This window comes from Nocardia sp. NPDC051832 (assembly GCF_040681285.1).
Lineage (GTDB): Bacteria > Actinomycetota > Actinomycetes > Mycobacteriales > Mycobacteriaceae > Nocardia.
Map to the genome: position 1 here is coordinate 178,514 of NZ_JBFAYL010000007.1, position 56,779 is coordinate 235,292.

The window sequence follows — 56,779 nt, forward strand, 5'->3', positions numbered from 1 at the left end:
TCGTCCGGCAGCACGAACTCGTACACCGCGAGCAGCTGGCCGAGCTTGGCGATGCACCCCTTCAGCTCGCCGAGCACCTCGAACATGTGCTGGGCGGTGCGCAACCGGATCTCCCGATCCACCTCCTGCACCGACCGGCCCATCGCCCGCTTGCCGACCCCGGCCATCCGGCGGCCCGCGAACGCCACCGGCACCCCCGCCAGCTTCGCGCTGCGCACCAGTTTGCCCGCCGGTGGGACCCCGCCCCCGTCTGCCGGGGTCCGCTTGGGCAACTGCACTATTCGACCACCGGTTTCTCGGCGGGCCATGCTCACCTCACTCGCACGCCGGCGCCGAATTCACCCCTACCGTGAATTCCGCCCGGCGTTCGGTCCACGCTATCAGCGGCGTGAGGCCATACCCGCGAGACGGTGGTGCAGTTCGCCGGCCCAGTCCCGTTGGCCCAACGTGGCGTAATCGACCCAGAGCGCGTCGAGCACGTCGCGGCTTTCCGACCACAGGCCGCCGCGCTTGTCGGCCTCGAGCACCACGCTCATGCCCTGATCGCTGGGCACGAAGGTGACCTCCAGCTGGTTGAGCTGCGGATACCGGTGCGAGCCGCCGAATTCGATCTCCTGATAGAACGGCAGCGTCTGAGTGCTGTTGTGGATACGCCCGTATTCCACGTCGGCGCTGCGCAATCCGAAGCCCAGGCGTTCGACGGCTTCCAGCAGCACATGCTGGGCGGGCAGCGCGCCGACCCCGATCGGGTCGGTGTCGGTGGCGTCGACCGCGCCGTGTACGTCGACCACGGTGCGCAGCGCGACCCAGGTGCCGGGCAGCACACGGCCGTTGTAGAAGGTGATCGGGGTTTCCATCGGCGCCCGCGCTCCGAAACGGAATTCGGCGAATCCGCCCGGCTCCAGCCGGAACGGGCCCTGTACCCAGGTGCGCCCGAATCCCATGTCCCGCACGCCCTCGTGGTCGTCGCGCTCGTGCTCCACCCGGGTGACGAACTCGACCTCGACCTCCGCGATGTCCTGGGCGACCTTTCCGCCGCGCAACCGGATCACACCTTCGGCGACGCCGCCGGGCTGCACACCGGGGGTGAACAGTTCGGTCTCGACCTCCGCGCCGCCGACTCCGGCCGCGGCCAGCAATTTCTTGAACATGACCAAATCCTCGCCGTCGCACCATAAAACCGACTTACCGTTCGCTTGGCGTGTGACAGAGGTCATCGGCGGGCCGGAAGGGCATGCGCCGCACCGGGGGTGCGCTGGATACTGGTGATACGTCGCGCGCTCGCCAGTCGATATAGCGACAGATAGTGTAGTGCCGCTCTTGATGTCGAAACACGAACCGGGGGACGCAATGTCATACCCGCACGGGCAGTATCCCGGCGAGCAACCGGGTCAGCCTTATCAGCCGACCCAGCCTTACCAGGCGGATCCGTACCAGTCGGGCCCGCAGTACCAGCAACACGGCCAGTACCCGCCGGGGCCGCCCTATCAGCCGCCGCCGTACGGCCCGGGCGGGCCGTCGGGTGGCGGCGGCGGGAAGATGGCCGCGATCATCGTCGCGGTCCTGATCGGCGTCGTCGCCATCGTCGGCGTGGTCGGCGTGCTGGTGATCCGCAGCAACAAGGACGATCCCGACATCGTCGCGGAGACCACCACCTCGACGTCGTCCTCGTCGAGCGCGGCGCCGACCACCACCACCGAGACGACCACGGAGTCGCCGACGCCGACGACCTCCTCCAAGCGGGACACCTGGATCGCGGCGACCTACAAGGAAGACACCAACCAGGTCGTCTGGGTGCGCTCGACCATCAGCCAGGACTCCGCCACCAACCAGGTGCTGTCCGACTGCGGTACGGGCTGCCCGAATCCGATCTGGTCCCGCAACGGCTGCATCGCGCTGGCGTTCGGGCAGAACGGCGGCTGGGGTTCGGACTGGGGCTCCACCATCGCGGAGGCCGAGTCCAAGGCGGTCAAGACCGCGACCGGCGTGTACAACGTGTCGGGCCCCTTCGAGCTGTGGTCCAAGTGCGCTTTCGAGTAGGCCGGGCTCGGCGTTCGCGCTGAGGTTTCGTACTACAGAAAGGCCCCGGATCCTATGGGATCCGGGGCCTTTCGAGTCGTGCCGGGACTAGCTGGCGGCGGTGTCCGGGATGCGGGCGGCGTCCGGGACGGAGCCGCTGGGGACGCCCTTCTTCAGGCTGTGCGCGTAGACGTCCACGTATTCCTGGCCGGTGAGCTGCATCAGGTCGTACATGACCTCGTCGGTGACGGCGCGCTCGACGAAGCGGTTGCCGCCCATGCCCTCGTAGCGGGAGAAGTCGATCGGCTTGCCGAACTTGACGGTGACCTTCGCGAAGCGCCAGCGGAACGGTCCGGGCGGGCTGACCTGATCGGTGCCGATGACGGCGACCGGGATGACCGGGACGCCGGTGTCCAGCGCGAGCCGGGCCAGGCCGGTCTTGCCCTTGTACAGGCGGCCGTCGGGGGAGCGGGTGCCCTCCGGGTACAGGCCGACCAGGCGGCCCTCGGCGAGCAGCTTCTTGGCGGTGTTGAGCGCGTCCTCGGCGGCGTCGGCGCCGGTGCGGTCGATCGGGTACTGGCCGGCGCCGGAGAAGAACCACTTCTGCAGGCGGCCCTTGAGCCCGGGGGTGGTGAAGTACTCGGCTTTGGCCAGGTAGGTGATGCGCCGGGGGCTCATCAGCGGACCGAACAGCCAGTCCGCGAAGGAGAGGTGGTTGCCCGCCATGATCGCCGGACCGTCCGCCGGAATGTTCTCGACTCCCTCGACCGTGGGTTTATTGAAGATATGCATGAACGGTCCAGGAAACACGAACTTCAGCAGCCAGTAGAGCATGACGTCCTTCCCCCACGGGCGGGATAAGTTGCGGGCACCTGCGTCAGTTGCCGACTTTACCGCTGGTCGCAGATCACATCCAAGCGCAGCGAGGTATCTCACCACATTCATAGGAGCGGTTGTGAACAGGGGATTACTCTGCGCGGTCGATCAGTGTTCATTCGAACGTATGTGCCGGTCCCGGGAGTTAGCTGGGCGGCGGGCTCAGCTGACCCGGGAGGGGCGGTGGTTGGTGTCGACGAGTACTGCCCGGGCGAGTTCGGCGGCGCCGATCATGCCCGCGGCCTCGCCCAGCTGGGTGGTGCGGATGCGAGCCAGGGGGCGGTGGCCCGCGCCGGTGACGGCGCGGGCGTACTCCTCTCGGGCGTCGTCGAGGAAGAGCGCGGAGGAGCTGCTGACGCCGCCCGCGATGACCACCAGGTCCGGGTCGAAGATGTCGCTGACGAAGGCCAGGCCGAGGCCGAGCCAGCGGGCGAAGTCGGCCATCGCGGCCAGGGCGATCGGGTCGCCGTCCTGGGCGGCGCCGGCGACCCGGCGGCCGGTGAGCGAGCCGGGGTCGCGGTAGACCTCGCGGGCCAGCACGGTCGAGCTGACCGGGTCGGTGGCCAGGAGTTCGATCGCGGTGTCGGCCAAAGCCGTTCCACTGCAATATCTTTCCCAGCAGCCGTGCTTCCCGCACGGGCAGGACCGGCCGTGCGGGACCACCTGCAGATGACCGAGTTCCGGCGCGACGCCGTGGGTTCCGCGATACAGCTTGCCCTCGATGAGCAGCGCCGCGCCGATGCCGGTGCCGATGGCGATCAGGACCACGTTGTGGCCGCCCGCGGCCGCGCCGAAACGGTACTCGGCCCAGGCCGCGGCATTGGCGTCGTGCTCCAGGATGACCGGCAGCTCCAGTCGTTCGGTCAGGCGCTTGGCGACCGGGGTGTCCTGCCACGGCAGATGCGGCGCGAACCGGACGGTGGTGCGGTCGCTGGTGATGAACCCGGCCACCGCCAAACCGACCGCGCCGATCGCGTGCCGGTCGCAGAGTTCGCGGACCGAACGGGCGAGGGCGTCCTCCAGGGCGCGCGCGGAATGTGGCGTCGGCGCCACGACGGTATCGAGCACCTGGCCTTCCGCGTCGACCACGGAGGCGCGAATGTTGGTGCCGCCGACGTCGATTCCGACGGTCAGGGGATGGGCACCGGCGATCGGGCGGGTCATGCCTTGAACGTCACGGGGATTTTGATGTACCGGGAACGCTTGCGCCCCGGCCCGCGATCGGTGCGCGGCTCCGCCGCGGCGGGCGGCGGCGGGGCGGCTGGCTCCGGCGGCGAATCATCGTGCGGGGGTTCGTCTTCCGGATCGGGCAGCACCGGCTCCACCGGGATCCCGGCCAGCGCCTCGCGCAGCACGGTGACGATCGAGGTGCCGTGATCGGCGATCGCTGCCACCACATCGTGGTGTTCCCCGCGCACCAGCGCCGCCGCCGCGCACACCGGGCACCAGCTGCAGCTGGACCACTCCGCCTGCCCTTCGGTGGCGGAACGGCGCAGCACCGGCTCGACCTTCTCCAGCACGGCCTCGGCCAATAACTTCAGTTCCTCGGCGAATTCGCCGAACCCGTCGGCGTGCGCGTCGTGCGCCGCGCCGGGCTCTCGTTCCCCGGTCATCGCGGCCAGAGCTCCGGGTCCGGAACGAAACGCAGCACCAGGTGATTGCCGTCGAGTTCGGCGCCGTCGACTGTGCACCGCCGCAACACCGGCGCCAGGCGCACCCGGCGCCGGACCCCGTCCGCTCCCACGATCACATCGTCCTCCACTCGTCCCAGTCGCAGCGTCGCCGGATCGACGACGGGCAGGTGCATCCGCAATGTGTAGACCGAATGCAGGCCGGTGCCCGACTCCCATCGAACCACCGGTTCACCGGAACTTGTGCGAACCTCCGGCAGATTGTATGTGGGGGTGTCCCCCCACACCCCCTGCTGCTGCGGGGTTACGCCCGTTGGACCGCCGGTCGGGGGGTCGCCCAACGCAGGTCCGGAGTCCACCGCGTAGGCCAGCGCGGACAGGGCGGTGATGCCGACCGGTTCGGGGCCGCTGTGCTGGGCGATCAGTATCGGGAGAGCGCCGTCGACGCGGCTGTGCAGCTGTTCGATGACGCGCAGTTGCTCGGCGCGCCGGCTCAGGTACCAGTCGATCGCGGGATGCGCGGAGTCCGCGGGCGGGACCGCGGGCAGCACCTTGTTGACCAGCACCGCGTCCAGGCGCAGTCCGAGCAGCGCGGCGGCCGAGCGCACCCGATCGGTCTCGGCGATCGCGACCCGTTCGGCGACGGTCACCAGTGTCGCGCCGGTGCGGGCGTGGTCGGCCAGCAGGTCCCGCACCTCGGTGACCGCGGCGACGATCTTGTTCACGGTCGCGGCGAGCACCGCGCGCCGCAGGTCGATGCCGCCGGCGCTCATGGCGCGCGCGTGCGGCGGCCACATCCGTTCGAGATAGCCGAGCAGGGTATCGGGCGCGGTGACCAGGCGCAGCATGTCCGCCGAGGGCGGGCAGTCCACGACCAGCACATCCCAGTCGTCCTCGTCGGCGTACTGCGCCAGCTCCACCAGCATCAGCAGTTCCTGTACGCCGGGCAGCCCGGTCAGCTCGGCCGGGTCCAGCGCGGCCAGATCGATGCCGTGCTCGTGCCGGCCGCCGGTGGCCAGCATCCGCACCACGTCGCGGAACCGATCCTCCAGCAGCGCAAGGGAATCCACCTCGATGGCATCGAGATTGGGCGCCACCCGGGCGATGCCGGTGACGGTGCCCGGGTCGTGCGGGAAGCGCACGCCGAGCGCGTCCCCGAGCGAGTGCGCCTGATCCAGGGAGGCGATCAGCACCCGCTGCCCGGCGCGCGCGTAGGCCATCGCGGTAGCGCACGCCAGCGTCGTCTTACCGACCCCGCCTTTGCCGACGAACAGCTCCAGCCGGGTCACGGCGGTCAGCCTTCCACCCGTTTCTTCAGCTCCTTGAGCGCGGTATCGGTGATCACCTTCTCGGCTTTGCGCTTGAACATGCCGATCATCGGGATGTTCAGGTCGACGGTGAGTTGATAGCTCACCTCGGTGCCGCCGTCGGGGCTGTCGCGCAATTCGTAGGTGCCGTCCTGCGCCTTCTGTAAGTCACCACTGATCAGCTGCCAGCTGACCGCGCGGTCGTCGGCGCGCCACTGGTAGGTCAGGACGTAGGTGTCCTTGACGACGCCCGCGTCGAGCACGAACCGGGCGGTGCGAGCGCGGCCGTCGGGCCCCTTCTCCAGCACCTCCACCGATTTCGCGGCCGACACCCACTCGGGGTAGGACTCCAGATCGGCGATGACGGCCATCACCCGCTGCGCGGGCGCCTCGATGAGGATGGACCTCTCCGTCCGGTCGGCCATCAGCAAGCCGGGGCCACGCCCGCGGGCCGCCCCGCCTCCAGCCGCGATTTGATCTCGAACGCCATCTGCTTGCCCGCCACCCGGCGCGTCCGGTTGGCGGCGAGCAGCCGCTTGGCCGGGATCGCGTCCCGCGGTTCGGCGTGCAGGAAGTAATGCAGGATCACCCCGTCGAGCATGTCCTGCAGCCACACCTCCATGGTGCCTTCCAGCGCGCCGCTCACGGTCCAGCGAATGCCCTTGTCGCCCCGGTCTTCCCGCACCTCGAGGCTGAGGTCCGGCCACCACTTACGCCAGTTCGTCGGCCCGCCGAGGATCTCGGCGACCGCGGCGCCCGAAGCGGCGACGAATGTCTGATCCGCGACCTGAATACTGCTCACAAAGCTGAGCGTAGTGGATTAGGACACAGCACCGTTCAGTGCAGTAGGTGCGCGAGCCGGTCGCCCAGGCTGTCCCAGCGCCACTGCTGTTCCACCCAGGCCCGGCCCTCCGCGCCCATGCGCGCCGCCGCGTCCCGGTCGGCGAGGATGGCGATGATGGCCTTGGCGATGGAGTCGGTCTTGCGGCCGTCGACCACGCGGCCGGTCTTGCCCTCGATCACGGTCTCCGGCGCGCCGCCCGAATTGCCCGCCACCACCGGAACACCAGAGGCGGAGGCCTCCAGGAAGACGATGCCCAGCCCCTCCACGTCCAGGCCCGCGCCCCGGGTGCGGCAGGGCATCGCGAACACGTCGGCGAGGGTGTGGTGCGCGGCGAGTTCGGCGGACGCGACGCGGCCGGTGAACACCACGTCCCGGTCCACGCCGAGGGCAGTCGCGAGGCCACGCAGCTTGTCCTCGTAGGGGCCGCCGCCGGCGATCACCAGCACCGCGCCGTCGATCTTCGCGCGGATCTCGCGCATAGCCACGATCAGCGCGTCCTGCCCCTTGCGCGGCACCAGCCGCGACAGGCACAGGATCGTGGGACGGTCGCCGAGCCCGTAGCGCTCCCGCAGTTCCGCGCGCGCGGCCGGATCGGGCCGGAAGACCTCGGTGTCGACGCCGGGCGGCAGGTACTCCAGCGCCGCGTTCGCACCGAAGGCCGAGGCGAAGCGATGACGGGTGTAGCGGCTGACGTAGGTGACCACGTCGGTGTGCTCGCCGATGGAATGCAGCGATTGCCGCGCGCCCGGCAGCATCGACCAGCCGACCTCGTGCCCGTGCGTGCTCGCCAGAATTCGTTCCGCGCCCGCCCGGCGCAGCATCGGCGACAGCAGCGCCAGTGGGGCGGCCGCGCCGAACCAGACGGTGTCGCAGTTCTCGCTGCGCAGCAGGCGCGCGGCGCGCCGCAGCACCAGCGGCGTCGGCAGCATCAAGGTGGTGGGGTGGCGGACCACCTGGAACTTCTGTTTGGCGTCGAACTTCAGATGGCTGTCGCCTTTCCAGCGCGGGGCGTAGACGACCAGGTCATCGGGCGGTAACTGCCCGGCGAGTGCCTGCAGATACGACTGGATACCGCCCGGCCGAGGCGGGAAATCATTGGTAACCAGCAGAGTTCGGGCCATAACCGAACAACCTACTGTGTCCGATTCACCGGGCGGAAAACCCGTCGTCGGGGCTAGTGGGCCGAGAGCCGGCCGCGCCAGGCCCGCACGAAGTCCGGGCGGCTGGTGTGCAGGACTTCGCGCAGGATCCGGTCCTCGGTGTCCGGGGTCTGCGCGCCCGCGGCGAGGCGGCGGTAGAGCTGGACGAGGCGGGGTTCGCCGTAGGTTTCGGCGAGGAAGGCGCAGGCCGACCACGCCTGTTCGTACGCCGCCGCGGCGTCGGAGCCGGTGAACGCGCTGTCGGCGGGCAGGTCGGCGGGGACGTCGCCGGTGCGCAGGCGAGCGGTGAGGGTCGGGGCGATCTCGGCGAATGGCAGCCGCTGCGCGCGCTGCGCGGCGTATTCGGCGAAGCCCTCGAGCATCCACTGCGGTGCCCCGTCGACGGTGTCGGCGCGGGTGGCGATGTGCGTGAGTTCGTGGCGCAGGACGGTGCGCAGGCCGTCGGGGGACAGGCGGCGGCCGGCGTCGGGGCTGAAGACCACGCGCTGTCCGGTCGGTGTGGTGCCGTGCGTGAACGGGTCGGCGACCGAGGCGGCGGCGACCTCGCGCGCGAGCAGGCTGCCCGAGCGCAGCAGTGCCGCGAACTCCGACGCGTTCGAGGCGACGACGACCAGCGCGGATCGCGCCCACCCGGTGCCCCACAGCTCGGTGATCGAGGCGGTGGCCGGTGCGAGTTCGGCGGCCAGCACAGCCATTTCGGCGCGCTGGCCGGAATGGCCTACGACCAGCGATTCCGGTCCGTCACCGGTCGCCACCCGCAGCGCGGTGAGCTCGCCGAAGGGCTCCATGATGCCGCGCACCGCCGTCAGCCGCGGATCGTCGGTGGCCACGTGCTGTGCCGAACCGAGCTGGTCGGCACGGTTTTTCGGCAGTACCCAGTTCGGTGCGACGAGCAGTGCGCCGCAGGTACCGGTCAGCATGGTCACCATGCCGACGGTGAGCGCGAACTGACCGCGACGGCGCGCGCCGCACCAGCGCCGGAACCGGCGCAAACCCCGCATAGCGAATCAGTATCGCCGAGCGGAGTGGTAGGGCGTGGTGTTGATGGGTGCGACCGCGACCGGGACGCCGAAGGTGGAGGCGTGCAACATGAGTCCGTTGCCTGCGTAGATGCCCACATGCGAGATCTCGGGGTAGAAGAAGATCACGTCGCCGGGCAGCATATTTTCTTTCGACACCGGCGTGCCGAAGGCGGCCTGCTGCGAACTGGTGCGCGGCACGTTCTTGCCGACCTGCTTGAACGCCCACTGCACCAAGCCCGAGCAATCGAACTGGTTCGGACCGGTCGCGCCCCAGACATACGGGTCGCCGACCCGAGTCATGCCCGCCGCGAGCGCGCTGGTCCCGCTGCCGGGCACCAAGCCCTTCAGCAGCGTGTCGCGGTCGAAGCCGGGCGGGAAGGGCGAACCCGCCCAGGCGGCTTTGTCTTTGGCGGACAGCGCGGTCCAGGCCTCGACCACCTGCGCGGTGGCGGTGCCGAGTTCGTTCTGCTTGCCCTGCAGATCGGCGCGCACCTTGTCGGACTTCGCGGCGGCGTCGTGCGCGGCGTCGGAGGCGGCGCGGGCGGCGGACTCGGCGGCCGAGGCGGCGTCGGTGGCCTTCTTGAACTGCTTGAGTTGATCGGTGGTCTGCGCGGTCATCACGTCCAGCACCGACATCTGATCGAGCAGCTGCTGCGGCGAGTCACTGGTCAGCACCGCGAACATACGATTGGTCTTCGCGCCCTGATAGGTCGCGATGGCGGTGCGGTCGATGACCGGCTGGAATTTGCGCACCTCTTCGCGGGCCGCGTTGAGCGAGTTGCGCTTGGTCGCGAGGGTGGCGTCGGCGTCGCGCTGGAGCACGAGTTTGGCGTCGAGATCGGATTGCGCGTTGAGCGCTTCCTCGTTGAGCTTCTCGGATTCGCGGGATAGCTCGATCAGCTTCTGCACCGCTTCACCGGCGGTGGCGGGCATCGCCACCGGGTCGGCGCCGGCCGGTCCGATGCAGACGGTCGCGGCCAGGATTCCCGCCGCAAGTACCCCTCCCACAACACGATTGGTGCGAAGTGTTCTGTGTGCGGCCACGGCCTGCCTTGCCCCGTTCTCTGTCATTGAGCAATAGGTCTCGATTAGGTTACGGAACGGCGTAGGTCTGTGTCCAGTAGGGAACAAACCGGTCACACCCCGGCTGGGTATGTTGCGGCGGGAAAACGCTTGCTACCCAGCCGGGGTGGGCGCTCAGTAGCGGCGCGCGCCCGCGAACGGCATCTCCGACATCGAGGCGATCTTCACCGGGACGCCGGAGGTCGAGGCGTGAATGACGTTGCCGTCGCCCGCGTACAGACCGGAGTGGCCGCCGCCGTAGAACGACACCACGTCGCCGGGCTGCAGGTCGTCCATCGAGATCGGGGTGCCCGCGGACAGCTGGGCGCCGCTGGTGCGCGGTAGCTCCATGCCGGCCTGGCGGTAGGACCACTGGACCAGGCCCGAGCAGTCGAAGGCGTTCGGGCCGGAGGCGCCGTAGACGTACGGGGCGCCGAGCTTGGATTCGGCCGCTTCGAGGGCGATCTGGCCGGCGGTCTTCACCGGGGCCGGCGGAACGAACGGGGCGGGCGCCGGATTGGGCACCTCGATACCGGGAATACCCGCCGGGATCGGGATCTCGTTGGGCACCTCGAAGGTGCCCACGCCGGGGATGGTTACCGGCTGTGCCGACGCGGGAGCCGCGGGCAGGAGGATCGCGCCGATGGTGGCAGCGCCGACGGCTCCGGCGGCAACGGCACGCCGCGCCCCGCGCTTGACGGTGTTAGACGCCATGATGCGTTTCTTCCAATCTGCCCCACGACGCTGCACCCGGTCTGGTGCGGCGGACTGCGTGCCGTTCGCACCGTCTCCGTGAAGGGGTCTGGTGCGGCGGACTCCGTGAGGTCTCGAAAAGGTTACGAACACATCACGGGGCTTTGTAAAGCCGTACCGGTCGGAATTGGGGGTGCACCGCCATTTCGTGCTCGCTTATCTGCGAGATATCTCACACGGATCACGAAACAATAAATACCGACCGTTATCAGGGAGTTCTCAGGTCGTTCACCGGCGCGTCGCGGGCCCGGGACCGGCTGCGATAGGGAGCCGATATGGGTGCATTCGCGCAGGTAGTCTGGATAGTGAAGATCGTCGGCGAGGCCCCGGACCGGTCAGATGACCAAAACTCGCGTGACACGCCGGGTTTCGAGTTCGATGGAGATCGACACGCCCGGGCGGTTTATTTAGACCAGCGTTGAATGTGACCTGCATCACATTTTGGTTAACTAGATCGAATCGCGGGCATCGAAACGAAAACCTCGCGCGGAATTCGACAGTTTCTCCGTGGGTTTTGTTGTGGGCTCAATCAACTGTCCTGGGCTTTCGCGCCTGGCCGAGCTTGTCGGTGCCTGCGCCTACGCTGCACGCCGTGCCCGACCCGTTCGCCGCCAAGCAGCTGGCCTTCGATGAGCTCGACACCCCGCTCTACGACACGACTTTCGTCATCGTGGACCTGGAAACCACTGGGACCAGCCCGGATGGCGACGCGATCACCGAGATCGGTGCGGTGAAGGTGCGCGGCGGTGAGGTGCTCGGCGAGTTCGCCACCCTGGTCAACCCGGGGCGCGAGATCCCGCCGCAGGTCGTGCACATCACCGGAATCACGCACGCGATGGTCTACGACGCCCCGCGCATCGAGCTGGTGCTGCCCGGGTTCCTCGAATTCGCCAAGGGGGCTGTTCTTGTCGCGCACAACGCGCGATTCGACACCGCGTTCCTCAAGGCCGCCGCCGCGCGCAGTGACACCGCCTGGCCGAATCCGCCGGTGCTGTGCACGGTGAAGCTGGCGCGGCGGGTGCTGACCCGCGACGAAGCGCCGTCGGTGCGGCTCGGAGTGCTGGCGCACGTCCTCGGGGCGAGCACGCAGCCGACGCACCGCGCCCTCGACGACGCCCGCGCCACCGTCGACGTGCTGCACGCGCTCATCGCCCGGGTGGGCAACCAAGGCGTGCACAGTCTTACCGAGCTCCTCGACTACCTGCCCAACGTGACGACCGGTCAGCGGGCCAAGCGGGTGCTCGCCACCGACCTGCCCGCGGATCCCGGGGTGTACCTGTTCCGCGGGCCCTCCGACGAAGTCCTCTATATAGGCACCGCGGTGAATCTGCGCCGCCGCGTCCGGAATTACTTCACCGGCTCGGAAACGCGCGGGCGCATGAAGGAAATGGTCGCACTGGCGACGCGGGTCGACCACGTGGTGTGCGCGCACGCACTGGAAGCCGGTGTGCGGGAACTGCGCCTGCTCGTCGCGCACGCGCCGCCGTACAACAGGCGCTCCAAGTTTCCCAAGAAGGCGTGGTGGCTCACGCTCACCGACGAGCCCTTCCCGCGCTTCGCCATGGTCCGCACCCCCAACCGAGATGCACTGGGCCCGTTCAACTCTCGGCTCGATGCCACCGACATCGCGGCGACCGTCGCCGAGCACGTCGGACTGCGCACCTGCACCACCCGGCTGCCGCGCACCGGAGTCCACGATTGCCCGCCCGCGGTGGTCGGCGGCTGCCCCGCCGCCCGCGTCTCCGAAATCGCCATGGATATAAAGGAATACGCGCCCACCGCCACGGCGGTCCGGGACCTCTTCGCCGGCCGCTCCGACGCCCCGGTCCGGGCGATGCTCGCCCAGCTCGAAACCTATTCCCACGCCGAACATTTCGAAGCCGCCGCCCGCCTGCGCGATCGCGCGGTCACCGTCGTGCGGGCGATCGCGCGCACCCAGCGCCTCGCCGCCCTCGCCCGCATCCCCGAACTCGTCGCCGCGCACCCCGACGGTGCGGGCGGCTGGGAATTCTCCGTCATCAGATACGGGCGTCTCGCGGGCGCGGGCACCGCCCGGCGCGGCGTTCCGCCCATGGCAGTTGTCGAACACCTCGTCGCCGCCGCCGAAACGGTGCTCCCGGAGGGGATCACCCACCGACCGGAGAATCAAGAGGCGCTGCCGGGCCTCGCGGCGCCCGAGCCTGCCCGCCCCGCGGTATCGAGCCGGCGAACCGAGGACTCTTCGCCAGGCGGCCACCGGACACTGCGTGACAGCCCTTCACAGCCCGACGGTCTGCTGCCGGGCGGCGGTTCGGGGTCGCCGCTCGATCGCGCCGCGCCGCTCGGCAGCCCGCAGTGGCACGAGGGACCACCGCTGCTCGGTGGCTCTCCGTCGGGCGACCGCCTGCCGCCCCGCGACGTTCCTGCACCGAGCGCTGGTTCGCGGCTGGACGGTCGTTCCGAGGTGGGCGGTGGGCCGCCGCACGATGGCAACTCGTCCAGGGACAGCACACACTGGCACGACGGCCCGCCACTGCTCGGCGGTTCGCCGGAGGAGATCGGGTTGGTGGTGCGCTGGCTCGCCCGCCCGGGCGTCCGGATCGTGCGCGGCACCGCCGGCTATTGGGAACCGCTCTTCGGCGCCGCCCGCTGGCTGACCTGGGCCGACCACGCCGAGGCGGCTGCCCGCACCGAACTCGCGGGAGCGGAGTACCTCGGCCAATTAGGCTGACGACCATGATTAACGCGATCGTGCTCATCCACGCCGAAAACGGCCGCATCCCGGAGACCGCCCAGGCCGTCGCCGACACCGCCGGCGTCACCGAGGTCTACTCCTGCGCGGGCGATGTCGACCTGATCGCGATCGTCCGGGTCCGCGACCACGAGAAAATCGCCGAAGTGGTCACCTCCGGCATCGACAAGGTCTCCGGCGTCCTCCGCACCACCACCCACATCGCCTTCAAGTCCTACTCCAGCGCGGATGTCGAGGCCGGATTCTCGCTGGGGGAGTAGCCCGGCGGCCTGGAACCCAGCGCGGACGATGCGCCGGGTTCCAGGCCGAAGATCTAGGACCCGAACGACCCCGTGCCCGGACCGTTCGGCTGACGTTGGCCGCCGTCGACGTTCCAGACGCCGCAGCCGGTGGTGGAGAAAGCGGTGTCGGTGGCGGGGATGCGAACCTGCCGGGTATGGCTGCCGCTCTCGAGCACGTCGCCCGAACCCGTCAGCCGCGCCCAGGAACAGCCCGGCGAAGCGGTGGTCGTCGTGTAGTAGCCGGGTGAAATGTCGACGCCCACCTGGTACACGCCATCGTGATCCATGGTCAACGGGGCAGCGACCGCCGTGGCCGCGCTGTACAGCGTTGCCGCCGCGGCGAGGCCGAACCCGTTGAGCCACACATTTTTACGCATGATCACCAAGCTAGGGCCGGGCGCTCCGCCCGCCAAGACCACGGAACTGGCGGCCCGGCACGGGCCCTAGTTCTCGCCGAGGGTGTTGGTGAGCTTGGCCCAGTTGTCCAGCAGCGCCGCGGATTTGCCCGCATCGATGGCGGCGGCGGCGCGTTCGATGCCGGTGCCCAGGGCGTCGTGGATGTCGGTGCCGGGATCGCCTTCGCCGCGGGACCAGTCGTAGGCGACGATCGCGGCGGCGGAGTTGACCAGCACCGCGTCGCGGACCGGGCCCGCTTCACCGGCGAAGACCGCGCGGGCGATGCCGGCGTTGGTGTCGGCGTCGCCGCCGCGCAGGGCGTCCAGGTGGACGCGGGGGATGCCGAGGCGGGTGGGGTCGATGGTGGCTTCGCGCAGGCGGCCGCCGGAGACGACCCAGGCGGCGGTGGTGTCGGAGGTGGTGATCTCGTCGAGGCCGTCGTTGCCGCGGACCACCAGGGCGCTGGCGCCGCGTTCGGCGAAGACGCCCGCGACCACCGGTACCAGATCGGCGAAAGCGCAGCCGACCAAGCCCGCGCGCGGCTGGGCTGGGTTGGTGAGCGGGCCGAGGATGTTGAAGACGGTGGGGATGCCTATTTCTTTCCGGGCCGCGCCCGCGAACCGCAGCGCCGGATGGAAGACGGGGGCGAAGCAGAAGCCGATGCCCGCCTCGCGGACACACTGCGCGACCGCCTCCGGTCCGAGATTCAGCTTCACGCCGAGCGCTTCGAGCACATCGGCGCCGCCGCTCTTGGAGGAGGCGGCGCGGTTGCCGTGCTTGACCACGGGAACCCCGGCCGAGGCGACCACGATCGAGGACATGGTGGAGATGTTCACCGAGCCCGATCGATCGCCGCCGGTGCCGACGATGTCGACGGCGTCCCCGTCGACGTGCACCAGGCGAGCGTGCGAGAGCATGCCGGAGGCGAGGCCGCCGAGCTCCGCGGGCGTCGGGCCCTTGATCTTCATCGCGACGCCGAACGCGGCGATCTGCGCCGAGGTCGCGTTGTCGGACATGATCTCGTTCATCGCCCAGGTCGTGTCGTCGGCTGCCAGGTCGCCGCCATCGGCGAGAGTTCCGAGTACCTGTGGCCAACTGCGCACGCTGCTCATGTCCTTCTCCCTATTACTGGTTGCCCACCAGTCTGTCGCGATGCAGCTTATCGGGCCAGACGTTATTCCCCGGGTGTGGTGCTGGGCTGGAGGGCGTCCCAGCCGTCGGCGAATCCGTCGTGCCGCTGCGCGAGCCCCGCCATCCGGGATCGTTCCTGCGAGCAGTGCAGGGCGTCGAGGACCTGCACGCGTCGCAGGATCAGGTTCTCCAGGTCACCCGCGGCGGCCGAATCCACAGGCCCGGGGGCGTATCCGTCCTGCGCGGCGATTTCACAGACCCGCCCGATCTGCGCGGCGGGAATCCGGAGATGGTGACGCAGCACCACGGGGGCGTCCGCGACCAGGGCGGTTGCCCGCGCCAGCGCCGCCGAACACGCCTCCGCGTCATCGAAACTCGCCGCGACAACCACCAGATCCGGTCGATCCGGGTCCAGCGAGGCCGCCTCGCCACGCCCGAACAGCCGTCGCAACAAACCCTTCACAGAGACCTCCATCTCAGCATTTCCTCAGCGCCGCCTGCCATGCTAGGCGCGGTCGTCCTGCGCAAATACCCACGCGTCCTGCATAAACACAGACACGCCGACACCGATGCGAGACCCACTCTGTCCGTGCGTTTTCCGACACGGGCAGACAAGTTTCGCACCCGGGTACTTGTGTCGTACTACGACGAGTCATACTTACCGGCGTGACGACCGCAGTAGGCACCCCAGGATCGGCCATTACTCAGCGTGTGCATTCGCTGAACCGGCCCAACATGGTCAGCGTCGGTACCATCATCTGGCTGTCCAGCGAGCTGATGTTCTTTGCCGGCCTCTTCGCCATGTATTTCGTCGCGCGCGCGCAGGCCCACGGCAACTGGCCGCCGGAGCCGACCGAGCTGAATCTGAAGCTGGCCGTGCCGGTCACGGCCGTGCTTGTCGCCTCCTCGTTCACCTGCCAGATGGGTGTGTTCGCGGCCGAGCGCGGCGATGTGTTCGGACTGCGCCGCTGGTACGTCATCACGCTGGCCATGGGTGCGTTCTTCGTCGCTGGTCAGGGCTACGAGTACTACCACCTGGTGCATGAGGGCACCTCGATCTCCAGCAGCGCCTACGGCTCGGTGTTCTACATGACCACCGGCTTCCACGGCCTGCACGTGATCGGCGGCCTGATCGCGTTCGTGTTCCTGCTGATCCGTACCAAGGTCAGTAAGTTCACGCCCGCGCAGGCGACCGCCGCGATCGTGGTCTCGTACTACTGGCACTTCGTCGACATCGTCTGGATCGGGCTCTTCGCCACGATCTACTTCGTCCGCTGAGCGGGCGACACCCAGCTACGTACAAGTCGGTTCCGTCTACTCAAAGGGACACAGATGAGTTCATCTCCCCCGTCAGCGCCAGAGCCCGCCAGCCCCGGGAGTGGTCAGGCCACCAAGGTTCGTAAGCAACGCCGCCTGCGCAGGCGCGTCGCCGGCGGACTCGCGCTGCTGATCGGTCTCGTCGGAGCCGGTTTCCTGGCCACGGCCCTCACGCCGGAACCCCAGGTCGCCACGGCCAACCAGGACCAGACTGCGCTGATCCGCGAGGGCAAGCAGCTCTACGACACGTCCTGCATCACCTGTCACGGCGCCAACCTGCAGGGCGTCAACGACCGCGGTCCGAGCCTCATCGGCGTCGGCGACGCGGCGGTGTACTTCCAGGTCTCCACCGGCCGTATGCCGCTGGCCGCCAACCAGGCTCAGGCCGCGCGCAAGCCGGAGAAGTTCGACGCCGCGCAGACCGACGCGCTGATGGCCTACATCCAGGCCAACGGCGGCGGCCCCACCGTGGTGCGTGACGCCAACGGCGAGATCGCGCAGGCTTCGCTGCGCGGCCCCGACGTCGCCCGCGGTTCGGAGCTGTTCCGGATGAACTGCGCCTCCTGCCACAACTTCACCGGCCGGGGCGGCGCGCTGTCCTCCGGTAAGTACGCGCCGCCGTTGAACGAGGCGAACGAGCAGCAGATCTACACGGCCATGCTCACCGGCCCGGAGAACATGCCCAAGTTCTCCGACCGGCAGCTGACGCCGGAAGAGAAGCGCGACATCGTCGCCTACGTGCGCAACGCCGACGAGGAATCCGCGCCGGGCGGCTGGGACCTGGGTGGTTTCGGCCCCGCGACCGAAGGTCTGGCCGCTTGGGTCATCGGCATCGTCGCCATCGTCGGTGCCGCGATGTGGATCGGATCCCGATCATGAGTGAGAAGGAGCCCAACGACATGGGTCGGCCGGATGAGGGCCACGACAGCGAGCTGTCGACGACAGAGACGCGCGAGCTCGACGTCAATCGCGACTACACCGAGGCCGAACTCGACGCGATGTCGCGGGACGAGCTGGTCCGGCTCGGCACCATGCGCGACGGCGTCGACGTCGCCTACCGCCGTGAGCGTTTCCCGATCCCGGGCACCCGGGCCGAGAAGCGCGCCGAGCGGGAGGTGAGCTTCTGGTTCGCCATCTCCGCGCTGTCCGCGGCCGCTCTGATCGGCGTGTTCCTGTTCTGGCCCTGGGAATTCAAGGGCAAGAACGAGGACGGCCACCAGGCCTACTCGCTGTTCACCCCGCTGATCGGTCTGACCTTCGGCATCTCGATCCTGGTCGTCGGTGTCGCGGTCGTGCTGATCCGCAAGAAGTTCATCCCGGCCGAACTGTCGATCCAGGATCGCCACGACGGACCGTCGCCCGAGGTCGAGCGCCGCACCCTGGCCGCTCAGCTCGGCGATGCGCTGGACACCTCCACGCTGGCCCGCCGCAAGATGATCACCCGTACCGCGGGCGCCGGTCTCGGCGTGTTCGGTCTCGGCGCGCTGCTGGTGTTCGCCGGCGGCCTGATCAAGAACCCGTGGGCCAAGGGCGACAAGTCGCCGCTGTGGGTGTCGGGCTGGACCCCGGACTTCGCGGGCGAGACCATCTACATCCGCCGCGACACCGGCCGTCCCGAGGACATCGTCCTGGTGCGCCCGGAGGATCTGGACGCGGGCTCCATGGAAACGGTGTTCCCGTGGAAAGAGAAGTGGCGTGGTGACGAGCACGCGACCCTGCAGTCGCTGCGCGGTATCCGCAACTCGGTCATGCTGATCCGCCTGCGCACCGCGGACGCGGAGAAGGCGATCAAGCGCAAGGGCCAGGAGAGCTTCAACTACGGCGACTACTTCGCCTACTCGAAGATCTGCACCCACCTCGGCTGCCCGACCTCGCTGTTCGAGCAGCAGACCAACCGGATTCTCTGCCCCTGCCACCAGTCGCAGTTCCTGGCGACCGAGTGGGGTAAGCCGGTCTTCGGTCCCGCCGCTCGCGCACTGCCGCAGCTGCCGATCACCGTCAACTCCGAGGGCTACCTGGTCGCTGCCGGCGACTTCATCGAGCCGCTCGGACCGGCCTTCTGGGAGCGTCGTTCATGAGTGTCGCCGCACAAGCCAATGGAATGGACGAGCGGTATCGCGCCGCGGCGTTCGCGAAGCGGTCGATCAACAAGGTCTTCCCGACGCACTGGTCGTTCCTGCTCGGTGAGATCGCGCTGTACTGCTTCATCATCCTGCTGCTGTCGGGTGTGTACCTGACCCTGTTCTTCGATCCGTCGATGAGCGAGGTCGTGTACAACGGCGCCTACCAGCCGCTGCGCGGCGTCACCATGTCGCGCGCCTACGAGACCTCGCTGGAGATCTCCTTCGAGGTGCGTGGCGGTCTGTTCGTCCGCCAGGTGCACCACTGGGCCGCGCTGCTGTTCGCGGCGTCGATCATCGTGCACCTGTTCCGCATCTTCTTCACCGGCGCGTTCCGCAAGCCGCGTGAGGCGAACTGGGTCATCGGCTCGCTGCTGTTGATCCTGGCGATGTTCGAAGGCTTCTTCGGCTACTCGCTGCCCGACGATCTGCTCTCGGGCACCGGCCTGCGTGCCGCGTTCGGCGGTATCACCATGGGTATCCCGATCGTCGGCACCTGGATGCACTGGCTGATCTTCGGTGGCGACTTCCCCGGCACCATCATCATCCCGCGCCTCTACATCGCGCACGTGCTGCTGCTTCCGGGCATCATCCTGGCGCTGATCGCCGCGCACGTCGCGCTGGTCTGGTACCAGAAGCACACCCAGTTCCCCGGACCGGGCCGCACCGAGAACAACGTGGTCGGCGCCCGCATCATCCCGGTGTTCGCCGCCGACCAGGGCGCGTTCTTCGCCTTCACCCTCGGCACCATCGGCATCATGGGCGGCGTGCTGCAGATCAACCCGATCTGGAACCTGGGTCCGTACAACCCGTCTCAGGTCTCGGCGGGTTCGCAGCCCGACTTCTACATGATGTGGACCGACGGTATGGCGCGTCTGATGCCGCCGTGGGAGCTCTACATCGGCAATTACACGGTTCCGGCCGTGTTCTGGGTCGCGATGATCATGGGCCTGGTGTTCACGCTGCTGATCGCCTACCCGTGGATCGAGAAGCGGCTCACCGGCGATACCGCGCCGCACAACCTGCTGCAGCGTCCGCGTGACGTGCCGGTGCGGACCGCGATCGGCGCCATGGCGATCGCGTTCTACCTGGTGCTGACCCTGTCCTGCGTCAACGACATCCTGGCGTTGAAGTTCGACATCTCGCTGAACGCGACCACGTGGGCCGGCCGTATCGGCCTGCTGGTGGTGCCGCCGGTGGCGTACTACGTCGCCTACCGGTTCTGCCTGGGTCTGCAGCGCAGCGACCGCGCGGTGCTCGAGCACGGCATCGAGACCGGCGTGATCAAGCGCCTGCCGCACGGCGAGTACATCGAGATCCACCAGCCGCTGGGCCCGGTCGACGACCACGGCCACCCGCTCCCGCTGGAGTACCAGGGCGCGCACGTGCCCAAGAAGATGAACAAGCTCGGTCTGGCCGGCAAGCCGGGCACCGGTTCGTTCCTCCGCCCCGATCCGTGGCAGGAGAGCGAAGCCCACTTCGAAGCCGAAGAGGCCGAAGAGCACAAGCAGCTCGCCGCCCTCGCGAAGGCCCAGCAGAAGGCCCTCGACGGCAAGTCCGGCCACTGATCGGCCGGTAAAGCGGAAGGCCCCGAGTCGGAAACGACTCGGGGCCTTTGCTTTTGCGCTGTCAGCGGCGGCGGTGGGCCTCGATGGCCTCGAACTTGGCCAGGTTGTGGCGGGCGTCGGCGAGGGCGTCGTGAGCGTCCGGGGGGATCGGGGGGAGGTCGGGGCGGCCGTGGGCGTCCCAGTGCTGGCGCAGTTCGTTGGTGTAGCGGGGGAGGGTGTTGGGGAGGTCGACCATGGAGCCCCAGAGTTGGCACAGGGCTACGTGGTCGTAGGCGGAGACCCAGGCCCACAGTTCCGGTTGGACGGTGGGGCGGGGGACGAGGAATTTGTAGAGGTCCTCGCGGATCTGTTCGCGGCTGCGCCAGAGCGGGGAGGCGGGTGCGGGCAGCTGGGGGAGTACGTATTTGCGCACCCAGGGGCCGGCCCGCTCGGGGTCGAATTCGGTTGATACCGCGTAGTATTCGCGGCCGTCCTCACAGACGACGCCGATCGATACGAGGTCGATCGTCACTCCGTCCTCGATGAACTCGCAATCATAGAAGTAACGCGACGAGATCGCCTCTTTCGGTCGTGGGGTGGCATGGGCCGGTTGGGTCAACCCTAAGCCCGGGATGCGAGGCGTTTGCCGCAAGCCCCACCAAGGTGGAATTCGCCGCCACCAAGGTTGCGATGATTTCCTACTACCTCTGGGTATCTGCCGATCTGCGGTGACCGTATTCTGAATCTCGTGAACTGGACCGTCGACGTACCCATCGACCGCTTGCCGGAACTGCCGCCGCTGCCCGCCGAGCTGCGCAGACGTCTGGACGCGGCGCTGGCCCGCCCCGCGCTGCAGCAGCCGTCGTGGGATCCCGAGCAGGCGGCGAAGATGCGCACCGTGCTGGAGAGCGTGCCGCCGATCTGCGTGCCCGCCGAGGTGGAGGAGCTGCGGGAGCGGCTCGCCGAGGTGGCGCGCGGCGAGGCATTCCTGATGCAGGGCGGTGACTGCGCGGAAACCTTCGCCGACAACACCGAGCCGCACATCCGTGGCAACATCCGCACCCTGCTGCAGATGGCCGTGGTGCTGACCTACGGCGCCAGCCTGCCCGTGGTGAAGGTGGCGCGGATCGCCGGTCAGTACGCCAAGCCGCGCTCCTCGGACACCGACTCGCTGGGTCTGACCTCCTACCGCGGCGACATGGTCAACTCGCTGGTCGCCGACGAGAAGCTCCGGGCGCACGACCCGTCCCGCCTGGTCCGCGCCTACGCCAACGCCAGCGCGGCGATGAACCTGGTGCGCGCGCTGACCAGCGCCGGCATGGCCGATCTGCACAAGGTGCACGACTGGAACCGCGACTTCGTCGCCCAGTCGCCCGCCGGCGCCCGCTACGAGGCCCTGGCCGAGGAGATCGACCGCGGCCTCGCGTTCATGAACGCCTGCCGGGTCAACGATCCGAGCCTGCAGTCCGCGCGCATCTACGCCAGCCACGAAGCGCTGGTGCTCGATTACGAGCGCGCCATGCTGCGGCTGGGCGAGAACCCGGCCACGGGCGAGCCCGCGCTCTACGACCTGTCCGCGCATTTCCTCTGGATCGGTGAACGCACTCGTCAGCTCGACGGCGCGCACATCGCCTTCGCGGAGCTGCTGGCGAACCCGATCGGCCTGAAGATCGGGCCCACCACCACCCCCGAGCAGGCGGTGGAGTACGTGGAACGCCTGGACCCGAACAACGAACCGGGCCGGCTGACCATCGTCTCGCGCATGGGCAACGGCAAGGTGCGCGACGCCCTGCCGCCGATCATCGAGAAGGTCCAGGCCACCGGACATCAGGTGATCTGGCAGTGCGACCCGATGCACGGCAACACCCACGAGGCGTCCACCGGCTTCAAGACCCGCCACTTCGACCGCATCGTCGACGAGGTACAGGGCTTCTTCGAGGTGCACCACGCTCTCGGCACGCACCCGGGCGGCCTGCACATCGAGCTCACCGGCGAGGACGTCACCGAATGCCTCGGCGGCGCCCAGGACATCTCCGACCTGGACCTCAACGACCGCTACGAAACGGCCTGCGACCCGCGCCTGAACACCCAGCAGTCGCTGGAGCTGGCGTTCCTGGTCGCGGAAATGCTGCGCTGACCCCAGTTTCGAGGAAAGGGCGCCGGATCTCGATCCGGCGCCCTTTCGCTGTTTGTCAGGGGAGTGCGGTCAGGGTGATGGTGCTGCCCGGCTCGACCCGGCTGCCCGCGCCGGGGGCCTGGCCGATGACCACCGAGGTGTCGGAATCGGTGAGGGACTGGACCTGGACCTTGAACCCGAGCGCCACCAGTTTCTGGCGCGCTTCGCCGACGCTGGAGCCGACCAGGAACGGGATCTTCACCGCGTCGGAGACGATCAGCGTCACCGAATCACCGGAATTCACAGTCGTTCCCGCGGCGGGATCGGTGCCGACGACCTGGCCGGACTCGATGGCCTTGTCGAATTCGGTTTGCTGACCCTTCACCTTGATGCCGGCCTTGGTCAGGACCGAGGTCGCCTCGTCGACGGTCTTGCCGCGCACGTCGGGCAGTTTCACCGGCGGCGCGCCGTTGCTGCGGTACACCTTCACCTGCGCGCCCATCGGCAACACGGTGCCGACGCCGGGTTCGACCCGCGCGAGACTGCCCTTGGGCAGCTGGCTGCCGACCTCGCCGGCGTCGATGGGCTGCAGGCCGGCGTCGCGGACCAGCTGATTGACCTTCTTGATGTCGTCACCGGGCTGCACGTCCGGCACCCGCGGCTTGCCGCTGGAGATCAGCACCGCGACCGTGGAGCCTTTGGTCACCTTGGATCCGGCGGACGGATCGGTGCCGACCACGCCGCCCAGGGGAATGGTGTCGGAGGCCTTCTGCCTTGTCTCGCTGTCGAATCCGGCGTCCTGCAGGGCCGCGGTGGCCTGCTCGGCGGACATGCCGGCGACGGGCGGGATCGGCGAATAGCGGCCGACGCCGAGCCACCAGCCGCCGATGCCGACCAGCAGGGTCAGGGCGACCACGATCGCGGCCCACACCAGCGCCGTGCGGCGCGATTTCACCGGATCGGCGCCGTAGGGCTGCGGCGGCTGACGGCGCGACGGCGCGTAGTCGTGGACCTCGGTAGCGCCGTATCCGTTGCCGGGGCCGTATCCGCTGTCCGGGCCGTAGCCGTCGTCGTAGCCGTCGGGCCCGTAGTCGGGCACGCGCGGCCGCGCGGCGGTCACCACCTTGGTGTGCTGCGGGTCCGGCGTGTACTGCGGCTGCGGCGCGGGCTGCGGGGAGGCGTTCCGTCCGCTGAGATCGGCGACGGAGGTGAATCCGGCGCTGAGATGCTCGGCCGATTCCTGCGGCGCCGGCACCCGGTAGGGCGGCAACTCCAGGTCCGCGGCGATGGCACGCAACGCGGCCGCCATCTCGCCGGCGTCGGCGAACCGGTGCAGGGGCTCACGGGCGGTGGCGCGGGCGACGAGATCGTCGAACTCCGGCGGCACGCCGGCGATGAACTCGCTCGGGCTCGGCACGTCGTTCTCGATGCGCTGGTAGGCCACCGAGATCGAGGTGTCGCCGGTGAACGGCACCCGGCCGGTCAGCAACTCGAAGATCAGCACGCCGAACGAGTAGACGTCACTGCGCGAATCCGCGGACCCGGAGGTCACCTGTTCCGGCGACAGATACGCCGCGGTACCCAGGATCACGCTGGCCGAGGTGGTGTTGGCCGCCGCGACCGCCCGGACCAGGCCGAAGTCGGCGATCTTCACGTCACCGCTGTCGGAGATCAGCACGTTCTCCGGCTTGATGTCGCGATGCACCAGGCCCGCCGCGTGCGCGACGCCGATCGCCTCGAGCACCGGTTCGGCGACCGCGCGCACCGCGTGCGGCGGCATCGGACCGCGTTCGCGCAGCAGCTCGCGCAGCGTCCCGCCTTCGACCAGCTCCATGATCAGGAACGGGTATTCGCCGTCCACGCCCTGGTCGTACACCCCGACCAGGGACGGATGCTTGAGCTTGGCGACCGCGCGGGCCTCGAATTCGAAGCGTGACAGGAACTGCGGATCACCGGCGAACTTGGGATCCATCACCTTGATCGCGACCGGGCGGTCCAGCCGGGTATCCATCCCGCGGAACACCATCGACATCCCGCCCCGCGCGATCGGCGCGTCAATCCGGTAACGCCCTTCCAGGATCTGCCCGATCAAGTCGTGTCCTCCAAAAACTGTCGTCCGCGCCGTGCGGCCCCCACGATGGTAACTGTGTTCGAGCCGGGATCCCGGCCTGCCGCGACGGTTTTTCCGCATGCGCCGGGTGTCTCGCGACCTGCGCGCGGGCACCGTCTACCGTTATCGGGGTGAGTGCATTTCCCTGCAGTGATGATGTTCTTCCGGAGTCGGTGTCCCTGCTGCCACTGCCAGAAGTGGCCGACAAGCTCGGCATCTCGGTGACCCGAGTGCATCAGATGCTGCGCGACCACCAATTGCTCGCGCTGCGCCGGGCCGGCGTCGCCGGCGTCCCCGAGATCTTCTTCGACCCGCACGGTGGCGTGACCAAGCACCTCCCCGGGCTGATCACCGTGATGAAGGACGCAAAATACAGCGACGAGGAGATCCTGGAGTGGATCTTCACCGACGACGACAGCCTGCCCGGTAAGCCGATCGACGCGCTGCACGGCCCGCTGGCCCGTGAAGTGATCCGCCGCGCGGCCGCCGACCCGTTCTGAACCCGGTCTGATCCGCGGTAGCGCCCGCGCGGCGCTACCGCCATTCAGCGCGCGAGGAGCTGGGTCGCCGCGACGCGCAGGCGCTTGGGCGTCCCGACCACCGCACGCTGGTCGAAGACGGCGTAATCGCGTCGCTCGATCTCGGTGAGGATGGCCGCGTACAGGGTGCTGGCGGTGCGGATGGCGGGGCGCACCCGCGGTTCGAGCAGGTCGATGCCGGGGTCGGCGCGCCGGTAGATGCCCCGGTTGACGGCGATCAGATGCGCCAGGGCGCGGCGGACCCGCGGGTCGGTGCGCCCGGTGCGCCGGCAGTGCAACAGCAGGTCGTGGTCGACGCCGAAGGCGATGAGATCGTCGGCCGGGAGATAGACCCGGCCGCGGTCCAGGTCTTCGCCGACATCGCGCAGGAAATTGGTGAGCTGGAAGGCTTCGCCGAGCGCCGCGGCGGCCGGTTCGGCGTCGGCCCGGGGGACTACGGTGCCGAGCACGGGTAGTAGTTGCAGGCCGATCGCGGCGGCCGAGCCGCCCATGTACGCGCGGAGTTCGGTCATGTCGGCGTAGCGGTCGCGGTAGTGCCCGGAGCCCGGAATGTCCATGCGCATGGCATCCAGGAACGTCCAGAAGTGGTGCGGGGCAATGTCGTATCGCGTGATCGTGTCGGTCAGGGCGAGCAGCACGGGTGCGTCGGCGACCGCGCCGGGTCCCTGTTCCAGCGCCGTGCGCAGCTGCTTCTCCAGCAGATCGACCGCGCCCGCGGGCCCGTGGTCGGACGAGACGCGCTGGGCGTGGTCGACGATGTCGTCCACGGTCCGCGCGAACGCGTAGAGCGCGTGCACGGCCGGTCTGCGCGGCGCGGCCAGCAGTCTGGTCGCCAGGAAATAGGTGCGCCCGTGTTCGGCGGCGATCCGCCTGCATTCCTGATAGGCGGCGTCGAGGGGCGTCGAGCTCATGGCCGCGGGACGGGAACTTCCGCGGGCGGGGGTGTGGCGCGCAACCGCAGCGGGTCCACCTTGCGCAGCGACAGCGCCGCCACCACGGCGGCGAAGGTCGCGGCGGCCACATGCGGGAGGTTGTAGAGCCCGATGTTGCCGTCCGGGGTGAAGACCAGCATCAGCCAGGTACACAGGCCGACCAGCACCATCAGGGTCGTGGTCGAGAGCGCGAAGCCGGCGGCCAGCGCCAGCGGCCAGGAGTAGTACCAGGGCAGCGCGGCGGGGGAGAGGATCACGATGGCGACGAACGCGATCGTGATGCCGAGCACGGCCTCGCGTTCGCTGTGCCGGAACCGCCACCAGGTCAGCACCAGCAGCAGCCCCATCAGCAGCTCGCACATCAGGCGGGTGACGTCGAGGACCGGCGCGAACTCGAGGGGGGTGACCCAGGTGGCCATGTGCGCCAGGATGGTCGGCAGCGAGAGCCAGTTGACGATCTTGTTGGAGCCTTGCAGCGCCTGCAGCCAGCCGATGCCGACCCCGGCGAGCAGCGAGGCCGCCGCGAAGACGGCGGCGAAGACGAGCAGGCCCAGTCCCGCGATCTTGGCGAAGACGAACGCCGGATGCGGCATGTCCCGCGAGGGGGCGGCCGCGTCGGTGTCGATGACCGCGGGATCGTCGGTCGGCTTGCCCAGCCGCTCGGCGGCGCGTTTCTCCTTCTCGTGCAGCATCCAGATCCACACCAGGAAGGGCAGTGCGATACCGGCGGTCGCCTTGATCGCGACGCCGATGGCGACCACCACGATGCCCGCGACATGGTGCCGCTCCAGCACGAGCGCGATGCCGGCGCACATCAGCCCGACCATCAGCATCTCGTTGTGCACGCCGCCCATCAGGTGGATCAGCACCAGCGGATTGAGCACCGCCAGCCACAGCGCGACCGTCGGCTTGCCGCCGAGGTGTTTGGTCAGATACGGCACCGCCCACATCATCAGCGCCAGACCGGGCAGCATCACCAGCCGCAGGCCGATGGTGCCCGCGACCACGTTGTCGCCGGTGATCGCGGTGATGCCGCGGGCCAGCAACAGGAAGATCGGGCCGTAGGGCGCGGTGGTGGTGGTCCAGACCGCGCTCACGTTGTCCAGCAGCACACCAGGATTGGCGACCGGACCGACCGCGTAAGGGTCGAAGCCGTCCCGCAGCAGCGCACCCTGCGCAAGATAGGAATAGGCGTCGCGACTGAACATGGGCGCCGCGAACAGCAGCGGGAAGACCCAGATGCCGACGATCGCGCGCAGCTCGTTCAGCGTGACCTCGGCGCCCGCGCGGTCGCCGGTGCCGATCGTGGTCCGCCCCAGCCGAACCCAGGCGGTGATCATGAGCAGCACGCCGATCCAGACGACCATGCTCGACAGCACCAGCCCGTGGCCGAAGCGCAGCCACGACAGATGCCAGGACTCCAGCAGCGGGTCGACTTTGCGGACGCTGCCCGCGCCGAAGCCGCCGAAGGTGATCATGATGGCGCCGACGAATCCCATCAGGGCCGCGTGGCCCTCGGGGCTGCGGATGAAATCGGCGTAGGTCTGCATCCGCGACCGCAGGGGGCGCGGGCTGACGGCGGTGTGGTCGGCCGACCCTTTCGGGCGGCCTGGCAAGTGCTCGCTGACGGCCGAATTGTCGGAGGTGACGCGCATGTCCGGGGATGGCATGTGGTGTCGGTCCCCCCGGCAGGGTCAGCGGTCGCAACCGCAAGCGAATAGGTCGGCGATCAGTTTAATGCTTCGTTGCGAACCCACGCGCCATGGTAGGCGCGGTTTCTTCCGATGCCGGTGACACAGCGCCGGTAATCCGGTTAGCCGCCAGTTTTCCGGACAGCAGCACCGTGGGCACGCCCACGCCCGGGGTAGTGCCGCAACCTGCGATAACCACGTTGTCACTGGAGCTCGGCAAGTTGCGCGAACGGAACGGACCGGTCTGCCGGAAGACATGCGCGGCCGAGAACGGCGTGCCCGCCAGCATGCCCTGGTCCTGCCAGGTGCGCGGGGTGTCGAGGTGGTCGACGGTGAAGTGCGCGGCGAGGCCGGTGTAGCCGCGCTGCTCCAGCACCTCCAGCAGCTCGCGCAGGTAGGACGGCCCCAGCCGGTCCCAATCCAGCGGCGCCGCATCGAGATTCGGGCAGGGCGCGAGCAGCGAGAAGGGCTCGTGCCGGCCGTCGGGGCGGTCGATGAAGAGGCCGGGGTCGGTCAGCGCGGGCCGGGTCAGCAGCAGCGACGGGTCGCTCATCAGCTGCCCGCGCCGGGCGGTGAGTTCGGCGAAGGTGCGATCCCACGCGGCCCCGAACTCGATGGTGTGGTGGGCCTGTATGGGCCAGCCCGCGGCGATCTCGGCCGGGACGGTGCCGTGCGCGACGACCGCCGAGGGGGACGCGCGCAGCCACCGGCGGCGGCGGACGCCGAAACGTTCGATCGCACCGAGGTCGGCGGTGAGGACGACGGCGTCGCATTCGAGGGCCCGGCCGTCGGCGGTGCAGACCCGCCGGGCCCGGCCGCCCGCGTAATCGATCCCGACGACCTCGGTGTTCAGCTCGAGGGTGCCGCCCGCGCCGGTGAACGCCTCGGCCAGCGCCGCCGCGACCGCGCGCATGCCGCCTTCGGGGAAGTACACCCCGAGCGAGGTGTCCATATGGGGAATCGCGCCATACACCGCGAGCGCTTCGGCGGGCGGCATGCCCGCGTACAGCGCCTGGAAGGTGAACAGCCGCGCCAGCCGCTGGTCCCGCAGGATCCGGCCGACCCGGGCGCCGAGTTTGCCGAAACCGCCGAGCCGCACCAGTTCCAGCAGCGCGGCGCGTTTGCGCGGCAGCCGCACCATGTCCAGGGGCGAGTCGAAGTTGGTGTCCATGAACTCGGTGAACTCGGCCGCGTAGATCCGGGCCAGCCAGTCCCGCAGCCGCCGGTAGCGCCGCGCCTCCACCGGTCCGCAGACCCGGGTGACCTCCGCCGCCATGGCGTCGGCGTCGGCGTAGACCCGGAGATCGGCGCCGTCGGCGAACCGCGCGTGGTAGCTCGGGGTGAGCTGCTGGATGCGCAGGCCGCAGGACTCGGGGGTCCGGCCGACCGCGGCCAGCGCCTCGGTCACCAGTTCGGGCAGGGTCAGCACCGTTGCGCCGGAATCGATCTCGTAGTCGGGACCGCGATAGACGCCGACCCGGCCGCCGACATGATCGGCCCGCTCCAGCACGGTCACGGTGCGCCCGGCGCCGGTGAGATACAGCGCCGCCGCGAGCCCGGATAGACCGGCGCCCACCACGACGACCCGATCAGTCGGTCCCGCAACGGTTTTCACAGATTCTCCTTGAAGATCACCGCTGTCCCGGCGCGCTTATAGCCGGGATCCAGACGGTTCGATGAAGCGTGCCTGGATCCCGGCCGAAGCATGCCGGGAGGACGGGGTAGGCCGACCGGACGACGGGTAGGACGGGTCTACTCGCCGGTGGTTTCGGTTGCGGCGCAGGCCTTCGGTAGTCGGATGGCACGGCGGGCGGGCAGCGCCGCGCCCATCATGATCCGGCGCTCGGTGAGCACGAAACTCTTCCCACGTCGCTTCGCGGTCGTACGCGGGGCGGGACCCGCGCCGACGGTGATTACTCGATCGGCTGGTCCCACAACGGCTTTCATGCGGTCCTCCTGGTTGCGGCGAGTGCCATCGCACGCAATGACTGTTTCGCGGATTGGGTGGCGGTCGAGGTTTCGATGGCGGCGAGGCCGCGTTCGGTGAGGTCGGCGATGCGAGATTCCACCTCGTCGACCGCGCCGAGCTCGGTGAGCACGGCGCGCAGGCGCTCCACGTCGTCGGCGCTCAAATCGGTGCCGATGCTGGTGCGCAACAGTTTCGCGGCGGCCGGGTCGGTGGCGTCGGCCCGGCGCAGGGCCTCGGCGAGCAGCACGGTGCGCTTGCCTTCGCGCAGATCGTCGCCGGAGGGTTTGCCGGTGACGGCCGGGTCGCCGAAGACCCCGAGCAGGTCGTCCCGCAGCTGGAAGGCGATGCCGATATCGGTGCCGAACTCGCGGTAGGCCGCGAACAGCCCGGCGTCGGCGTCGGCGATGGCGGCGCCCAGGTGCAGCGGGCGCTCCACGGTGTAGGCGGCGGTCTTGTAGCGGTTGATGCGCAGCGCGGCCTCGACCGAGTCGTCGCCGCCGGCTTCACCGTTGATGTCGAGCAGCTGCCCGCCCAGCACCTCGGTGCGCATCAGCGCCCAGACCGGGGCGAAGCGGGAGATGGCGGCGTCGTCCAGGCCGGAGGCATGGACCATGTCGTCGGCCCAGGCCAGGGCCAGATCCCCGATCAGGATGGCGACGCTGGTGCCGAAGTGTGCGGAGTCGCCGGCCCAGGCGCGCTCGCGGTGGCGCTCTTCGAAGTCGACGTGCACGGTCGGGAAACGGCGCCGGGTGCGCGAGGAGTCGATGATGTCGTCGTGGATGAGCGCGCAGGCCTGCACCAGTTCGAGTGCGGCGCAGGCGCTCAGCACGGCGGCGGCTTCGGGGGCGTCCGGGTCGCCGCCCGCGCCGAGCCAGCCGGTCCAGGCGAAGGCCGGGCGGGTGCGCTTGCCGCCGCGCAGCACGAAAAGCTCGAGCGCTTCGGCGGATTCGACGAACGGGAGCCCCAGCGGCTCGACCGTGGTGCGCTTGGCGGCGAAGAATTCCGTGAGTGCCTTTTCCACCGCGGTGACGAAGCCGGGTGCGCCCAGTTGCGGAGTAGCGGAGGCTGCCCCGGTCACCTCGGCGGATCCGTTGGTCGCCGACGACAGGGTTCGGGTAGGGGTACCTGGTCCGGCGGACAGGGCATCCTCCAAGATGGATCACGGGCCGCACTGGGGCCAGCACGGCGGATGTCGGTGTTTTCGGGCTCGGGGCCGAGGCGGGATTTCAACCAGGTCACCGCGAGGGTACTGCCCAGTAAAAGGATACGCGCGCCCCTTGTGACCGCCGTCGCCCGGGCTCTCCTTTTTCCCGCCATTTGGGAGGAAATAGGTCGAACGTGCAGGTCCCCCTACACTGGACCGGTGACTTTCGATGACTTGCGGCGGCCACCGAACGTCTCTGGAACGCCTTCGGTTGTACAGAGCCTGCGGACGCACGGCGGCCGCGCCGTGCCGTTCTCGGTGGAGTTCAATCCGCCCCGCGACGCCGCAGCCGAGGCCCGGCTGTGGCGGGCGGTGCGCGAATTCGAGCGGATGCACCCGGCCTTCGTGTCCATGACCTACGGCGCGGGCGGTTCCACCCGCGACCGCACCGTGCGGGTGACCGGTCAGCTGGCGCAGGAGACGATCCTGCTGCCGGTGGCCCACCTGACCGCCGTCGGGCACAGCGTGGCCGAGTTGCGGTCGCTGGTCGGCGCCTACGCCGATTCCGGGATCAAGAACATTCTGGTGCTGCGCGGCGACCCGCCGGGCGATCCGCTCGGCGAGTGGGAGCAGCACCCGCACGGCGTCGCCTACGCCGAGGAACTGGTCCGGATCGTGCGCGATCTCGGTGACTTCCACGTCGGCGTCGCCTCGTTCCCGCAGGGCCACCACCGCTCGCCGAGCCTGGACCACGACACCGAGTTCCTGGCCGCGAAACTGCGTGCGGGCGCGGAGTATTCGATCACCCAGATGTTCTTCGACGTCGAACACTATCTGCGGCTGCGGGATCGGCTGGCCGCGTTCGATCCGATCGAGGCGGAGAAGCCGATCATTCCGGAGCTGATGCCCGTCACCTCGCTGCGCACGGTCGCGCGCGCGGAGGAGCTGTGCGGTCGCGCGCTGCCCGCGCATGTGCTGGAGCGGTTGCACAAGGCCGCCGGGGACGGTCCGGAGGAGAACCGGGCCGCGGTGCGCGAGGTCGGGATCGAGATCGCCACCGAGATGGGGCAGCGCCTGATCGACGAGGGCGCACCGTGCCTGCACTTCATCACGCTGAACTTCGCGAAGGCGACCAGTGAGGTGCTCACCAATCTGGGTTACGGCGTGACCGCCGCGCCGCTGAGCGCGTAAGAACTACGAAAGGGGCCGGTGCATGCCGGCCCCTTTGCTATGCGCTCACCAGCCGGGGTTTCCGGCGATCGGCACGTTGACGTAGCTCGGCGACGTGGGGTCCAACTGAAGGTGCTGAGGTTTCGGCTCCGTCGCATCCAGGAAGGGCCGGATCGGCAGCCCCTTCGGGTAGTTGCTCGCGAAGATGTCCACGCGCAGCCGGTGCCCTGGCTTCAGGACGGCGTCGGTGGGCGCCAGCCCGATGTCGAGCTGGGTCGCTTCGCCCGGCACGATCGGCAGCCGCTCGTGCAGCGACATGATCGGGTAGGGGTCGCTGTAGTCACCGTTCGCCGAACGCGCGCTGCGGTTTTCGTCCATGGCGCGGAGTGAGGCCAGCAACTGTCCGGTGCTCAGCGTCGTCGAACGTCCATCAGGTGCGACATCGTTTACGGTCACCGTCCAGTATCCGTCGGTCGCGTCGTGAATTGTGTTGAGGTGCACCGCGATCGGACCCGAGAGGGTGGTCGGTTCGGCAACCGGGGCACTGGTGAAGGTCAGTCCTTGCAGCTCTTGCACCCGGGCGTCCTTGCCGCAGCCGGTGAACACCAGGATGCCCGCCGTGCCTTGTGCGGCGTCCGCCGAGCACAGGCTCGCCAGACCGGGCGCGACCGTCAGTCGTCGAGCATCCGAAGGCGCTGCCGCACTGAGGCTTCCATCGTGCACGCTGGCGTTCGTGGTGCCGCTCGCCGTCGCGGACAGATACATGCGCTGGTGCGTGTGGCCCGGCCGTGGGAACTCACCGGCGGTGGTCCAGCCCGCGCCCTGCTGCCACAGGGTGACCGGGCCGTAGCGGTCGATGCCGTTGTCGATGCCCTTGAGCCACTTGTCGAACCAGGCCCGCGTCAGCACATCGACGCGCGGCGGCTCGCCGTCGCGGCCGCGCATGTCGAAGCCGGCGCTGACGTGGTAGCTGTTGCCCATGATCAGCTGCTTCTGGCCGGGCGGCAGCGGGATGCTCTGGTAGATGCGCGGCTCGCCGTTGGCGAAGTTGTCGTGCCAGCCGCCGATCACCATGGTGGGCACGGTGATTCGATCCGGATGCCCGAGCCAGGCCTGCCGGATCGGGCTGGCAGGGTCGAGCACCGACGCCAACTCCGGCGGGATGGCATCGAAGGAGCTGGTGGTCAGGGTCGCGATCGCGATGTCCAGGAACGACATCGGGCTGCGCAGGCGGTCGGCCAGCCACTGGGTGTCGAACTTGCCCACAGCGATCGACACCAGGTCGGGGGTGAGCTTGAGCAGGTTCACCGCCAGCAGATACGGCGCGAGGATGCCGATCGCGCCGCCGCCCGGAGCGATCATGTCGTGCACCAGATCGTTGCCGGGGACCAGCGGGACAATGGCTTTCAGCGCGGGCGGCTGTTTCGCCGCCGCCTGTACCTGATTGATGCCGGAATAGGACGCGCCGGTCATGCCGATCTTGCCGTCCGACCACGGTTGCGCCGCCGCCCAGGCGATCACCTCCGGAGTGTCGGCCTGGTCCTTCGGACCCCAAGGTTCCCAAATGCCTTGGGAGAAACCGGTTCCCCGGACGTCGGCGACGACCTGGACGTAGCCGTTGCGGATCAGGTTCGGGTCCGCGGCGAAGGCACGCCCGAACCCGCCGCCGAGCACGCGGGTCTGGTCGGTGAGTCCTTCCAGTGCGGTGCCGTTCAGGCTGAAGTCGCGGAAGGCGCTGGTCACCGCGTCGGAGAGCACCGGGACCGACAGCGCGGTCTGCGCGATCATCGAGAGCAGTTTGGTGTAGGGCGTGAGGTTCACGATCGTCGGCAGCGGGGCGGTGACCGGGCCGTTCGCGTCGGCGGGGCGGTACACGTTCGCCTTCAGGATGGTGCCGTCACTCATCGTGATCGGGACGTCCCAGTCGATATGGATCGAGGGGAACTGCGGCGGACCGTCGTGCAGCGCGGCCCAGTGCGGGTCGCCCGCGGGCGTGGCCTGCGCCGGCGGGGCTCCGGCCAGCGCCACGGTGACCAGCGCGGTGAGCCCGGCGATCAACCAGCGAGCGCCGCGGCGTGGGGGAGTTGTCGTCATTGATCTCTCTCCGTCGTCCGAACCCGACGAACATTACATGCAGATGTGAATGTTCTTTGGTCGAACGTATAGCTTCACAACTCGGGTTGGGCAGATCAACAAGGGCTGAAGCAATGGGAGATACGCGCTCAACTGCACGCAAATGCCCAGGCCCGCGTCGCGGGCCTGGGCAATCCGGTCGGCGTTCAGGCGGCCCGGGCGGCGCGGACGCCCCAGGCCTCGGCCAGCAGCCGATGCGATTCCAGCCGGTCGGCGTGGTCGTGGGTGACGCTGGTGACCAGCAGTTCGTCTGCGCCGCTCACCCGCTGCAAGGCGGCGAGCCGTTCGGACACCGTGCTGGGCGAACCGACGAACTGGGTGGAGGTTCGATCCGCCACCAGCCGTTCCTGGTCGGCGGTGAGCGCGGGGGCGGTGCGCGGATCCGGGTATTCGGGCGCGCCCGCGCCGCTGCGGATGCCGTGCACCCAGTGGCCGTAGGTGGCGGCCAGACGCTGTGCCGCCGCATCGGTTTCGGCGACCACGACGTCCGCCGACAGCACCACGTACGGCTCGGACAGCTGGGCGGACGGGCGGAAGGCCGCGCGGTAGGAGTCCACCGCGTCCAGGGCGGTGCCCGGCGCGACGTGATAGGCCGCCGCGAACGGCAGACCCAGGCGCCCGGCGAGTTCCGCACTCGCGCCGCCCGAACTGCCGAACAGCCACACCTCGACCTGCGCTCCCTCGCCCGGAACCGCGTGCAGCGCAAAGCCGTCCGGCGTGGTGTAGGTGCCCGCCAGCAGCGCGCGGATGTCGTCCACCTGCTCGGTGAAGTCCTGCGGCTGCGCGCCCTCCTGGTGCAGGAGATGCAGTCCCGCAAGATATTTCGAGCGGTCCGCGACCCGGCCCGGATCGAACGGCGGCGGAATCACCACGCCGTCGCGCACCTCGGTGCGTCCGGTCGCGGTGTCCAGCACTGGGCGCTCCCGCCTGGGATGGGTCGGCTCCGAACCGTATTGGGCCTTGCGATGTCCGGACCGGCCCAGGCCGAGATCGAGCCGGCCTGGGTAGAGCGCGTCGATGGTGCCGAACGCCTCCACGATCGACACCGAGGTGTGGTGACCGACCTGTACGGCCGCCGACCCGACCCGGATCCGGCTGGTCGCCGCGGCCACCAGCCCGATCAGGGTCGTCGAGGACGAGCTCGCGACCGCGACGAAATGGTGCTCGGCCAGCCAATACCGGTGGTAGCCCCACTGTTCGGCGTGCTGGGCCAGATCGATGGTGTTGCGCAGCGCCTGCTGGGCGGTGGACCCGGCACTGATCGGCGACAGGTCGAGAATCGACAGCGGCACGCTCACAGCCGATCACCCAGGCCCAGCTTCGGGTGCTGTTCGCCCGCTTCGATGGCCACGCGCAACCGGTTCTGCTCGGGCGCGATCGGGCAGGTCGCGAAATCGGTGAAGGCGCACGGCAGATTCGCCGCCCGGTTGAAATCGAGGCGGACCGTCCCGTCGGGATCCGGTGCGTCGACGGCGAGCGCGCGGGCCGCCGGATAGGTGGTGACGCCGCTGGTGGCATCGGTGAACAGCACGCGCAGGTCGTCGCCGTTGCCGAAGGCCACGACCCGCTCGGTCACCTCGCCGATGGTGAATTCGATGGTGCCCGTGGCGGTGTGGTGATGTTCCAGGCCCTCGACGACGGCGCCGGTGGTCAGGGTGCGCGGCACGTCGAAGGGCTGGTAGTGGCCGGTCACCACCCAGCGCGGCTCCGGTGCGTAGGCGGGGATGCCCTCGAAGGCGAGCAGTGTCGGGGACTTCGGATCGTGCACGCGCACGGCGTACCGGCCGGTGCGCCGGATCACCTCCAGGATCCGATCCCCGTGCCGCACTTCGAGTCCCGGCGCACCCTCGGCGGGCGTCAGGATCTGCACGCCGGCGATACCGGAGCCCTGGAAGTCGAGCCGGTCGCCGGGCTGGGCGGTGATGAAGACCTTGTCGTCGGTGACCCACCAGGTGCCCGGCACGCCGGCCAGGCGCTCGGGCCGATCGGTGAGCCAGTGCAGCGCGGTGAGGCTGAGGAAGCCGAGCGGATCGCGCAGCTGGTCTTCGCGGGCGTGCTGCCACAGCGCCCAGGTGGTGTCGAATTCGGTGGCGGTGCTTGTGGTCATGACGCGCGTACTCCTTCGTGGACGGTGCTGCGGTGAGCGTTGCGGGGATGGCGCAGACCGAGGTGGTCGCGCAGGGTCGAGCCGGAGTACTCGGTGCGGAAGCTGCCGCGTTCCTGGAGCTCCGGGACGACGCGATCGACGAATTCGTCGAGCCCGCCGGGGGTCAGGTGCGGGACCAGGATGAAGCCGTCGGCGGCGTCGGCCTGGACGTGCTCGTCGATCTGCGCGGCGACCTGGGCCGGCGTGCCGACGAACTGCTGGCGGGCGGTGACCTCGATGATCAGCTCACGGATCGTCAGGTGCTCCGCCTCGGCTTTGGCGCGCCAGGCCTCGGCTACCGCGCGCGGATCCTTGGCGTGCCGGACCCGGCCGCGGGTGATGTGGACGTTGTCGGCCGGTTCCACCTCGGGCAGCGGCCCGTCCGGGTCGTAGCCGGAAAGGTCACGGCCCCAGACTTGTTCGAGGAAGGCGATGGCGGTCTGCGGGCCGACTTGTTGCAGCCGGATGTGGCGGGCCCGGTCGTGCGCGTCGGCCGCGGTGTCGCCGAGGACGAAGGTGGCGGCGGGCAGAATCTTCACTTCGTCCGGCGTGCGGCCGTATTTCGCGAGCCGGCCCTTGATGTCGGCGTAGAAACGCTGACCGGCTTCCAGGGTGCCGTGGCCGGTGAAGATGGCATCGGCGGTGGCGGCGCCGAACTCACGGCCCTCGTCGGAATCACCGGCCTGCAACTGCACCGGATATCCCTGCGGGCTCGGCGGCAGCACGAACCGGCTCTCGATATCGAATTGGGTAGTGCGGAAACGGGTTTCGGGAACGTCGTGGGCGAAGACGCCGGCTTCGCGATCCACGACCAGGGCGTCCGCGGGCCAGCTGTCCCACAGCGCGCGCGTCGCCCGCACGACCTCGGCGGCGCGCTGATAGCGCTGGCTGTGCTCCAGATATCCACCGCGGCGGAAGTTCTCGCCGGTGAACGCGTCGGAGGAGGTGACGGCGTTCCATGCGGCGCGGCCGCCGGAGAGATGATCGAGCGAGGCGAATTGCTTCGCCAGTTCGAAGGGTTCGTTGAACGTGGTGTTGATGGTCCCGGCCAGGCCGAGTTTGCCGGTCACCCCGGCCAGCGCGTTGAGCACCGTGAAGGTGTCCGGCCGGCCGACGACGTCGAGATCGTGGATGCGGTCGCGGTGCTCGCGCAGCCGCAGACCCTCCGCGAGGAAGAAGAAGTCGAACAGTCCGCGTTCCGCGGTGCGGGCCAGGTGCGTGAACGAGGAGAAATCGATCTGGCTCTTGGAATCCGGGTCGGCCCAGACGGTGGTGTTGTTGACGCCGGGGAAGTGCGCGGCGAGATGGACTTGCTTGCGTGTGGTGGTGGTCATGGCGGTCTCTCAGTTCGACGGCGCGGTCGCGTACCGGCTGAGCGGGCGGGGGAGGCCGAGACGGTGCCGGAAAGAGCTGGCGGCCGGTGGATTACGGCCGAGTCCGGCGAGCCGGGTCAGGGTGGACTGGACGGCGAGGGGACGCAGCACGACGCCGTCGGCGATGCGGTCCTCGGCGATGTCGTCGAGCAGGCGGCGCAGTCCCGCTGTCGTGCCGAGGTGCCGCAGCGGCGCGGTGCCCGCCCGGGGTGCGGAGGCGGGGGCCGCCCACTGATCGAGTTCGAGGACCTCGGCGGCAGCGGTTTCGACGGAATCGGCGAGATGGACGTCGAGGTCGAGCAGTACGCGCACGGTGTCCGGGTCACGCTCGGCGGCGGCGAGCGCGGACCGGAGTTCCGTGCGCCGGGCGCGGGCCTGCGCGGGCGAGGCGGCGGTGATCCGGATGAGGTCGGCGCGCCGCACCGCGACCGCCGTACTCGCCGGGTCCGCGGCGCGCACCGCGACGATCGGCCGTCCCTGGGGTGGGCGCGGCGTGATCGACGGGCCCTTCACCGAGAAGTTGTCCCCGGCGAAGTCGATGTAGTGCAGTTTGTCCCGGTCGATGAAGCGACCGGTGCCGACGTCACGGATCTCGGCGTCGTCCTCCCAGCTGTCCCAGAGCCGGGTCACCACCTCGAGGGCCTCGTCCGCCTCATGCCACAGCGCGGCGGAATCTTGCACACCCTTGCGGCCGAACGCGTTCGCCTCCGCGGCGGTCTCGGATACAGTCGTTTCCCAGCCTGCTCGGCCCAGTGCGGCGAAGTCGAGGCTGGCGATCGCCTTGGACAGGTGGAACGGCTCGGTGTGGGTGACCGCCGCCTGCGGCAGCAGCCCGATCCCGTGCGTGGCCGCGGCGACGCGCGCCGCGAGAGCGACCGCGTCCAGCCGGCCGCGGGTGACTCCGGGCCCGCCGGGTTGCAGCGCGAATCCGTCCGGCAGGAAAGCCGCGTCCACGCCGGCGGTTTCGGCGGCCGTCACCGCGGCCACCCAGTATTCGCCGGTGAACAGGTCCTCGGCGCGGGAGTCGGCGCGCCGCCACGCCGCCGGGTGTATGCCGGGCCCGGCGAGCTCCACGCCGAGGAACAAGGTCGAATCAGCCATGTGCGGCGGTCCTTTCGAGTGGGTGGGTGCCCGTGCGATCGGAGTCCGGGCCGGCGCGGCGGCCGGGCGCGGGGATCGCCGCCAGCAGCTCACGGGTGTATTCGTGCTGCGGCGCACCGAAAATGTCAGCGGTGCTGCCGGTTTCGACGATGCGCCCGTGCCGCATGACGGCGACCCGATCGCTGATCCGGCGCACCACGGCGAGGTCGTGCGAGATGAACAGGTAACTCAGGCCGAGCTCGGTTTGCAGCCGGTCCAGCAGCTCGAGGATCTGGGCCTGGATGGAGGCGTCCAAGGCCGACACGGGCTCGTCGAGCACCAGCAGTTCCGGGCGCAGCGCCAGCGCGCGGGCGATCGCGACGCGCTGGCGCTGCCCGCCGGACAGTTCGGCGGGGCGACGCCGCCCGAAGTGCTCGGGCAGCGCCACCTGATCCAGCAGTTCCCGGACCCGGTCGCGCCGGGCGGCACGGTCCCCGACGCCGTAGGCGCGCAGCGGTTCCTCGACGATCGTCGACACCCGCCAGCGCGGATCCAAAGACGCGTAAGGGTTCTGGTACACGATCTGGAACCGCTGCCGGAGTGCGCGCAGCCGCGCGCCCCGGGCCTGGGTGAGATCCGCGCCGTCGAAGGTGACCGTGCCGCTGTCGGCGGCGGTGAGCCGCACCGCGATGCGCGCCGTCGTCGACTTTCCGGAGCCGGATTCGCCTACCAGGGACAGGGTTTCGCCACGCCGCAGCTCGAACCCGACGCCGTCCACGGCGGTGACCGCGCCACCGGCCTTGGCGTGGAAGCGCTTTCGCACCGCGCCGACGGCGAGCAGCGGCGGCGCCGGGGCGGCGGGCGGGCTCCGGAAACCTGGGAACGGCGCGAGGCTGGGCGAGGCGGCCAGTAGTCGCCGGGTGTAGGGGTGTTGCGGCGCGGCCACGAGCTCCGCGGTCGGGCCGGTTTCCACGATCTCCCCGCCGTTGAGCACGATCAGCCGATCCGCCCGCTCCGCCGCCACGGCCAGGTCGTGGGTGATCAGCAGCACGGCGGTGCCACGGGCGGTGGTCTGCGCGGTCAGCTGATCGAGCACCCGGCGCGCGACGGTCGCGTCCAGGGCGCTGGTCGGTTCGTCGGCGATGATCAGATCCGGTTCCGCGATCAGCGCCGCCGCGATCAGTACGCGCTGGCGCTGCCCGCCGGACAACTCGTGCGGATACTGCGCGGCCCGCAGCTCCGGCCGATCGAGCCCGGCATCCCCGAGCAGACGCACCGCGCGCTCCCGCGCTTCCCGGCGCTCGGCCAGACCGTGCACCAGCAGCGTCTCGGCGACCTGATCGCCCACCCGCCGTACCGGATTCAGCGACAGACCGGGGTCCTGCGGAACGAACCCGATCCGGGCGCCGCGCAACCGCCGCCATGCCCGCTCGTCCCCAGCATGCTGCCCGTCGAAAGTGAGAGTTCCATCGGTGATTTCGGCCGACGAGCCGAGCAGCCCGAGCACCGCGTGCCCGAGCGTCGATTTCCCCGAACCGGATTCGCCGACGAGCGCCACTACCTCGCCCCGCGCCAGCGTCAGCGACACGCCCGCCAGCGCGGTGACGGGCTCCCGAGCGGATCGGTACCGCACTCGCAAGTTCTCGACCCGGAGCAATGTGGTCTCGTCCGTAGCGACCTGGCTGGTTGCTGCGCCCCCTCGCGGCGCAACATCCAGCGCTGCCGACCCGGCGTGGCCGGAGGTATCTGCTGACTGTGTCTCCCGGCGATGCGGTCGAGACGCTGGGGCGGTGACCCGGTCGGAAGTGTGTGCCGTCATCGGTGTCCCTCCTTCGCGGCCGTGCGGCCGAGGTGCTGGGCGGCGACCACCACCGCGATGATGACCAGCCCCGGCAGGGTGGTCAGCCACCAGGCGATGGCCAGGTAGTTCCGGCCCTCCGAGATGAGCGAACCCCATTCCGGCGTGGGTGGTTTCGCGCCGTAGCCCAGGAAGCTGAGGGCGGAGACCGACAGCACCGCCATGCCGAATTCGACTGCGGCGAGCGCGAGCACGGGTTGCGCGGAATTCGGCAGGATGTGGCGGGCGAGCACCGCGTACCAGCGCACTCCGCCGGCGTGCGCCGCCTCCACATAGTCCGCGCCGCGCACCCGCAGCACTTCCGACCGCATGACCCGGGCGAAATTGGCGATCAGCGAAACACCCACGGCTACAGCCACATTGCGGGTGCCGAAGCCGAGCGCGGTGACCAGGGCGAGCGCCAGCAGCAGCGAGGGGATGGCCAGCAGCACGTCGACGACGCGCATGATGGCGGCGTCCACGATGCCGCCGGCGGCACCGGCGAGCAGCCCCAGCAGCGACCCGGCCAGCAGCGCGATGGCGACGGCGGTGAGGGTGGCGGAGAGCGACAATCCCGCCCCGTGCACCATGCGGGTGTAGAGGTCACGTCCGAGGTTGTCGGTGCCGAACCAGTGTTCGGCGCTCGGCGGCTGGAACTTCTGCGCGGGCACGCCCGTCAGCGGGTCCCCGCTCGCGAAAACCGAAGGGAACAGCGCCCATCCGAGTGCGAGGAGCGCCACCGCGGCGGCGAGCAGCGCGAAGGCGTTGGCGCGCAACCAACTCCAGCGGATCGTGGGACGCCCGAGCCTGGCGATGATGCCGCTGCGTTCATCGAGTAGATCAACCATGGGTGCGCATCGCCTCCATTGTCGCCGCGAAGGCCCAGGGTGCGGCGGCGTCCGCGCGCAGCCAATTCCAGCGCCCGGAGCGCTTGCGGCCCGGCCCGGCGCCGAGGTCGGCGAGCAGCCACGGGGTGAAGCCGACTCCCGCGGTGAGCGGCCCACGCGCGAGCTCGAAAAAGTTCGCGAGGATCGCCGTGGTGGACGGATCGAGTTCGGGACGGGCCGGGGCGGTGTCATGCACGGGCGGCCACCTCCTCGGTAGCGTTGAGAGTGGTTGTGCCGGTGGCCGTCCCGCGATCGGCGATGCGCGGATCGAGCAGCGGGTAGATCAGATCGACGATCAGGTTCACCGTGACGAATACCGCCGCGCTGAGCAGCACGATGCCCTGCACTACCGGGATGTCCTGGTCCAGCACCGCGGACTGGGTGAGCCGCCCGACGCCGGGCCGGGCGAAGACGCTCTCCACCACCACGGCCCCGGCCAGGATGTTGCCCACCAGCACGCCGGCGATGGTGAAAGCGGGCACGCTGGCCGGGCGCAGCACATGCTTGCGCCGCACCCACCAGCGCGAACCGCCCTTGGCCAGGGCGACATCCACGAACGGCTGCCGCCAGGTGGATTCCAGGCCGGCGGTCAGGACCTGCGCGATCACCGCGCCGATCGGCAGGCCCAGGGTCAGCGCGGGCAATACCGTCCCGCTGAATCCGTGCCCGCCGAACGCGGGGGTGAGTCGCCACTGGAAGGAGAACAGTTGCAGCAGTACGAGACCGGTGAAGAAGGTCGGGACCGCCACCCCGAACGAGGGCAGCGCGGCGAGCAGGTTGCGCAGCCAGGGCCGTCGCGTGGCCGTCGCCGCGCAGGCCAGGCCGGCCCCGCCCAGGATCGCGAAGAGCAGGGTCAGCGCGGCCAGGCCGAGGGTCGAGGGCAGCGCCGCGCCGATCGCCTCGGTCACCGGCTGACCGGTGCCGATGGAGTGCCCGAGATCACCGCGCACGGCATGTCCGAGCGCGGTCCAATACTGCTGCCACAACGGCTGATCCAGGCCGTACCTGGCCTGCAATTCGGCGATGGCCGCCGGATCGGCCGGCGAGCCGGATTCCGCGCCGCCGGCGGCGATCGAGACCGGGTCGGCGGGCAGCAGATAGAGCACGACGAACGAGACGGTGAAGGCCGCCCACAACACCCAGACCGCTTGCGCGACACGTAAAGCCAGATACCGGCCCATGATCAGCGCCCGCTCAGCCAGGCGTCGAAGAATTGCAGCCGGGCCGAGGCCTCGAACTTCAGATCGTGCACCGTGCCCGCGGCGCCGATGGCCTGGGACAGCTCGACCGTCGGAATCCAGAGCCCGTGGTCGAGGATGCGCTCCTGCGCGGTCCGGATCAGCGCCAGGCGGGCCGCGGTATCGGCGGCGCTCAGCTGGTTCTCCAGTACCTCGTCGAGCGCCGGAATACGTTCGCGGACATTGAGATTGCGCCCCTCGACGGTAAAGGAGTTGCGCAGGATGTCGCCGTCGGCGCGGGTGGTGTTGTAGTAGTAGGCGTCGTAGTCCTTGGCGTTCTGCCGCGCCGTGCTCTCCGGCAGCGACACCAGATCCAGGCGCAGGTCCACCCCGACTTGGCGCAGCTGCTGCTGGACCAGCTCGATGATCGCCTTGTTGCCCGCGAACACCTGGCTGAAGACCACACCGAAGCTCAGCCGCTCACCGTTCTTCACCCGGATGCCGTCGGCGCCGGGCGCCCAGCCCGCCTGGTCGAGCAGGGTGCGCGCCTTGGCCGGATCGTAGGCCAGGCGCGCCGAGAGGTCCTGGTAGCCGGGGGTGGTGCTGGCCAGAGTGCTGGTGGCCGGTTTGAACTGCGGGCCGAGCACGGTGTCGACCAGTTGCCGGCGGTCGATCGCGGGCAGCAGCGCCTGGCGCACGGCGGCGTCGCGCAGCGGGCCGCGGGTCAGATTGGGCTGGAAGCCGAAGGGGATACCCGGGTTCGGCGTAGTCAGCAGGCGGGCGCCCGCCGCTTCCAGCAGCGGCAGATCCTGCGGCAGCGCGTCGCTGACCGCGTCCAGCTGGCCGGAGGTCAGACTGCCGGTGCGCACGCCGGATTCGGGCACCACCGTGAACTCGATGCGATCCAGGTAGGCCTCGCCCTTGTGCCCGAAGACATCCGAACCCCAGGCATAACCGGGGCGCTTGGTCAGCGTGGTCGAAATGTTCTGCTGATAGCCGGTGTAGACGAACGGGCCGCTGCCGACATTGCTGCCGTCGCACCGCTGCTCGGCGGGCTTGGCGGTGGTGGCATCGCCCTGGATGCCGAGCTGGGTGCTCGCGGTCGCCTGCAAGAACTGGGCGTTGGGCTTGCTGAATTCGACGCGCGCGGTCAGCCGGTCCACCACGGTGGTGCCGGCGTAATTGACCAGAAAGCCGTTGGCCAGTGGCGCTTTGGCCGCGCCGAGCTGGACGATCGAGTCGAAGTTCTTGCGCACCGAATCGGCCGTGAGCGGTGCGCCGTCGCTGAAGGTGACGCCGTCGGCGAGGTGGAAGGTGAAGGCCTTGGCGTCGGGCCCGGCCTCCCAGCTGCGCGCCAGCCACGGCTTCAGCTCGCCGGTCCGCGGATCCTGATCAGTGAGCGAATCGACGATCTGCCGGGTGACGTAGAGCGTCTGATTGCTGCTCGCCTGCGCGGGATCCGAGCACGTCGGCGCCTGCGACAGACCGTAACGCAGGGTCCCGCCGGGCTGGGGCGGTCCGGCGTCGCCGCCCGCGCCGCCGGAGTCGCTGCCGCAGGCGGCCAGGGTACTGGCCGCGGCTAGTGCGCCGGCGAGCGCGGCGAGGCGAGGACGGGTGCGGATCACGAGGTAACTCCAGAGAATTCGGGGCGGGTATGGCCGGTGGCCAGGGGACGACTGGGAATGCGGCGGCGCAGTTCCGGCGCCACGGCCTGCTGGAACAATTCGAGGCCGGCGCGGTGCTGCGCCTCGGTGCGCCCGTCCGGCTCGGCGGACAGATGGATGACCTCGTGCCCGAACTGCTCGTGCTGACGGCCGACTTTGTCGAGCACCTGCTCCGGGCTGCCGATCAGCGCCGAGGACCGGGTGACGAAGTCCTCCAGGGTCTCGAACACGACGGGCAGGCCGAGCTTTTTCGACAACGCCAGGCGGGCCTGGAAGATCGGGCGATACACCGCGAGCGCCTCCTGCGAGGTGGGCGCGACGTGGAAGCCCGCGGTGCCCGCGCCGACCAGGGCGTCGGCCGGGTCGTGTCCGTAGTGCGTCCACCGTTCCCGGTAGTGCCGCACCAGGTCGGCGTACGGCTCGATCGGATTGGTGACGTTCGCCGAGAAGAGCGGATCACCGTGGCGCGCGGCCAGTTCCACCGAATCCCGGCTGGTGGCGCTGCCGTGCCAGATCCGGATCGAGGGCTGCAACGGCCGCGGCAAGGCTTTGGCCGCAACGAGTTCCGGCCGGAAGCGGCCGGACCAGGTGACCTGGTCGCTGGCCCACAGCGCCCGGAACAGTTCGTAGCCTTCGCGATTGCGGTCCCACTGGTCGCCGGTGGTGACGTGGAACAACTCCGCCTGCGCCGTGCCGTTGCCTTTGCCGATGATCAGTTCCAGCCGCCCGCCGGACAGATTGTCCAGCGTCGAGTAGTCCTCGAAGGCCCGCACCGGATCCAGCAGGCTCAACGTCGTGACGGCGGTGAACAGCGTGATCCGCGCGGTGACGGCGGCGATGTGGCTCAGCAGCACCGGCGGCGCGGCGGACAGGAACGGATCCTCGTGCCGCTCGCCGACCGCGAACCCGTCGTAGCCGAGTTCCTCGGCGACGCGCGCTTGGTCCACGACCGACCGCAAGCGCTCGTGCGTCTCGGGGAGCACGCCGGTGTGCGGGTCAGGTACCCGGGTGACCAGCGTGAACAGTAGGAATTTCATGCCCTCGCCGCCGGTTCGGGCGGGCCGGAGGGCGCGATCGACGCACTCATATCGTTGTTCCTCGAAGATGATCGAACGCGACGACGCGCGGGCGTCGATCGCACCACCCCGGCCAGCGTCGGGGTGCGGTACTGGCTGTGAACTCAGCGGCGACAAGCCGTCGACGTGCCGCGGCGCTGCGCGATGTGCCGCTGTCCCCAGCGGGAGGTGTGCTGTGCGGTGCTCATGTCGGGGTCCTCCATCGTTCCTGGCGGAAGCACCCGCACCCGGCCTGCCGGGGGGTTGCTGCGACGTCGCCGAGCCAGGTCTCTCAATCGCTCTGGATGGTGCTCGAACATCATGGATAGCAACCGAACTCGCCGACAAGAGTAGAAATCACCGTGAGCGCAGCCCTGGCCACCAGGCGATCCTTGGCGCACTATCGTCGCGGCCCCCGACTACGGCCCGCCCCGAGCCACCATCCCGCCACGCCGGAAATGCCCGGTTTCCCGAGTTAGCGGACGTACCGTTGAACCTCGATCATCGCCACGATGAGGAGGTCCGCAGTGCCTGTCCACCCCGTCGACCCCGGCGCCCGCCGCCTCCGCACCCGCACACCCCTCGCTGCCCTCACCCTCGGCAGCCTCCTCACCCTCGCCCTCGTGACCCCCGCTGCCGCGACCCCCGCTGCCGCGACCCCCGCTGCCGCGACCCCCGCTGCCGCGACCCCCGTCGCCGATGGCCCGTCAGCCGCCGACCCGTCGGCGATGCCCGCCGCCGGTCTTCCGTCCGTGGCAGCGCTGTCTGTGGTGCCTGCTGGTGACGGTGATCCGTCCGCGGCGGCGCTGCCCGTGATGCCTGTTGCTGACGGTGATCTGTCAGTCGTGACGCTGCCTGTGACGGCCGGCGGTGTCGGTTACCAGCCTGTCGTGGCGCTGCCGGAGATGCCTGCCGCTGTCGGTGATCTGCCCGCCGCCGCTCCGCCTGTGATGGCCGCAGCGGTCAGTGATCCATCCTCCGCCGCCGTCGTCGATGCTCCCTCTGCCGCCGCTGCCCCCGGTACCGGGCAATCCGCTCTCGCCGCGCTGCAATCCCTCGGTGTGACGCCGTTTCTGTATCCAACAGCAGCGTTGTGCTCCGGTGCGGGCGTGACGCTGACGAGTCCCGCCGTAGCGGGCGCGGTCCCGGGTCCCTGGCCGGTGCACAACATCGCGATCCCCGGCCTCGATCTGACCGCCGTGAAGTCCGGCCAGACCATGTTCACCTTCGTGCCGTCGGGCAACACGCGCTCCGAAAGTCCCGGCATGCGCGTCGTCTGGCTCAACGTCGACACCAAACGCGGAGGCGTCGCCTCGATGGGCCCGCTGGACGAAGTCTTCGGCCGGATGATCCCGCCCGAGGTTCCCGCCGCCCTCCGCCCACTCGCGGAACAGGCCGTCCGCGACTTCTTCCTCGCCACCGTCCCGGTCAGCGGCATTCGCGCGGTCCCGGTGGACACTGGCAAAGGCACCGTCCTCGCAGCGGTCTTCGGCACCATGGCCAACGGCGCGGAAACCTGCTTCTACCTGCCGACAGTCGGAATCACCACGGTCCCTTGACCGCACGTTGGCCGAAGACCCAGCGTTCCCAGTGCACAACCTCTCGCCGCCCCGGCTCCGCAAACGGACTCTCGTCGTTCCGGCGCGTCTTGGCCTAGGTCGTGTCTCGAAGTGGGCTACGGTCAGCCGCGCTGTGGCGGAGCTGGTTACATGGCTGGGTGTGACTGCACCCGCGCGATCGCCGCTGTGTGGTGACGGCTCGGCCTGTGTAGTCACACACGGGCCGCCCTCACTCGCAGACCGGCACCGGGCACCGCAACCCGCCACCGCCACCCACACCGGGCACCGCCACCGCCACCGAGCGCGGGTTCGGTCCTGCGGTGGTTCAAGAGAGCCGAGTGAGTCTGAACGGCAACGCAGAGCTTCCGATTCGGCACGCTCGCTGCCGATACCAGACATCGCAGGTGAGCGGACCGCTGACCTCGCGACTTCGAGACAGAACTCAGGTGCTCGGGGCGAGCCCCTGGGTCCGGCCGAAAGCATGCCGGACGACGGAGAGTGGCTCAGCGGTGCGGGCTGTGCGTCAGGGGACGACTCTTCCAAATGAGGTTGCCGCGGCGGTGGGCGCGGTGTGAGCGGATCGTCAGTGCGGTGTATGCGGCGATCGATGCTGGGTGTGCCAGTGCGGCAGTGATATCCGTGCGGGTGAGGGGGGCGGTTGTTTCGGTGGAGCGGGCGAGGAGGCGGCCGGTGACTGCGGCGCAGTAGCCGAGCAGGCCGGTTCGCCGGAGCTTTCCGCGGCTGATGACGGCGGCCAGGGGCGGGGCCCAATAGCCGAGGGCGGCAAAGATTCCTACCGCTGCGGCGGCGAAAGGCGAACCACCGTAGGCCGACCACAGCCAGCGGGTGTAGCCCGCTTCGAGTTCGGTGGCGTCCCGGTACATCCGGGTGCTCGCGCTGCGTCCGGCGGCGACCACCGCGGTGCGTCTGCCGCTGCGGCGCAGGGCGCGGGCGATGTCGAGATCCTCGGTCGCGCTGGCGGATACCGCGCGGTGGCCGCCGATCGCGCGGTAGGCGGCGGTGTCGAAGACCAGGAACTGTCCGCAGGCCACCGCCATCGAGGGCCGGCGGCTGTGGTTGCCGACCGTGATCGGCAGTGTCGATGCCCACGACCAGCACAGCAGCGGCTGTACCAGGGTCTCGGCCGCCGAGCGCATCTCCTGCGCGGGCCAGGGGGACACCAATGCCACGTCGCGCCTGCGCAATTCGGTGGTCGCGGCGGCGATCGCGCCCGGTGCGAGCCGTACATCGGCATCGAGGAACACGAGCACGGCGGTGTCGGCCAGCTCGCCGAGGCGGTCGCAGGCGGCGGCCTTACCGGTCCAGCCGGGGGCGGGGTCGTCCGCGGAGCGGATCACCAGGAAACGGTCGTCGGCAGCTATCGCCTGCGCGGCCGCGGCCGCCGTCCCATCGGAGGAGGCATCGTCGAGGATCAGCACCCGCAGATCGGCAACCCCGGTCTGGGCCCGAAGATCGGCGATCAACGCGGGCAGTCTTTCGGCTTCGTCCCGCGCCGGGATACACACCGTCACCGGCTCCAGCACGGTCGCGGACTCCGCCAATCTCCGCACCGTCAACCGGTTGTACAGCGCGACAACACAACCGGTGACCGCGATCGCCGTGCCCGCCCGAACGACTCGCTCGGCCGGACCGATCAGCGGCCTTCCTTCACCATGCGCCACCACTCGGTCAGCGAGAACCGGCCGGAGCTGCCAGGGGCCGGGGGATTGCGATCCATGTACGCCATGGCCGCGACGATCGCGGCGACGGCGAGCGTGATGCCGCCGACGATGCCCGCCCAGCCCGCGAACGAGCGGGTGTTCGGATCCGCGTAGCTGACCTCGGCGCGGATCACGGACACCTCGCCGGGCGGCAGTTTCCAGGACACCGTGGAGTCGTCCTCGCGGTTGCCGTTGGTCTTGGCGACACGCGACGGGAAGGCCACCGTCAACTGCACGTCGGATCCGTGCGGCGGCACCGACTTCAGATCGGCCCGTCCTTCGAGGCTGACCAGGTCGCCGGTGCGTTTGAAGTTCAGCTGGAACATGCCCTGGCTCTGTTCCGACAGCGCGCCGAGCTGGGACACCTCACCGAAGGACAGGTCCTCGAAGAACACCTTGCTGCCCACGTACCCGTCCTGGGCGTAGGTCTCGATCCGCACCTTGCTCGCCAGCGAGTCGGGCGCCTTCAGCTGCGGCCCTTTGTCGTTGGCGTCGGCCGGCACCACCGCGGCGACGATCCGCCCGGACACCCGGTCGTTCGACGACACGCCCATCGACACCTGGACCCGCAGGCAGGCCGCGAGCATCGGCACCAGCAGTGCCGCGAGCAGCACCGCCCCGGTTATCCGCACGCCGGTGCGGCGCGGCGGTACCAGAACCGGGGCGTCGGGCTTCGTAGTCATCGGGCTAGGTTGCACGGCTCACATCGTGCCAGGCCCGGCCCCGCAATAGCCACGCGACAAGCCAGAGCGGGCGAGCAACCCCAGCAACGGGATTCCGAGCAGACCCATACCGACCGCCCCGTATCCCGCAGAGGCGGGCAACCCGAGAAACACCGCGTGCGCCAGCGCCGACCCCAGCCAGGTCCACAAAAACACCGCAACCGGCACCGCAACCGACGCAGCCCGCCCCGGATCCGCCCACCGGGCACTGATCCGCTCCCACCCCACCAGCAGGCTCGCCATCACCACCCCGACCCCGAACCACCCCGCGTAGTTGGTCAACGGAATCTGCTCCAGCCCCGGCAACCCGGACCCGGTATCGCACCACCGCCACTGCCCGTCGGCCACCATCTGCGGATCCAAGAACAAATCCCACCCGACCCCGCCGACCGCCGTCACCCCGATCCGCGCCGCCGCCCCCCGCACCAGCATCCCGGCCACCACCCACACCGGATACAACCCCCCGGTCCACGCCAGCGGCACCACCAACGGCACCCCCGCCACCGCCGGCCCGATCCGATCCACCGCATACGCATAACACCCGAACGGCACCCCACTGGCCGTCCCCACCACCTCGGCCACCAACCCCACCCCGGACACGATCACCAAAAACCCACCCGCATACCACCACCCCCGCGTCACCACCGCATGCGCCAACGCCGTCCCCGCCGACAACAACACAACAGCCACCGTCACCCGATCCCGCCAATCCCCCTCACTCAGCGGATAGGTGACCTGCACCACGACAAGCGCCAGCGCGAACACCACTGGCACGAGCCCGGAACCCCGCACCCCCTTGAAAGTCACCACACCATCAACTCTTCCGCCACCTCATCACCCAGCCCTCGTCGTCCCGGCATCGCCGACACCATGTCGCCGCGATTCGCACCCAGCGCTCGACGGGCATGAACGCGCGAAAGTCGCCGCGCGCGCGTCGCTTCCGCCGCCAACCGGCTGACGCTGCGTCATCCTGGCACCGCCCGGCACTGTGTCGCCGCGATTCGCACTCCAACACATGGCGGGCGTGAACGCGCGAAAGTCGTCGCGTGAGCATTGCTTCCGGCGCCAACCGGCTGACGCTGCGTTGTCCTGGCATCGCCCGGCACTGTGTCGACGCGATTCGCACCCAGCGCTTGAGGGGCGTGAACGCGCGAAAGTCGCCGCGCGTGCATCACTTCCGCCGCCAACCGAACAACGGCTGCGTTTTCTGGGCGTGGCGGGCACTGCGTTGTTGCGGGCGCGGCCAAACCGGTATTCCGGCAGCGCACATACCTTTTGGCTCCGGCACGGCAGGCACCTGAGGTTCCGAGATGGCCGATGCCGTGTGGTGCTCCGGCACGGCAGCACCCCGTCGTGCCAGCATGCGGTCGGCCGGGACGCCTGGGGTGTGCTGATCGAGTCGAGGCCGGTCATCGCCTGCGCGGCAACGCGAACCGGTTTCGGCGGGCGTCGCGCAGCAGAAGTTGTGCGGCGCTGCGGCCGCTGGCGCCCGAGACGCCGCCGCCGGGGTGCGTCGATGCGCCGGTCAGGTAGAGGCCGGGTGCGCCGGGGACTCGCTGATCGGAGAGTTCGGGGATCGGGCGCCACATCATCATTTGATCCAGGGACATCTCGACGTGCATGACGTTGCCGCCGCGCAGGCCCATCTCGCGTTCCAGGTCCACCGGTGTCTGCACGTGCCGGCGCAGCACGGTGTCCGCGAATCCCGGTGCGTAGGAGTCGACTTCGGCGATGATCCGGTCGGCCTCCTGCTCGGCGTGCGCGGTCCAGTCGCTGCCGTCGGCGAGCTCGTACGGATGCCACTGCGACCACAGCGAGAGCTGGTGTTCCCCGGCCGGGGCGATGCTCGGGTCCAGGGCGCTGAAACTCATGGCCAGCACGACCGGTCGCGGCGGCAGGTCGCCGGCCAGCGCCGCGCCGTGCGCCCGCCGCAGGTGCCTGCGATCGGAGACGAGGAACTGCAAGCCGTGGGCGGATTCCGCGGCCGTGGCCCCCGGGTAGCGCGGCAGGGCGCTGGTGGCGACTCGGACCACCATCCCGATGCCGGGTCCCACCCGGATGCGCGACTGCCAGTCGTCGAGCGACTCCGCGTCGAAACCGCCCGCACGCAACAGATCCAGTGTGGTCAGAATGTGCGTGCCCGCGATCACGGTGTCGGCCTGGAGGTTTCGGCCGGAGGCGGTGCGCACCCGCCAGCCCGCGTCCGCGCGCTGCACCGCGGTGACCTCGTCACCGGCCGAGACCACGCCACCGTCGGCCCGCAGTCGCGCCACCAAAGCCTTTGTCAGCGCGCCACTTCCGCCGACCGCGCGCCCCGGCGGCAGCTTGTGCATGAGCGCGGCGAAGCCGACCATCGGCGCGGTCCCGGGCTCCGACATCGGCGGCCCGGACTGCGCTCCGAACCAGGCCAGCGAGGCCTTCAGCCGCTCGTCACGAAAGTAACTGTCCAGCAGCGCGTCTCCGGGTTGCAGGAACTCCCGGGACAGCGCGCTGCCCCCGTCGCCGGCGTCCAGTCCCCAGAACGACCGCAGCAGCCGCCCCGGCGTCGAACGCCCGCCGAACGCCCGCATCACCCGATCGCTGCGCTCACCCCAGACATCCACGAACCGCCGGTAAGCGATCGCGTCGTGCGGGCCACAGGCCGCGGCGATGGAGGCGCAGGTGCGATCCAGGGCACGATGGAAGACGATCGGCGGCGCGCCGTCCACTCCGGGAGTGAATCCCCAGGGATCGCAATCGATATAGCGCAGCCCGAACTTCCCGAGCTGGAGTTCCTCGATGATCCCGGTGTGCCGGACCATGATGTGCGCCGAGGACCCGCGATCGACCTGATGCCCGGGAAACCGCTCGACGGTCGAGACCGCGCCACCGAGCACCTCGTCGCGTTCCAGAACCTCGACCTGCTCCCCGGCCCGAGCCAGATAACAGGCCGCGACCAGCGCATTGTGTCCCGACCCGAGCACAAGCGTGCGCCCGCTCGTCGCCCGGCCCCGCGCCGAGTCGCTCCGAGACGCCGTCATAACGGCAATCGCCGTCCCAGGATCGCGAACGGCCGATTGTCACCCGCGAAAACGAACTTCCGGACCACGTCGACAAACCCTTCGCGCCGATACAACCGCCACGCTCGATTGTCCTCGCCTTCCACTTCCGGCGTGGACAAAAGCACCGCGCCTTCAGGGCGATTACGCAGCAGCCGGTTCAGCAATACCGCGCCCAGCCCCTGACCCTGCGCGGCCGGATGCACATGCAGCTCGGTCAGTTCGAAGTAGTTCGACAGCAGTTGCTGTGTCGCGTGCTCCGGCCACGCGCTGCGCCGCATCCCGCTGTGCACCTGCTGATGCCACCACTGGTGCGGCGCGCCGCTGTAGCCGTAGGCGATGGCCAGCAGCGGCGCCTTGCGGACGTCGATGCGCCCGTCGTCATCGGGCAGGAACGCGGCCACGGCCTGCCAACCCGGGCGGGTGGTGTGCTCGGTCCACATCGGGGCCCGGTGGTTCTCGGTGCCGTGCGGATACCCCATCGCGGCGACGTACACCGATAGCGCGTCGTGCAGTCGGTGGCGCAGCTCGGCGACGGAGAGGTCGACGACGACGGGCGCGGCGGCGGATTTGTGTTCGGGCTTGACTGCAGTCATGGCTCTCGGACGGAAAGTTGTCGGTGGGTGTCCCTATATTCAAGCGTAATTCAAACGTTCGAATGCCTGTTCGGTCCGCTCGGTGGGTGAAGAGCACTCCAGGACTCCGGGTGTCGAGGAGCGGAGGAATGGGGAAATGCCTTCTCGTATGGAGCAGCCGGGCCGCCCCGGCACGGCGGGCAAGCTGCTGAAAAGGGCGGACGCGCTGCTCATGGAAGCGGCGGCGGAGCACGATCCGCGCGAGCGTTTCCGAACCGCCTACCTGGCCGCCCTCCGCGGCGCGGGCGCGGTGCTCGCGTTTACCGGGGCTGACGCCGCCCCCAGGGCCCGATCCCGCAATGCCTGGGTGCTGTTGCAGCGCGCCGCGCCCGAGTTCGTCATGTGGTCGGATTATTTCAGCGCGCGCTCGGAATTGCGGGCCGCCCTGGAGGCGGGGCTGGATCGCGATGTCGATGATCACGAGGCCGACGAGTTCTATTCGCGGGTAGGAGCATTCCTGCACGACGTCGAAGACATGCTGACCACAGCCTCGCGTTTGCGCCCCGCACCAGGCCTGAACGGGGGCTTGACCGCATAGACGCCACGCCATGACCAGTTAGTTATGCGCGAGTAGGTGGTACGCCCCTGATCGAACTCGTATCATTGGGGTTAGATAGCCGCCAAGGTCGGCTGTTTGTCGCTTACCCGGAAGCGGCAGCCCACGTCTAGTGCCGGGGGAGGTACCGTGCCACTCTCCGAGCACGAGCAGCGCATGCTCGAACAGATCGAGAGCGCGCTCTATGCTGAGGATCCGAAGTTCGCCTCGTCCGTCCGCGGCGGACGACTTCGCTCGACCTCGAGTCGTCGCAGACTCCAGGCCGCGGCCTTGTTTGTCCTTGGCCTGGTTCTGCTCGTCGCCGGCATCGCTTTGCCGAAGCTCGGCGGCTTCCCGATCATCAGCTTGATCGGTTTCATCGTCATGTTCGGAGCCGGCGTCCTGCTGTTGCTCGGCAGCTCGAAGGGCGGCGCGGCTTCGGCCGAGACGCCGTCGAGCGGTTCGGGTGGCGGCGGAACGAGTGGTTCCGGCCGAGGCAAGAAGTCCGGTGGGTTCTCCGAACGTATGGAGGACCGCTTCCGGAGGCGCTTCGAACAAGAGTAGGTCGCGCCCCTTCGGGCAGAGCCTCGATATTTGAACGCAGCGGCGACGTCGCACCGATCCGGTGCGACGTCGCCGTCTCATGTCTGCGTCCGAGTGCTCGGTAGGCGTCCCTCCCAATCTCCTCCACACCACCCCACCGGTTCCCCCCACTTCCCCCCATGCTGGATGCGGTTGCTGGGTGTTTCCGGGCGATCAGCCAGGCCCGTACCGCGTGTCGGCGGAACACGCGAAAGCTCTCCACCACCGTGATAGCTGTGGTGACCTGCGGAATCGCGAAACCGGGGAGGGAGATCACCCCGGTATTCGATTGAAAGTGGGGGAAAGTGGGGTAATGTGGAGCGCGCACTACAGGAGAGGCCATCCAGGCGAGGTGATCCAGTAGGGAGGTATCGGGGTTGTTTCTCGGTACCTACACACCTCGGCTGGACGACAAGGGGCGACTCACGTTGCCTGCGAAGTTTCGAGACGATCTGGCGGGAGGGTTGATGGTCACGAAAGGTCAGGACCACAGCCTTGCCGTGTACCCCAAGGATGAATTCACCGCGCTCGCTCGCCGAGCCGCGGCGGCGTCTCGAAGCAACCCGCAGGCTCGCGCGTTCGTCCGGGCGCTCGCCGCCGGAACGGATGAACAGCGTCTGGATGCGCAGGGCCGGATCGTGTTGTCAGCCGAACATCGTCGCTACGCGAACCTCGACAAGGATTGCGTGGTCATCGGCTCGGTCGACTTCTTGGAAATATGGGATAAGCAGGCGTGGGAGTCCTACCTCGCCGAGAACGAGGAGGATTACGCGCAAGCGAGAGACGAGTCGCTGGGCGGAATCTTCTAGCCCGAAACAACGAGTGCCACGCGGCCTCTGCCCGGACACGGACCCTGACGTACTTCCCCGACGCCAGGTGCCGAGGTTCGGTCAGAGACCACGCGGCATTCGTTTTCTCTCAACCACGCCGCTGAGCCGTAGGCGGTGCGCGACGACGCGAGGCAGATCCGGGAGGTCGAGGTGAACCCAGAACAGCCCGGCCCCCGCCATGTTCCGGTCCTCTTACGCAGGGCCGACGACTTACTCGGTCCCGCCTTGGCCGAGCCCGGCGCCGTCTACCTCGACGCCACGCTCGGATTGGGCGGGCACGCAGAGCATTTCCTGCGCACCTATCCCGAGTCCCGCCTGGTCGGGCTCGATCGCGACACCAACGCCCTGGAGCTGGCCGGTGCCCGGCTGCAGCCGTTCGAGGACCGAATCACGCTGGTGCACACCCGCTATGACGGCATCGCCGACGCGCTGAAGCAGGCCGGCCTGGACGCGACCGCTTCGGTCAGCGCGATCCTGATGGATCTCGGCGTCTCCTCGATGCAGCTGGACGAGGCCGATCGCGGTTTCGCCTACTCCGTGGACGCGCCGCTGGACATGCGGATGGATCCGACCAGCGGGCTGACCGCCGCCGACGTCCTCAATACCTACAGTCACGGCGACCTCGCGCGGGTGCTGAAAACCTATGGCGAGGAACGGTTCGCGGGCAAGATCGCCTCGGCGGTCCTCAAGCGCCGCGAGCGCCGGCCGTTCGAAACCAGCGCCGAGCTGGTCGAACTGCTGTACGCGACGATCCCCGCGGCGACGCGGCGGACCGGAGGTCATCCCGCCAAGCGGACCTTCCAGGCTTTGCGCGTCGAGGTGAACAGCGAACTCGATTCGCTGCGCGCCGCGTTGCCGGCCGCGCTGAACTCGCTGCGGGTGGGCGGCCGCATCGTGATCATGTCGTATCAGTCGCTGGAAGACCGGGTCGTGAAACAGGAACTGGCGCCGCGCATCATCTCGCGCACGCCGGTGGATCTGCCGGTCGAACTGCCCGGAATGGGGCCGGAGTTCCGGATGCTCACCCGTGGCGCGGAGAAGGCGACCGAACAGGAGATCGAGGAGAACCCGCGGGCGGCTCCCGTGCGAATGCGGGCCGCGGAGCGGATCCAAGAGACGGAGGGGAGAGCATGAGCATCAAAGAACGTATCGCACAGCCGGGTCGGGTCGCCCGGCGTGTGCAGGCCGCTGATCGGGTGAAATCCGGTGCGGCGCAACGGGCTTACGCCAAGCGCAAGCTGCGGGCCGAAACCAAGGAGCAGATCTCGCCGAAGCTGCCCCGGCGGCGCGGCTCGGTCATGGCCACGCGGATTCCGTTCGTGGCGGCGATCATCGCGCTGCTCGGGTGCGGTCTCGCGTTGACGCTGCTGCTCACCACGCGCGCCGCGGAGGACAGCTACCAGCTCAGTGACGCGCGCTCGCTCAATCGCAAGCTGTCCGAGGAACGGGCCGGTCTGCTGCGTGAGGTGGAGGCCGCCGAATCGGCGCCCGAACTCGCCGCGCGGGCCCGTGAGCTCGGCATGATCCCGGCCAAGGATCCGGCCCGGCTGATCATCGCGCCGGACGGCACCGTCTCGGTGATCGGCGACCCGACACCCGCGCAGGGCGCGCCCGCGCCGCCGCTGAACACCGCGCCCAACCAGCCCGCTCCGCAGCCGCACGCTCAGGCGCACGGCGAGCGAGTGGTCCCCGTGGCGCCGCCGCGGACCCCGGGCCAGAGCACCGATCAGGCCAGTGGCGCCACGGCGCACACCACCGCGTCCAATCCCGCGCCCGCGGCGGCCCAGCCGGTCGCACCCAGCGCGACGCCGAGCCCGGTGCCCTCGCCGATCGCCGCGCCGTCGGTGCAGCTCCCGCGTCTGGTCACGGAATCGCCGGTGCCGCAGCCTGATCCGGCGCCCGACGCGGCACCGCAGGAGGTCGCTCGGTGACTCAC

54 protein-coding genes and 1 riboswitch (1 of these 55 only partly in view) are annotated in these 56,779 nt (G+C 69.4%); of the genes, 16 read left to right on the forward strand and 38 right to left on the reverse strand.

What is annotated here, in order from left to right:
* Window positions 1-308: the 5' end (the start) of an AarF/UbiB family protein gene (locus tag AB0M14_RS35065; protein WP_365003529.1), read on the reverse strand. It extends 1,093 nt beyond the left edge of the window; 308 of the gene's 1,401 nt are visible here — the first part of the coding sequence; its start codon is at window positions 306-308; the stop codon falls past the left edge of the window.
* A gap of 72 nt (window positions 309-380) precedes the next feature.
* Entirely contained in the window at window positions 381-1,151 is a 771-nt protein-coding gene (locus tag AB0M14_RS35070) for a sporulation protein (RefSeq protein ID WP_365003531.1), read from the reverse strand.
* A gap of 199 nt (window positions 1,152-1,350) precedes the next feature.
* Here AB0M14_RS35070 and AB0M14_RS35075 point away from each other — a divergent pair, with 199 nt between their 5' ends.
* Complete coding sequence (locus AB0M14_RS35075; protein ID WP_365003534.1) at window positions 1,351-2,040, forward strand: DUF4189 domain-containing protein; 690 nt, start codon at window positions 1,351-1,353, stop codon at window positions 2,038-2,040.
* Window positions 2,041-2,127: 87 nt separating this feature from the next.
* On the opposite strand, the gene AB0M14_RS35080 is transcribed toward AB0M14_RS35075, so the two are convergent.
* The 10 genes from AB0M14_RS35080 to AB0M14_RS35125 all read right to left on the reverse strand — a co-directional run bounded on the left by AB0M14_RS35080 (window position 2,128) and on the right by AB0M14_RS35125 (window position 10,635).
* Complete coding sequence (locus AB0M14_RS35080) at window positions 2,128-2,853, reverse strand: lysophospholipid acyltransferase family protein (protein WP_365003537.1); 726 nt, start codon at window positions 2,851-2,853, stop codon at window positions 2,128-2,130.
* A 204-nt stretch (window positions 2,854-3,057) separates the two neighbouring features.
* Entirely contained in the window at window positions 3,058-4,059 is a 1,002-nt protein-coding gene (locus AB0M14_RS35085; protein WP_365003539.1) for an ROK family protein, read from the reverse strand.
* Window positions 4,056-4,508, reverse strand: coding sequence for a hypothetical protein (locus AB0M14_RS35090; protein WP_365003542.1), 453 nt, complete (start codon window positions 4,506-4,508; stop codon window positions 4,056-4,058). The genes AB0M14_RS35085 and AB0M14_RS35090 overlap by 4 nt, the downstream gene beginning before the upstream one ends.
* Window positions 4,505-5,815 carry an ArsA family ATPase gene (locus tag AB0M14_RS35095; protein ID WP_365003545.1) on the reverse strand — a complete coding sequence of 437 codons (1,311 nt, stop codon included), beginning with the start codon at window positions 5,813-5,815 and terminating at the stop codon, window positions 4,505-4,507. The genes AB0M14_RS35090 and AB0M14_RS35095 overlap by 4 nt, the downstream gene beginning before the upstream one ends.
* Window positions 5,816-5,820: 5 nt before the next feature.
* Entirely contained in the window at window positions 5,821-6,258 is a 438-nt protein-coding gene (locus AB0M14_RS35100) for an SRPBCC family protein (protein ID WP_365003548.1), read from the reverse strand.
* Window positions 6,258-6,635 (reverse strand): polyketide cyclase / dehydrase and lipid transport, encoded by a 378-nt coding sequence (locus tag AB0M14_RS35105; RefSeq protein WP_365003551.1) that lies wholly within the window; start codon window positions 6,633-6,635, stop codon window positions 6,258-6,260. Before AB0M14_RS35105 ends, AB0M14_RS35100 begins: the two co-directional genes overlap by 1 nt.
* Window positions 6,636-6,670: 35 nt before the next feature.
* Complete coding sequence (locus AB0M14_RS35110) at window positions 6,671-7,798, reverse strand: glycosyltransferase family 4 protein (RefSeq protein ID WP_365003553.1); 1,128 nt, start codon at window positions 7,796-7,798, stop codon at window positions 6,671-6,673.
* A gap of 53 nt (window positions 7,799-7,851) precedes the next feature.
* Complete coding sequence (locus AB0M14_RS35115) at window positions 7,852-8,838, reverse strand: hypothetical protein (protein WP_365003556.1); 987 nt, start codon at window positions 8,836-8,838, stop codon at window positions 7,852-7,854.
* 6 nt (window positions 8,839-8,844) lie between these two features.
* Window positions 8,845-9,903, reverse strand: coding sequence for an NlpC/P60 family protein (locus AB0M14_RS35120; protein ID WP_365003558.1), 1,059 nt, complete (start codon window positions 9,901-9,903; stop codon window positions 8,845-8,847).
* A 153-nt stretch (window positions 9,904-10,056) separates the two neighbouring features.
* Complete coding sequence (locus AB0M14_RS35125) at window positions 10,057-10,635, reverse strand: C40 family peptidase (protein ID WP_365003561.1); 579 nt, start codon at window positions 10,633-10,635, stop codon at window positions 10,057-10,059.
* A gap of 631 nt (window positions 10,636-11,266) precedes the next feature.
* On the opposite strand from AB0M14_RS35125, the gene AB0M14_RS35130 reads away from it, so the two are divergent.
* Together AB0M14_RS35130 and AB0M14_RS35135 are read left to right on the forward strand one after the other, a co-directional pair.
* Entirely contained in the window at window positions 11,267-13,384 is a 2,118-nt protein-coding gene (locus AB0M14_RS35130) for a DEDD exonuclease domain-containing protein (RefSeq protein WP_365003565.1), read from the forward strand.
* 5 nt (window positions 13,385-13,389) lie between these two features.
* Entirely contained in the window at window positions 13,390-13,665 is a 276-nt protein-coding gene (locus tag AB0M14_RS35135; protein WP_365003568.1) for an Lrp/AsnC ligand binding domain-containing protein, read from the forward strand.
* A 53-nt stretch (window positions 13,666-13,718) separates the two neighbouring features.
* Here the strand turns inward: AB0M14_RS35135 and AB0M14_RS35140 are convergent, their stop codons facing one another.
* The 3 genes from AB0M14_RS35140 to AB0M14_RS35150 form a co-directional block, all read right to left on the reverse strand.
* On the reverse strand, window positions 13,719-14,063 hold the full coding sequence (locus AB0M14_RS35140) for a hypothetical protein (protein ID WP_365003570.1): 345 nt from the start codon (window positions 14,061-14,063) through the stop codon (window positions 13,719-13,721).
* Between the two features lie 66 nt (window positions 14,064-14,129).
* Window positions 14,130-15,194 carry an anthranilate phosphoribosyltransferase gene (trpD, locus tag AB0M14_RS35145; RefSeq protein ID WP_365003572.1) on the reverse strand — a complete coding sequence of 355 codons (1,065 nt, stop codon included), beginning with the start codon at window positions 15,192-15,194 and terminating at the stop codon, window positions 14,130-14,132.
* Between the two features lie 62 nt (window positions 15,195-15,256).
* Complete coding sequence (locus AB0M14_RS35150; RefSeq protein ID WP_365003575.1) at window positions 15,257-15,688, reverse strand: hypothetical protein; 432 nt, start codon at window positions 15,686-15,688, stop codon at window positions 15,257-15,259.
* A gap of 191 nt (window positions 15,689-15,879) precedes the next feature.
* Here AB0M14_RS35150 and AB0M14_RS35155 point away from each other — a divergent pair, with 191 nt between their 5' ends.
* From AB0M14_RS35155 to AB0M14_RS35170, 4 genes are read left to right on the forward strand one after another with little or no spacing between them, the layout of a single operon-like run.
* The gene (locus AB0M14_RS35155; protein ID WP_356970509.1) at window positions 15,880-16,491 is read left to right on the forward strand and encodes a heme-copper oxidase subunit III; all 612 of its coding nucleotides are present in this window, start codon (window positions 15,880-15,882) and stop codon (window positions 16,489-16,491) included.
* Between the two features lie 54 nt (window positions 16,492-16,545).
* A complete protein-coding gene (locus AB0M14_RS35160; protein ID WP_365003579.1) occupies window positions 16,546-17,409 on the forward strand; it encodes a cytochrome c in 864 nt (287 codons plus the stop codon).
* A complete protein-coding gene (locus tag AB0M14_RS35165) occupies window positions 17,406-18,608 on the forward strand; it encodes a ubiquinol-cytochrome c reductase iron-sulfur subunit (RefSeq protein ID WP_365003582.1) in 1,203 nt (400 codons plus the stop codon). Before AB0M14_RS35160 ends, AB0M14_RS35165 begins: the two co-directional genes overlap by 4 nt.
* The gene (locus AB0M14_RS35170; protein ID WP_365003585.1) at window positions 18,605-20,218 is read left to right on the forward strand and encodes a ubiquinol-cytochrome c reductase cytochrome b subunit; all 1,614 of its coding nucleotides are present in this window, start codon (window positions 18,605-18,607) and stop codon (window positions 20,216-20,218) included. The genes AB0M14_RS35165 and AB0M14_RS35170 overlap by 4 nt, the downstream gene beginning before the upstream one ends.
* Before the next feature lie 61 nt (window positions 20,219-20,279).
* On the opposite strand, the gene AB0M14_RS35175 is transcribed toward AB0M14_RS35170, so the two are convergent.
* On the reverse strand, window positions 20,280-20,774 hold the full coding sequence (locus AB0M14_RS35175) for a polyadenylate-specific 3'-exoribonuclease AS (RefSeq protein WP_365003875.1): 495 nt from the start codon (window positions 20,772-20,774) through the stop codon (window positions 20,280-20,282).
* A 171-nt stretch (window positions 20,775-20,945) separates the two neighbouring features.
* Here AB0M14_RS35175 and AB0M14_RS35180 point away from each other — a divergent pair, with 171 nt between their 5' ends.
* Complete coding sequence (locus AB0M14_RS35180) at window positions 20,946-22,334, forward strand: class II 3-deoxy-7-phosphoheptulonate synthase (protein ID WP_365003588.1); 1,389 nt, start codon at window positions 20,946-20,948, stop codon at window positions 22,332-22,334.
* A gap of 55 nt (window positions 22,335-22,389) precedes the next feature.
* Here the strand turns inward: AB0M14_RS35180 and pknB are convergent, their stop codons facing one another.
* Entirely contained in the window at window positions 22,390-24,405 is a 2,016-nt protein-coding gene (gene pknB, locus AB0M14_RS35185) for a Stk1 family PASTA domain-containing Ser/Thr kinase (RefSeq protein ID WP_365003590.1), read from the reverse strand.
* 149 nt (window positions 24,406-24,554) lie between these two features.
* On the opposite strand from pknB, the gene AB0M14_RS35190 reads away from it, so the two are divergent.
* The gene (locus AB0M14_RS35190; RefSeq protein ID WP_365003593.1) at window positions 24,555-24,923 is read left to right on the forward strand and encodes an Rv2175c family DNA-binding protein; all 369 of its coding nucleotides are present in this window, start codon (window positions 24,555-24,557) and stop codon (window positions 24,921-24,923) included.
* A gap of 44 nt (window positions 24,924-24,967) precedes the next feature.
* Here the strand turns inward: AB0M14_RS35190 and AB0M14_RS35195 are convergent, their stop codons facing one another.
* The 5 genes from AB0M14_RS35195 to AB0M14_RS35215 form a co-directional block, all read right to left on the reverse strand.
* On the reverse strand, window positions 24,968-25,873 hold the full coding sequence (locus AB0M14_RS35195) for a phytoene/squalene synthase family protein (protein WP_365003596.1): 906 nt from the start codon (window positions 25,871-25,873) through the stop codon (window positions 24,968-24,970).
* Window positions 25,870-27,444, reverse strand: coding sequence for an alpha-(1->6)-mannopyranosyltransferase A (locus AB0M14_RS35200; protein WP_365003878.1), 1,575 nt, complete (start codon window positions 27,442-27,444; stop codon window positions 25,870-25,872). Before AB0M14_RS35200 ends, AB0M14_RS35195 begins: the two co-directional genes overlap by 4 nt.
* Before the next feature lie 184 nt (window positions 27,445-27,628).
* Window positions 27,629-29,200 carry a phytoene desaturase family protein gene (gene crtI / locus AB0M14_RS35205; RefSeq protein ID WP_365003599.1) on the reverse strand — a complete coding sequence of 524 codons (1,572 nt, stop codon included), beginning with the start codon at window positions 29,198-29,200 and terminating at the stop codon, window positions 27,629-27,631.
* Between the two features lie 137 nt (window positions 29,201-29,337).
* Entirely contained in the window at window positions 29,338-29,532 is a 195-nt protein-coding gene (locus AB0M14_RS35210) for a hypothetical protein (RefSeq protein WP_365003602.1), read from the reverse strand.
* Window positions 29,529-30,632 (reverse strand): polyprenyl synthetase family protein, encoded by a 1,104-nt coding sequence (locus AB0M14_RS35215; protein ID WP_365003605.1) that lies wholly within the window; start codon window positions 30,630-30,632, stop codon window positions 29,529-29,531. Before AB0M14_RS35215 ends, AB0M14_RS35210 begins: the two co-directional genes overlap by 4 nt.
* Window positions 30,633-30,917: 285 nt before the next feature.
* Between AB0M14_RS35215 and AB0M14_RS35220 the strand changes: the two genes are divergently transcribed.
* The gene (locus tag AB0M14_RS35220; RefSeq protein WP_365003608.1) at window positions 30,918-31,889 is read left to right on the forward strand and encodes a methylenetetrahydrofolate reductase; all 972 of its coding nucleotides are present in this window, start codon (window positions 30,918-30,920) and stop codon (window positions 31,887-31,889) included.
* Window positions 31,890-31,934: 45 nt separating this feature from the next.
* Here the strand turns inward: AB0M14_RS35220 and AB0M14_RS35225 are convergent, their stop codons facing one another.
* The 11 genes from AB0M14_RS35225 to AB0M14_RS35275 all read right to left on the reverse strand — a co-directional run bounded on the left by AB0M14_RS35225 (window position 31,935) and on the right by AB0M14_RS35275 (window position 45,203).
* A complete protein-coding gene (locus AB0M14_RS35225; protein WP_365003610.1) occupies window positions 31,935-33,962 on the reverse strand; it encodes a CocE/NonD family hydrolase in 2,028 nt (675 codons plus the stop codon).
* A gap of 185 nt (window positions 33,963-34,147) precedes the next feature.
* Window positions 34,148-35,299: an LLM class flavin-dependent oxidoreductase gene (locus AB0M14_RS35230; protein ID WP_365003613.1), complete on the reverse strand. Its 1,152-nt coding sequence runs from the start codon at window positions 35,297-35,299 to the stop codon at window positions 34,148-34,150.
* Window positions 35,296-36,108, reverse strand: a complete 813-nt coding sequence (locus AB0M14_RS35235) for a DUF1684 domain-containing protein (RefSeq protein ID WP_365003616.1) — start codon at window positions 36,106-36,108, stop codon at window positions 35,296-35,298. The genes AB0M14_RS35230 and AB0M14_RS35235 overlap by 4 nt, the downstream gene beginning before the upstream one ends.
* The gene (locus AB0M14_RS35240) at window positions 36,105-37,481 is read right to left on the reverse strand and encodes an NtaA/DmoA family FMN-dependent monooxygenase (RefSeq protein ID WP_365003618.1); all 1,377 of its coding nucleotides are present in this window, start codon (window positions 37,479-37,481) and stop codon (window positions 36,105-36,107) included. The genes AB0M14_RS35235 and AB0M14_RS35240 overlap by 4 nt, the downstream gene beginning before the upstream one ends.
* 9 nt (window positions 37,482-37,490) lie before the next feature.
* Entirely contained in the window at window positions 37,491-38,621 is a 1,131-nt protein-coding gene (locus AB0M14_RS35245) for an LLM class flavin-dependent oxidoreductase (protein WP_365003621.1), read from the reverse strand.
* A complete protein-coding gene (locus AB0M14_RS35250; RefSeq protein WP_365003881.1) occupies window positions 38,614-40,317 on the reverse strand; it encodes an ABC transporter ATP-binding protein in 1,704 nt (567 codons plus the stop codon). The genes AB0M14_RS35245 and AB0M14_RS35250 overlap by 8 nt, the downstream gene beginning before the upstream one ends.
* A gap of 98 nt (window positions 40,318-40,415) precedes the next feature.
* Entirely contained in the window at window positions 40,416-41,285 is an 870-nt protein-coding gene (locus AB0M14_RS35255) for an ABC transporter permease (protein ID WP_365003623.1), read from the reverse strand.
* The gene (locus AB0M14_RS35260) at window positions 41,278-41,520 is read right to left on the reverse strand and encodes a hypothetical protein (protein WP_365003626.1); all 243 of its coding nucleotides are present in this window, start codon (window positions 41,518-41,520) and stop codon (window positions 41,278-41,280) included. The genes AB0M14_RS35255 and AB0M14_RS35260 overlap by 8 nt, the downstream gene beginning before the upstream one ends.
* Window positions 41,513-42,505, reverse strand: a complete 993-nt coding sequence (locus tag AB0M14_RS35265; protein ID WP_365003628.1) for an ABC transporter permease — start codon at window positions 42,503-42,505, stop codon at window positions 41,513-41,515. The genes AB0M14_RS35260 and AB0M14_RS35265 overlap by 8 nt, the downstream gene beginning before the upstream one ends.
* Before the next feature lie 2 nt (window positions 42,506-42,507).
* Window positions 42,508-44,127 carry an ABC transporter substrate-binding protein gene (locus AB0M14_RS35270; protein ID WP_365003631.1) on the reverse strand — a complete coding sequence of 540 codons (1,620 nt, stop codon included), beginning with the start codon at window positions 44,125-44,127 and terminating at the stop codon, window positions 42,508-42,510.
* Window positions 44,124-45,203, reverse strand: a complete 1,080-nt coding sequence (locus AB0M14_RS35275; RefSeq protein ID WP_365003634.1) for an LLM class flavin-dependent oxidoreductase — start codon at window positions 45,201-45,203, stop codon at window positions 44,124-44,126. Before AB0M14_RS35275 ends, AB0M14_RS35270 begins: the two co-directional genes overlap by 4 nt.
* A gap of 235 nt (window positions 45,204-45,438) precedes the next feature.
* Window positions 45,439-45,533: riboswitch (SAM riboswitch) on the reverse strand.
* A 215-nt stretch (window positions 45,534-45,748) separates the two neighbouring features.
* Here AB0M14_RS35275 and AB0M14_RS35280 point away from each other — a divergent pair.
* Entirely contained in the window at window positions 45,749-46,780 is a 1,032-nt protein-coding gene (locus tag AB0M14_RS35280; RefSeq protein ID WP_365003637.1) for a hypothetical protein, read from the forward strand.
* Window positions 46,781-47,283: 503 nt separating this feature from the next.
* Here AB0M14_RS35280 and AB0M14_RS35285 read toward each other — a convergent pair.
* From AB0M14_RS35285 to AB0M14_RS35305, 5 genes are all read right to left on the reverse strand, one after another.
* Entirely contained in the window at window positions 47,284-48,465 is a 1,182-nt protein-coding gene (locus AB0M14_RS35285; RefSeq protein WP_365003639.1) for a glycosyltransferase, read from the reverse strand.
* Entirely contained in the window at window positions 48,435-49,184 is a 750-nt protein-coding gene (locus tag AB0M14_RS35290) for a DUF3153 domain-containing protein (RefSeq protein WP_365003642.1), read from the reverse strand. The genes AB0M14_RS35285 and AB0M14_RS35290 overlap by 31 nt, the downstream gene beginning before the upstream one ends.
* Before the next feature lie 18 nt (window positions 49,185-49,202).
* Window positions 49,203-50,033, reverse strand: coding sequence for a carotenoid biosynthesis protein (locus AB0M14_RS35295; protein ID WP_365003645.1), 831 nt, complete (start codon window positions 50,031-50,033; stop codon window positions 49,203-49,205).
* A 599-nt stretch (window positions 50,034-50,632) separates the two neighbouring features.
* A complete protein-coding gene (locus tag AB0M14_RS35300) occupies window positions 50,633-52,243 on the reverse strand; it encodes an NAD(P)/FAD-dependent oxidoreductase (RefSeq protein ID WP_365003648.1) in 1,611 nt (536 codons plus the stop codon).
* Complete coding sequence (locus AB0M14_RS35305; protein WP_365003650.1) at window positions 52,240-52,857, reverse strand: GNAT family N-acetyltransferase; 618 nt, start codon at window positions 52,855-52,857, stop codon at window positions 52,240-52,242. Before AB0M14_RS35305 ends, AB0M14_RS35300 begins: the two co-directional genes overlap by 4 nt.
* Window positions 52,858-52,993: 136 nt before the next feature.
* Between AB0M14_RS35305 and AB0M14_RS35310 the strand changes: the two genes are divergently transcribed.
* The 5 genes from AB0M14_RS35310 (at window position 52,994) to AB0M14_RS35330 (ending at window position 56,774) form a co-directional block, all read left to right on the forward strand.
* Window positions 52,994-53,434: an SAV_6107 family HEPN domain-containing protein gene (locus tag AB0M14_RS35310; protein WP_365003652.1), complete on the forward strand. Its 441-nt coding sequence runs from the start codon at window positions 52,994-52,996 to the stop codon at window positions 53,432-53,434.
* 147 nt (window positions 53,435-53,581) lie between these two features.
* Window positions 53,582-53,995 (forward strand): DUF3040 domain-containing protein, encoded by a 414-nt coding sequence (locus tag AB0M14_RS35315; RefSeq protein WP_365003655.1) that lies wholly within the window; start codon window positions 53,582-53,584, stop codon window positions 53,993-53,995.
* A gap of 395 nt (window positions 53,996-54,390) precedes the next feature.
* Window positions 54,391-54,822, forward strand: coding sequence for a division/cell wall cluster transcriptional repressor MraZ (mraZ, locus tag AB0M14_RS35320; protein WP_194819414.1), 432 nt, complete (start codon window positions 54,391-54,393; stop codon window positions 54,820-54,822).
* 171 nt (window positions 54,823-54,993) lie between these two features.
* On the forward strand, window positions 54,994-55,977 hold the full coding sequence (rsmH, locus tag AB0M14_RS35325) for a 16S rRNA (cytosine(1402)-N(4))-methyltransferase RsmH (RefSeq protein ID WP_365003659.1): 984 nt from the start codon (window positions 54,994-54,996) through the stop codon (window positions 55,975-55,977).
* Window positions 55,974-56,774 carry a hypothetical protein gene (locus AB0M14_RS35330; RefSeq protein ID WP_365003662.1) on the forward strand — a complete coding sequence of 267 codons (801 nt, stop codon included), beginning with the start codon at window positions 55,974-55,976 and terminating at the stop codon, window positions 56,772-56,774. The genes rsmH and AB0M14_RS35330 overlap by 4 nt, the downstream gene beginning before the upstream one ends.
* Window positions 56,775-56,779 lie beyond the last annotated feature (5 nt).

What these genes read in the sequence shown, in the direction of transcription:
- AB0M14_RS35070 (WP_365003531.1), bottom strand. Translation starts at nt 1,151, where the DNA reads ATGTTCAAGAAATTGCTGGCCGCGGCCGGAGTCGGCGGCGCGGAGGTC.
- AB0M14_RS35075 (WP_365003534.1), top strand. Translation starts at nt 1,351, where the DNA reads ATGTCATACCCGCACGGGCAGTATCCCGGCGAGCAACCGGGTCAGCCT.
- AB0M14_RS35080 (WP_365003537.1), bottom strand. Translation starts at nt 2,853, where the DNA reads ATGCTCTACTGGCTGCTGAAGTTCGTGTTTCCTGGACCGTTCATGCAT.
- AB0M14_RS35085 (WP_365003539.1), bottom strand. Translation starts at nt 4,059, where the DNA reads ATGACCCGCCCGATCGCCGGTGCCCATCCCCTGACCGTCGGAATCGAC.
- AB0M14_RS35090 (WP_365003542.1), bottom strand. Translation starts at nt 4,508, where the DNA reads ATGACCGGGGAACGAGAGCCCGGCGCGGCGCACGACGCGCACGCCGAC.
- AB0M14_RS35100 (WP_365003548.1), bottom strand. Translation starts at nt 6,258, where the DNA reads ATGGCCGACCGGACGGAGAGGTCCATCCTCATCGAGGCGCCCGCGCAG.
- AB0M14_RS35110 (WP_365003553.1), bottom strand. Translation starts at nt 7,798, where the DNA reads ATGGCCCGAACTCTGCTGGTTACCAATGATTTCCCGCCTCGGCCGGGC.
- AB0M14_RS35115 (WP_365003556.1), bottom strand. Translation starts at nt 8,838, where the DNA reads ATGCGGGGTTTGCGCCGGTTCCGGCGCTGGTGCGGCGCGCGCCGTCGC.
- AB0M14_RS35125 (WP_365003561.1), bottom strand. Translation starts at nt 10,635, where the DNA reads ATGGCGTCTAACACCGTCAAGCGCGGGGCGCGGCGTGCCGTTGCCGCC.
- AB0M14_RS35135 (WP_365003568.1), top strand. Translation starts at nt 13,390, where the DNA reads ATGATTAACGCGATCGTGCTCATCCACGCCGAAAACGGCCGCATCCCG.
- AB0M14_RS35140 (WP_365003570.1), bottom strand. Translation starts at nt 14,063, where the DNA reads ATGCGTAAAAATGTGTGGCTCAACGGGTTCGGCCTCGCCGCGGCGGCA.
- trpD (WP_365003572.1), bottom strand. Translation starts at nt 15,194, where the DNA reads ATGAGCAGCGTGCGCAGTTGGCCACAGGTACTCGGAACTCTCGCCGAT.
- AB0M14_RS35150 (WP_365003575.1), bottom strand. Translation starts at nt 15,688, where the DNA reads ATGGAGGTCTCTGTGAAGGGTTTGTTGCGACGGCTGTTCGGGCGTGGC.
- AB0M14_RS35160 (WP_365003579.1), top strand. Translation starts at nt 16,546, where the DNA reads ATGAGTTCATCTCCCCCGTCAGCGCCAGAGCCCGCCAGCCCCGGGAGT.
- AB0M14_RS35165 (WP_365003582.1), top strand. Translation starts at nt 17,406, where the DNA reads ATGAGTGAGAAGGAGCCCAACGACATGGGTCGGCCGGATGAGGGCCAC.
- AB0M14_RS35170 (WP_365003585.1), top strand. Translation starts at nt 18,605, where the DNA reads ATGAGTGTCGCCGCACAAGCCAATGGAATGGACGAGCGGTATCGCGCC.
- AB0M14_RS35195 (WP_365003596.1), bottom strand. Translation starts at nt 25,873, where the DNA reads ATGAGCTCGACGCCCCTCGACGCCGCCTATCAGGAATGCAGGCGGATC.
- AB0M14_RS35200 (WP_365003878.1), bottom strand. Translation starts at nt 27,444, where the DNA reads ATGCAGACCTACGCCGATTTCATCCGCAGCCCCGAGGGCCACGCGGCC.
- AB0M14_RS35210 (WP_365003602.1), bottom strand. Translation starts at nt 29,532, where the DNA reads ATGAAAGCCGTTGTGGGACCAGCCGATCGAGTAATCACCGTCGGCGCG.
- AB0M14_RS35225 (WP_365003610.1), bottom strand. Translation starts at nt 33,962, where the DNA reads ATGACGACAACTCCCCCACGCCGCGGCGCTCGCTGGTTGATCGCCGGG.
- AB0M14_RS35235 (WP_365003616.1), bottom strand. Translation starts at nt 36,108, where the DNA reads ATGACCACAAGCACCGCCACCGAATTCGACACCACCTGGGCGCTGTGG.
- AB0M14_RS35240 (WP_365003618.1), bottom strand. Translation starts at nt 37,481, where the DNA reads ATGACCACCACCACACGCAAGCAAGTCCATCTCGCCGCGCACTTCCCC.
- AB0M14_RS35245 (WP_365003621.1), bottom strand. Translation starts at nt 38,621, where the DNA reads ATGGCTGATTCGACCTTGTTCCTCGGCGTGGAGCTCGCCGGGCCCGGC.
- AB0M14_RS35255 (WP_365003623.1), bottom strand. Translation starts at nt 41,285, where the DNA reads ATGGTTGATCTACTCGATGAACGCAGCGGCATCATCGCCAGGCTCGGG.
- AB0M14_RS35265 (WP_365003628.1), bottom strand. Translation starts at nt 42,505, where the DNA reads ATGGGCCGGTATCTGGCTTTACGTGTCGCGCAAGCGGTCTGGGTGTTG.
- AB0M14_RS35275 (WP_365003634.1), bottom strand. Translation starts at nt 45,203, where the DNA reads ATGAAATTCCTACTGTTCACGCTGGTCACCCGGGTACCTGACCCGCAC.
- AB0M14_RS35290 (WP_365003642.1), bottom strand. Translation starts at nt 49,184, where the DNA reads ATGACTACGAAGCCCGACGCCCCGGTTCTGGTACCGCCGCGCCGCACC.
- AB0M14_RS35300 (WP_365003648.1), bottom strand. Translation starts at nt 52,243, where the DNA reads ATGACGGCGTCTCGGAGCGACTCGGCGCGGGGCCGGGCGACGAGCGGG.
- AB0M14_RS35305 (WP_365003650.1), bottom strand. Translation starts at nt 52,857, where the DNA reads ATGACTGCAGTCAAGCCCGAACACAAATCCGCCGCCGCGCCCGTCGTC.
- AB0M14_RS35310 (WP_365003652.1), top strand. Translation starts at nt 52,994, where the DNA reads ATGCCTTCTCGTATGGAGCAGCCGGGCCGCCCCGGCACGGCGGGCAAG.
- AB0M14_RS35330 (WP_365003662.1), top strand. Translation starts at nt 55,974, where the DNA reads ATGAGCATCAAAGAACGTATCGCACAGCCGGGTCGGGTCGCCCGGCGT.